Source organism: Haemophilus sp. SZY H56, from assembly GCF_054332415.1.
Map to the genome: position 1 here is coordinate 1 of NZ_JBTGNX010000008.1, position 57671 is coordinate 57671.

At 39.8% G+C, this 57671-nt stretch carries 47 protein-coding genes and 4 tRNA genes (1 of these 51 running past the window's edge); 28 read left to right on the forward strand and 23 right to left on the reverse strand.

All coding sequences use genetic code 11. The annotated features are described in order from the left end of the window. The 5 genes from ACXVWP_RS07100 to ACXVWP_RS07120 all read right to left on the reverse strand — a co-directional run. Positions 1 to 263: GTP-binding protein (locus ACXVWP_RS07100; RefSeq protein WP_227932570.1), on the reverse strand; the 263-nt coding region annotated here is incomplete at its 3' end. A 103-nt stretch (positions 264 to 366) separates the two neighbouring features. Then, a tRNA-Thr gene (locus ACXVWP_RS07105) sits at positions 367 to 442 on the reverse strand. 3 nt (positions 443 to 445) lie between these two features. Then, positions 446 to 520 (reverse strand) — tRNA-Gly (locus ACXVWP_RS07110). Between the two features lie 41 nt (positions 521 to 561). Continuing rightward, positions 562 to 646 (reverse strand) — tRNA-Tyr (locus tag ACXVWP_RS07115). A 30-nt stretch (positions 647 to 676) separates the two neighbouring features. Next, positions 677 to 752 (reverse strand) — tRNA-Thr (locus ACXVWP_RS07120). A 212-nt stretch (positions 753 to 964) separates the two neighbouring features. Between ACXVWP_RS07120 and coaA the strand changes: the two genes are divergently transcribed. Next, positions 965 to 1900, forward strand: a complete 936-nt coding sequence (coaA, locus tag ACXVWP_RS07125) for a type I pantothenate kinase (protein ID WP_128787946.1) — start codon at positions 965 to 967, stop codon at positions 1898 to 1900. 44 nt (positions 1901 to 1944) lie between these two features. Here coaA and cydC read toward each other — a convergent pair whose 3' ends face one another. The 3 genes from cydC to gyrB all read right to left on the reverse strand — a co-directional run bounded on the left by cydC (position 1945) and on the right by gyrB (position 8020). Then, positions 1945 to 3603: a thiol reductant ABC exporter subunit CydC gene (cydC, locus tag ACXVWP_RS07130; RefSeq protein ID WP_289902390.1), complete on the reverse strand. Its 1659-nt coding sequence runs from the start codon at positions 3601 to 3603 to the stop codon at positions 1945 to 1947. Continuing rightward, entirely contained in the window at positions 3596 to 5341 is a 1746-nt protein-coding gene (locus tag ACXVWP_RS07135) for an ABC transporter ATP-binding protein/permease (RefSeq protein ID WP_128787944.1), read from the reverse strand. Before ACXVWP_RS07135 ends, cydC begins: the two co-directional genes overlap by 8 nt. Before the next feature lie 252 nt (positions 5342 to 5593). Then, positions 5594 to 8020 carry a DNA topoisomerase (ATP-hydrolyzing) subunit B gene (gene gyrB / locus ACXVWP_RS07140; protein WP_049375211.1) on the reverse strand — a complete coding sequence of 809 codons (2427 nt, stop codon included), beginning with the start codon at positions 8018 to 8020 and terminating at the stop codon, positions 5594 to 5596. A gap of 194 nt (positions 8021 to 8214) precedes the next feature. Between gyrB and ACXVWP_RS07145 the strand changes: the two genes are divergently transcribed. The 7 genes from ACXVWP_RS07145 (at position 8215) to hybE (ending at position 16135) form a co-directional block, all read left to right on the forward strand. Beyond that, entirely contained in the window at positions 8215 to 9567 is a 1353-nt protein-coding gene (locus tag ACXVWP_RS07145) for an MFS transporter (RefSeq protein ID WP_289902389.1), read from the forward strand. A 391-nt stretch (positions 9568 to 9958) separates the two neighbouring features. Continuing rightward, positions 9959 to 11107 carry a hydrogenase 2 small subunit gene (gene hybO, locus ACXVWP_RS07150; protein WP_005697985.1) on the forward strand — a complete coding sequence of 383 codons (1149 nt, stop codon included), beginning with the start codon at positions 9959 to 9961 and terminating at the stop codon, positions 11105 to 11107. A gap of 1 nt (position 11108) precedes the next feature. Beyond that, positions 11109 to 12149 (forward strand): hydrogenase 2 operon protein HybA, encoded by a 1041-nt coding sequence (gene hybA / locus ACXVWP_RS07155; RefSeq protein WP_128787941.1) that lies wholly within the window; start codon positions 11109 to 11111, stop codon positions 12147 to 12149. After that, on the forward strand, positions 12142 to 13368 hold the full coding sequence (gene hybB, locus ACXVWP_RS07160) for a Ni/Fe-hydrogenase cytochrome b subunit (RefSeq protein WP_128787940.1): 1227 nt from the start codon (positions 12142 to 12144) through the stop codon (positions 13366 to 13368). The genes hybA and hybB overlap by 8 nt, the downstream gene beginning before the upstream one ends. Further along, positions 13368 to 15077 carry a hydrogenase 2 large subunit gene (gene hybC, locus ACXVWP_RS07165; RefSeq protein ID WP_289902388.1) on the forward strand — a complete coding sequence of 570 codons (1710 nt, stop codon included), beginning with the start codon at positions 13368 to 13370 and terminating at the stop codon, positions 15075 to 15077. The genes hybB and hybC overlap by 1 nt, the downstream gene beginning before the upstream one ends. Continuing rightward, complete coding sequence (locus ACXVWP_RS07170) at positions 15077 to 15556, forward strand: HyaD/HybD family hydrogenase maturation endopeptidase (RefSeq protein ID WP_070775115.1); 480 nt, start codon at positions 15077 to 15079, stop codon at positions 15554 to 15556. The genes hybC and ACXVWP_RS07170 overlap by 1 nt, the downstream gene beginning before the upstream one ends. 69 nt (positions 15557 to 15625) lie before the next feature. After that, positions 15626 to 16135 carry a hydrogenase-2 assembly chaperone gene (gene hybE / locus ACXVWP_RS07175; RefSeq protein ID WP_289902387.1) on the forward strand — a complete coding sequence of 170 codons (510 nt, stop codon included), beginning with the start codon at positions 15626 to 15628 and terminating at the stop codon, positions 16133 to 16135. A 110-nt stretch (positions 16136 to 16245) separates the two neighbouring features. Here hybE and serA read toward each other — a convergent pair whose 3' ends face one another. The 4 genes from serA to lon form a co-directional block, all read right to left on the reverse strand. Then, positions 16246 to 17478, reverse strand: coding sequence for a phosphoglycerate dehydrogenase (serA, locus tag ACXVWP_RS07180; protein ID WP_297568669.1), 1233 nt, complete (start codon positions 17476 to 17478; stop codon positions 16246 to 16248). A gap of 19 nt (positions 17479 to 17497) precedes the next feature. Next, complete coding sequence (gene rpiA, locus ACXVWP_RS07185) at positions 17498 to 18157, reverse strand: ribose-5-phosphate isomerase RpiA (RefSeq protein ID WP_126470083.1); 660 nt, start codon at positions 18155 to 18157, stop codon at positions 17498 to 17500. A gap of 109 nt (positions 18158 to 18266) precedes the next feature. Further along, the gene (hemW, locus tag ACXVWP_RS07190; protein WP_126470081.1) at positions 18267 to 19415 is read right to left on the reverse strand and encodes a radical SAM family heme chaperone HemW; all 1149 of its coding nucleotides are present in this window, start codon (positions 19413 to 19415) and stop codon (positions 18267 to 18269) included. Positions 19416 to 19463: 48 nt separating this feature from the next. Beyond that, on the reverse strand, positions 19464 to 21881 hold the full coding sequence (lon, locus tag ACXVWP_RS07195) for an endopeptidase La (protein WP_289902385.1): 2418 nt from the start codon (positions 21879 to 21881) through the stop codon (positions 19464 to 19466). 234 nt (positions 21882 to 22115) lie between these two features. Between lon and ACXVWP_RS07200 the strand changes: the two genes are divergently transcribed. Together ACXVWP_RS07200 and ACXVWP_RS07205 are read left to right on the forward strand one after the other, a co-directional pair. Next, a complete protein-coding gene (locus tag ACXVWP_RS07200) occupies positions 22116 to 22994 on the forward strand; it encodes a VirK/YbjX family protein (protein WP_126470077.1) in 879 nt (292 codons plus the stop codon). Positions 22995 to 23164: 170 nt separating this feature from the next. After that, positions 23165 to 24688, forward strand: a complete 1524-nt coding sequence (locus ACXVWP_RS07205; RefSeq protein ID WP_126470075.1) for a YfcC family protein — start codon at positions 23165 to 23167, stop codon at positions 24686 to 24688. Between the two features lie 54 nt (positions 24689 to 24742). Here the strand turns inward: ACXVWP_RS07205 and ACXVWP_RS07210 are convergent, their stop codons facing one another. The 3 genes from ACXVWP_RS07210 to ansB all read right to left on the reverse strand — a co-directional run bounded on the left by ACXVWP_RS07210 (position 24743) and on the right by ansB (position 28022). Next, on the reverse strand, positions 24743 to 25378 hold the full coding sequence (locus ACXVWP_RS07210; RefSeq protein WP_126470073.1) for a hypothetical protein: 636 nt from the start codon (positions 25376 to 25378) through the stop codon (positions 24743 to 24745). A gap of 116 nt (positions 25379 to 25494) precedes the next feature. Continuing rightward, positions 25495 to 26817: an anaerobic C4-dicarboxylate transporter gene (locus ACXVWP_RS07215; protein ID WP_049355634.1), complete on the reverse strand. Its 1323-nt coding sequence runs from the start codon at positions 26815 to 26817 to the stop codon at positions 25495 to 25497. A gap of 155 nt (positions 26818 to 26972) precedes the next feature. Further along, positions 26973 to 28022, reverse strand: coding sequence for an L-asparaginase 2 (gene ansB / locus ACXVWP_RS07220; protein ID WP_126470071.1), 1050 nt, complete (start codon positions 28020 to 28022; stop codon positions 26973 to 26975). A gap of 248 nt (positions 28023 to 28270) precedes the next feature. Here ansB and ACXVWP_RS07225 point away from each other — a divergent pair, with 248 nt between their 5' ends. The 5 genes from ACXVWP_RS07225 to ACXVWP_RS07245 are packed head-to-tail and all read left to right on the forward strand — an operon-like array spanning position 28271 to position 31932. Beyond that, entirely contained in the window at positions 28271 to 28717 is a 447-nt protein-coding gene (locus tag ACXVWP_RS07225; RefSeq protein WP_049355632.1) for a rhodanese-like domain-containing protein, read from the forward strand. A gap of 9 nt (positions 28718 to 28726) precedes the next feature. Then, complete coding sequence (gene secB, locus ACXVWP_RS07230) at positions 28727 to 29236, forward strand: protein-export chaperone SecB (protein ID WP_049355631.1); 510 nt, start codon at positions 28727 to 28729, stop codon at positions 29234 to 29236. A 55-nt stretch (positions 29237 to 29291) separates the two neighbouring features. Further along, positions 29292 to 30299: an NAD(P)H-dependent glycerol-3-phosphate dehydrogenase gene (gpsA, locus tag ACXVWP_RS07235; RefSeq protein WP_289902384.1), complete on the forward strand. Its 1008-nt coding sequence runs from the start codon at positions 29292 to 29294 to the stop codon at positions 30297 to 30299. Positions 30300 to 30308: 9 nt separating this feature from the next. Next, positions 30309 to 31106 carry a serine O-acetyltransferase gene (gene cysE, locus ACXVWP_RS07240; RefSeq protein WP_289902383.1) on the forward strand — a complete coding sequence of 266 codons (798 nt, stop codon included), beginning with the start codon at positions 30309 to 30311 and terminating at the stop codon, positions 31104 to 31106. Between the two features lie 10 nt (positions 31107 to 31116). Then, positions 31117 to 31932, forward strand: a complete 816-nt coding sequence (locus ACXVWP_RS07245) for a shikimate 5-dehydrogenase (protein ID WP_289902382.1) — start codon at positions 31117 to 31119, stop codon at positions 31930 to 31932. Positions 31933 to 31976: 44 nt separating this feature from the next. Here ACXVWP_RS07245 and ACXVWP_RS07250 read toward each other — a convergent pair whose 3' ends face one another. From ACXVWP_RS07250 to ACXVWP_RS07260, 3 genes are all read right to left on the reverse strand, one after another. Next, the gene (locus ACXVWP_RS07250) at positions 31977 to 33332 is read right to left on the reverse strand and encodes an MFS transporter (RefSeq protein ID WP_289902381.1); all 1356 of its coding nucleotides are present in this window, start codon (positions 33330 to 33332) and stop codon (positions 31977 to 31979) included. A 200-nt stretch (positions 33333 to 33532) separates the two neighbouring features. Continuing rightward, positions 33533 to 34291 (reverse strand): uridine phosphorylase, encoded by a 759-nt coding sequence (udp, locus tag ACXVWP_RS07255; RefSeq protein WP_005759059.1) that lies wholly within the window; start codon positions 34289 to 34291, stop codon positions 33533 to 33535. 47 nt (positions 34292 to 34338) lie between these two features. Further along, positions 34339 to 35838, reverse strand: a complete 1500-nt coding sequence (locus tag ACXVWP_RS07260; protein ID WP_128787925.1) for a helicase HerA-like C-terminal domain-containing protein — start codon at positions 35836 to 35838, stop codon at positions 34339 to 34341. 123 nt (positions 35839 to 35961) lie between these two features. Here ACXVWP_RS07260 and ACXVWP_RS07265 point away from each other — a divergent pair, with 123 nt between their 5' ends. The 8 genes from ACXVWP_RS07265 to ppx all read left to right on the forward strand — a co-directional run bounded on the left by ACXVWP_RS07265 (position 35962) and on the right by ppx (position 46733). Further along, positions 35962 to 36639, forward strand: coding sequence for an MOSC domain-containing protein (locus ACXVWP_RS07265; RefSeq protein ID WP_289902380.1), 678 nt, complete (start codon positions 35962 to 35964; stop codon positions 36637 to 36639). After that, a complete protein-coding gene (locus ACXVWP_RS07270) occupies positions 36629 to 37102 on the forward strand; it encodes a YchJ family protein (protein WP_289902379.1) in 474 nt (157 codons plus the stop codon). Before ACXVWP_RS07265 ends, ACXVWP_RS07270 begins: the two co-directional genes overlap by 11 nt. Further along, on the forward strand, positions 37102 to 37926 hold the full coding sequence (locus tag ACXVWP_RS07275; RefSeq protein WP_289902378.1) for a virulence factor BrkB family protein: 825 nt from the start codon (positions 37102 to 37104) through the stop codon (positions 37924 to 37926). Before ACXVWP_RS07270 ends, ACXVWP_RS07275 begins: the two co-directional genes overlap by 1 nt. Then, positions 37923 to 38357: a D-aminoacyl-tRNA deacylase gene (dtd, locus tag ACXVWP_RS07280; RefSeq protein WP_289902377.1), complete on the forward strand. Its 435-nt coding sequence runs from the start codon at positions 37923 to 37925 to the stop codon at positions 38355 to 38357. Before ACXVWP_RS07275 ends, dtd begins: the two co-directional genes overlap by 4 nt. Beyond that, positions 38354 to 39409, forward strand: coding sequence for a [citrate (pro-3S)-lyase] ligase (gene citC, locus ACXVWP_RS07285; RefSeq protein ID WP_369866761.1), 1056 nt, complete (start codon positions 38354 to 38356; stop codon positions 39407 to 39409). Before dtd ends, citC begins: the two co-directional genes overlap by 4 nt. A gap of 131 nt (positions 39410 to 39540) precedes the next feature. Continuing rightward, positions 39541 to 41277, forward strand: coding sequence for an autotransporter assembly complex protein TamA (tamA, locus tag ACXVWP_RS07290; protein WP_369866760.1), 1737 nt, complete (start codon positions 39541 to 39543; stop codon positions 41275 to 41277). Between the two features lie 3 nt (positions 41278 to 41280). Next, positions 41281 to 45180: an autotransporter assembly complex protein TamB gene (gene tamB, locus ACXVWP_RS07295; RefSeq protein WP_369866759.1), complete on the forward strand. Its 3900-nt coding sequence runs from the start codon at positions 41281 to 41283 to the stop codon at positions 45178 to 45180. Between the two features lie 8 nt (positions 45181 to 45188). Beyond that, positions 45189 to 46733: an exopolyphosphatase gene (gene ppx, locus ACXVWP_RS07300; protein WP_128787917.1), complete on the forward strand. Its 1545-nt coding sequence runs from the start codon at positions 45189 to 45191 to the stop codon at positions 46731 to 46733. Between the two features lie 22 nt (positions 46734 to 46755). Here ppx and ACXVWP_RS07305 read toward each other — a convergent pair whose 3' ends face one another. Continuing rightward, the gene (locus tag ACXVWP_RS07305) at positions 46756 to 47121 is read right to left on the reverse strand and encodes a hypothetical protein (protein ID WP_049355616.1); all 366 of its coding nucleotides are present in this window, start codon (positions 47119 to 47121) and stop codon (positions 46756 to 46758) included. Between the two features lie 110 nt (positions 47122 to 47231). Between ACXVWP_RS07305 and ACXVWP_RS07310 the strand changes: the two genes are divergently transcribed. The 4 genes from ACXVWP_RS07310 to purT all read left to right on the forward strand — a co-directional run bounded on the left by ACXVWP_RS07310 (position 47232) and on the right by purT (position 50239). After that, entirely contained in the window at positions 47232 to 47831 is a 600-nt protein-coding gene (locus ACXVWP_RS07310) for a beta-phosphoglucomutase family hydrolase (RefSeq protein ID WP_049355615.1), read from the forward strand. Then, positions 47831 to 48310, forward strand: coding sequence for a YqaA family protein (locus tag ACXVWP_RS07315; protein WP_128787916.1), 480 nt, complete (start codon positions 47831 to 47833; stop codon positions 48308 to 48310). Before ACXVWP_RS07310 ends, ACXVWP_RS07315 begins: the two co-directional genes overlap by 1 nt. Positions 48311 to 48544: 234 nt before the next feature. Then, positions 48545 to 49048: an S-ribosylhomocysteine lyase gene (gene luxS, locus ACXVWP_RS07320; protein WP_049355613.1), complete on the forward strand. Its 504-nt coding sequence runs from the start codon at positions 48545 to 48547 to the stop codon at positions 49046 to 49048. A 9-nt stretch (positions 49049 to 49057) separates the two neighbouring features. Further along, positions 49058 to 50239 carry a formate-dependent phosphoribosylglycinamide formyltransferase gene (purT, locus tag ACXVWP_RS07325; protein ID WP_297568694.1) on the forward strand — a complete coding sequence of 394 codons (1182 nt, stop codon included), beginning with the start codon at positions 49058 to 49060 and terminating at the stop codon, positions 50237 to 50239. A 138-nt stretch (positions 50240 to 50377) separates the two neighbouring features. Here the strand turns inward: purT and ACXVWP_RS07330 are convergent, their stop codons facing one another. From ACXVWP_RS07330 to ACXVWP_RS07340, 3 genes are all read right to left on the reverse strand, one after another. After that, a complete protein-coding gene (locus tag ACXVWP_RS07330; protein WP_054420066.1) occupies positions 50378 to 51862 on the reverse strand; it encodes an aldehyde dehydrogenase family protein in 1485 nt (494 codons plus the stop codon). Positions 51863 to 52153: 291 nt separating this feature from the next. Further along, on the reverse strand, positions 52154 to 53575 hold the full coding sequence (locus tag ACXVWP_RS07335) for a porin family protein (protein ID WP_297568698.1): 1422 nt from the start codon (positions 53573 to 53575) through the stop codon (positions 52154 to 52156). Between the two features lie 66 nt (positions 53576 to 53641). Beyond that, positions 53642 to 55276 carry a factor H binding protein domain-containing protein gene (locus ACXVWP_RS07340; protein WP_289902370.1) on the reverse strand — a complete coding sequence of 545 codons (1635 nt, stop codon included), beginning with the start codon at positions 55274 to 55276 and terminating at the stop codon, positions 53642 to 53644. 132 nt (positions 55277 to 55408) lie between these two features. On the opposite strand from ACXVWP_RS07340, the gene ACXVWP_RS07345 reads away from it, so the two are divergent. Then, a complete protein-coding gene (locus ACXVWP_RS07345; protein WP_126470039.1) occupies positions 55409 to 55825 on the forward strand; it encodes a helix-turn-helix domain-containing protein in 417 nt (138 codons plus the stop codon). A gap of 89 nt (positions 55826 to 55914) precedes the next feature. Here the strand turns inward: ACXVWP_RS07345 and torA are convergent, their stop codons facing one another. After that, on the reverse strand, positions 55915 to 57671 hold the 3' portion of the coding sequence (torA, locus tag ACXVWP_RS07350) for a trimethylamine-N-oxide reductase TorA (protein ID WP_297568703.1). 721 nt of this gene lie beyond the right edge of the window; only the last 1757 of its 2478 coding nucleotides appear in the window; its start codon lies off the right edge, out of view; its stop codon occupies positions 55915 to 55917.

The window sequence follows — 57671 nt, forward strand, 5'->3', positions numbered from 1 at the left end:
TAGTCCGCGTGTCCTGGGCAGTCAACGTGTGCGTAGTGGCGAGTTGGAGTATCGTATTCAACGTGTGAGGTGTTGATAGTGATACCACGCGCTTTTTCTTCTGGCGCGTTATCGATTTGGTCGAATGCACGAGCTGCACCACCGTAGTGTTTTGCTAATACGGTTGTGATTGCTGCTGTTAAAGTTGTTTTACCGTGGTCAACGTGGCCGATTGTACCCACGTTTACGTGCGGTTTTGTACGTTCAAATTTTTCTTTAGACATTTAAAGAGTCCCTCTAAATAGACACGGTTATCGATGGGTAAATTAAACCACATTAACCAATAAAATCATTACTATTTAATAAAGGAAAGAGGAATTTGGAAGGTGGTGCTGATAGGCGGATTTGAACCGCCGACCTCACCCTTACCAAGGGTGCGCTCTACCAACTGAGCTATATCAGCGTTTGGAGCGGGCAGCGGGAATCGAACCCGCATCATTAGCTTGGAAGGCTAAGGTAATAGCCATTATACGATGCCCGCAGTCCTAAATTCATCTGTCCCATCAGAATTCATTTAGAAAATGGTGGAGGGAGAAGGATTCGAACCTTCGAAGGCTGAGCCAACAGATTTACAGTCTGCCCCCTTTGGCCGCTCGGGAACCCCTCCACGCTAAATGAATACTTGTTTACTAAAGGATGGTGCCGACTACCGGAATCGAACTGGTGACCTACTGATTACAAGTCAGTTGCTCTACCTACTGAGCTAAGTCGGCATGTCGTAAGCAAGTGAGGCGTATTATATGGAAATTTTTACTTCTGACAAGCTTTTTTTTTAAAAAAAAAGTTTTTTTTGATTATTCGTCTAATTTACAAGCAAAAATATATTACCAGAATACAAAACTTATCAATTTTAATAAAAATCAATGATCATTCTTCATTTATAGGGTATATTTTGTCCAGTTTTTCTGTCTATACATAAAACACCGTGAATATTACTGAACAATTTATACCTTTTTTAAACTTTAGCCGTCAACAATGGGCTGAATTAAGAAAATCTGTTCCGCTAAAATTAACGGAGCAAGATCTAAAGCCACTTTTAGGCTTTAATGAAGAGCTTTCTCTTGATGAAGTAAGTACTATCTATCTACCGCTTGCACGTCTCATCAACTACTATATTGATGAAAACCTTCGCCGCCAAACGGTTTTAAATCGATTTCTTGACGGACAACGCCCTAAAGTGCCCTATATCATTAGTATTGCAGGAAGCGTTGCGGTCGGGAAAAGCACTTCAGCACGCATTTTACAATCACTGCTCACCTATTGGCCCTTTGAGCGGAAAGTAGATCTCATTACTACCGATGGTTTTCTCTTGCCACTGGAAAAACTGAAAAAAAAGAATCTCTTACAAAAGAAAGGATTCCCGATTTCTTATGATACGGCCAAGTTAATTCAATTTCTAGCTGATATCAAATCAGGCAAGCCATCTGTAAAATCGCCCATTTATTCTCATCTGACTTACGATATTGTTCCTAATAAGTTCAATATTGTCGATCAACCCGATATTTTAATTTTAGAAGGATTAAACGTTCTCCAAACAGGTTCAAACAAAGCCAATCAAACCTTCGTATCTGATTTTGTAGATTTTTCTATCTATGTGGATGCAGACGAAAAACTTCTTAAAGAATGGTATATCAAACGATTCTTAAAATTCCGCCAAAGTGCTTTTACAAATCCTGACTCCTATTTTAAACATTACGCTAATCTCTCTGAGCAAGAGGCCATTGAAACGGCTAGCAAAATTTGGGATAACATTAATGGATTGAATTTAAAACAAAACATTCTGCCGACTCGTGAGCGAGCCAATCTCATTCTTAGAAAAGGTGAAAATCACGAAGTTGAGTTAGTGAAATTAAGAAAATAAAAAAAAGCGGTCAGATCAAATTGACCGCTCTTTTTCTCACTACCTTACGACATCCTTCCATTCTCAATACCAATCACCTGATCACAAATAGCCATAGTCGATTGGCGATGACTCACGAGAATAATCAATTTTTCTGCTTTCACATTCAGCAACGATTTTAAAATCATCGCTTCATTTAAGCTATCTAAGTTGCTAGTCGGTTCATCAAGCAAAATAATTGGCGCATTGTGTAAGAAGGCACGGGCAATACCGATACGTTGTTTTTCACCATCAGAGAGATTGCCGCCCAATTCCGTCATTTTCGTTTGATACCCTTCAGGCAAGCTTAAAATGAAATCATGAATTGACGCTTTCTTCGCCGCTTCCATAATTTCTTCTAACGTTGCATCACGGTGCGCAAGGCGAATATTTTCCTCGATGGTTTCGTTAAAAATATAGGTTTGCTGAGTAATGTATGCCATATTGTCACGCAAACTACGGGTGTTGATATTCGGTAAGCTTTCGCCATTAATTTTAATGCTACCTGATTTAGGATCGTAAAAACGCATCAGCAGTTTTAACAGGGTACTTTTACCACTGCCGCTTCTGCCGTGAATACCTAAAATTTCACCCTTTTTCACAGACAAGCTAACATCCGATAAAATTTGTTCTTCACCATAGGCAAAACTTACATTCTCAACATCAATGCGAGAAACCTCTTTCAAATCGACCGCACTTTCTACATCTTTTAATTCGGGTTCTTCTGCTAGCAAGCTCAATACACGCTCACCTGAAGCCAAGGTTTGTAACAAGTTGCTTGAAAGGTTACTTAACGCAATAACGGGGCCATAGCTCGACATCAATAAAATCACGCCAATTAAAAAGGCAGAAAAATCAATCTTATCTAAACTAAATAAAATTAAGCCAGTAAACAGCATAATAATGTTGAAAACGGATACCGCCACTTCAGTATAAATACGGACTTTCGCTTCTTGGTCTTTGATGCGCTCAAAAGCTGTATCAATTTTTTGGCTGCGTTGTTGGATTTCATCTAACCGTTGTTTCGCATAACCGAAAAGTTGAATTTCTTTCATACCACGCACGCTGTCGAGGAAGAAGTCATTCATTTCGCCCACTAATTCACGATAACGTCTGCCATCTTCACGTGCCAATTTGGTGGTGATAATCGGTAGAATCACGCCTACTGTTAAATACGCAGCCAATGCTACAAGCACAAACCAACCTGAAAGATGCGCAAAGACCAACAATAAAATCGCAGAGGTAAAGAACGCAATCATAATTGGTGCAATGGTGTGTGCATAGAACACTTCAAGTAATTCAATATCATTGGTGACTAATGACACTAATTGCCCTGCCTGTTTATCTTGCAACTTCACAAAAGCCAAACGGCGTAAAGAAGAAAACACTTTATCGCGCAATAATGCCAATAATTTAAAAGCAATATAGTGCCCGGACATTTGCTCTAAATAACGCAATGCGCCACGAGCCACCGCCAATACGATAAGTGCGGTCAAAATTCCAGAGAAAGTTAAATGGGTGTCAAAGTTAAGAAGATTCACTAACCCCATCGCACCCAGCACCATAATAAAGATGGCAGCTAGGAAACCGAGCGTACCCATAGTAATGGTAAACGCCATAATATGTGCAAGTGGAGTTACTAATTTCAACAAATGCCCCATTACAACAAAACCATTTTTACGCATTTGCCACCTCTCTAATTTGTTCTAAATCTTTTTGTTGTTGGAACATTTCAGCATACGCACCTTGTTTTGCCATTAAGGTTTCGTGTGCGCCTTGCTCAATCAATTTGCCTTGGTCAAGTACGTTAATACAGTCCGCATTTACCGCATTCGCCAAGCGGTGAGAAATCATCACAATCGTTTTTTGTTGTTTAAATTGCTGAATGAACTGCAAAATAATTTCTTCGCTTTCCACATCAATATTACTGGTCGCTTCATCAAAAATATAAAGCTCGGCATTGTGTAGTAAAGCACGCGCTAAGGCTAAACGTTGAATCTGACCGCCAGATAAATTTGCGCCACGGCTTAATAATTGCATATCTAATCCGCCATTATCTCGAACGAATTGCGCCAGATTGACTTGCTCTAAACACGCATAAATTTGCTCATCTGTAGCATCAATTTTCGCCATCTTCATGTTTTCACGTAGCGTACCTTTAAACACATAACTGCTATGGCTCACCAAAGAAACCTTTTCATAAAACGAATGGCGATCAATAGATTGAATTTCTTGGCCGTTGAATAGAATTTTGCCTTGTTGCGCTTTATTAAAGCCCATTAGCAATGAAACCAAGGTAGATTTACCACAACCACTTTTACCCACAAATACTGTAAGCTGATTTGGTAAGATACTTAAATCTAAACCTGTAATCGCTGGTTTTTCTTCGCTATAAGCAAAATGCAGATTTTGAATATCCACCTGAATAGCATTTTTCGCTGCAAAATCGACCGCTTGTGTTTGAGTTTCTACGGGCGTATCTAACAATGTGAAAATCTTGTCTGATGCGGCTTTACCATTCATCGCCACATGGAAGAATGAACCCAATAAACGAAGTGGAATAAAGAATTCAGAAGAAAGTAAAATAAATAAAATGACACCTAATACGGTTAATTGGTCCGCTTGGAATTGCAACAAAGCCGTTAAAATCCCGATTGCCGCACCACCGTAAGCAAGTAAATCCATCAGTGATACGGAATTAAGCTGCATGGTCAGTACTTTCATAGTGATTTTGCGGAAATGTTCCGCTTCTTCATCCATTGCTTTTGCTTTATAAGCATCATCTTGATAGATTTTTAGCGTGATTAAACCTTGTAGGTTATCTAAAAAGCTGCTGCCTAATCCCACATAAATGGACCAATATTTTGCCAAGAGTTTTTTCGCAATTTTATTCACTGCAATAATAGACACTGGAATCAGCGGCACGCAAATCAGCAAAATCACGGCTGTTTTAAAGCTGAAAAAGATCAGAAAAGCGAAGAGTGTGAGCGGTGCAAGCAAGCTATAAAAAAGCTGAGGCAAATAACGTCCGAAATAGATTTCAAGTTGTTCTACGCCTTCTGAAGCCACTTGAATGATATTTGACGTAGATTGTTGATTCACTTGGTTTAGTGGCATCAAAGCCAATTTTCGATAAATGAGGCTACGCAACTCATGTTTCACTTTTGTACTGGCAAAATAAGAAGCCTGCACTGATTTTTTACCCGCAAAAGCACGTAATGCCAATGCCGCAATTAAAATCACACCTAAACCCACCGCACTTGGCATCGTCAACTCTTTAAAATAAGCGGCCTGTAAAATATAAGAAAACACGACGGCACTAATAATCCCACCAATTAACGCCACCCAGTTCCATAACACCGTGATGCCAATCCATTTTTTACTGTCGGCCACCGTGTTAATTAGACGTTTATCTATCATCATAATGATTGCTCCTAAAAACAAAAAAGAAGTACGCACATTACTATGCGTACTTTGCTATCAATCTAACAACTAAAAACAAGTCTATTTCGTATCATTGCCTTTAAGCGATAAAAATCATGAAAATTATAGTCAAGAATATAAACAAATAACAGATCTAATTGAAAATTATTTTTATTTATATCTTAAGTAAAAAAATACCGCACTTGATTTCCCTAAGTGCGGTTATCTTTAGTGATATTTTTGAATATTAGACTAAACGTCTAAGTTTGCTCGCAACGCATTCATTTCAATGAATTCACGACGAGGCTCAACTTCATCCCCCATTAATGTGGTGAAGAGTTGGTCTGCGGCAACAGCATCTTTAATTGATACTTTTAACATACGACGAGCATTTGGATCCATAGTGGTTTCCCAAAGTTGCTCAGCATTCATTTCACCTAACCCTTTATAGCGTTGGATTTCTAAGCCACGACGAGATTCTTTCATCAACCATTCAACAGCTTGTTCAAATGATTGAACGGGCTGAGTTTTTTCACCACGAGTGACGTAGGCTCCCTCTTCTAGTAAGCCATTCACTTGCTGACCGAATACGGTAATCTTCGCAAATTCATTGCCCGTCACAAAATCAAAGTTGATGAAGTAATCAGTATCAATACCATGTTTACGAACAGTAATAACGGCTTCATATACTTGGCGTTCGCTGTTAAATTGGGTTCTTGCTGAATATAAATGCGCTTCTGTTTCTTTTTCAGTTAAGTATGCAACAAAAGCATTCGCCCAATTTTCGACCGCACTTTCATTACGCATTAAATCAATGGTTAATTGTGGTTGGTAAACCAATCCTTGTAACAATGGCTCAGGATAGTAACGACTTAAACGAGTAATTAATTTCTGAACATTGTTATATTCGCCTACTAATTTCTCAAACACTAAATCATTCATTGCCGGCGCATTAGCACTAATATGTAACGCAGCACCATCTAACGCAAGCATTAACTCATATTGCACCATTTCGTCGTTATCTTTAATATAACGCTCTTGTTTACCTTTTTTCACTTTATAAAGTGGCGGCTGAGCAATATACACGTAACCACGCTCAATTAATTCCGGCATTTGACGATAGAAGAAGGTCAACAATAAAGTACGAATGTGTGAACCGTCCACGTCCGCATCGGTCATGATAATGATGTGGTGGTAACGTAATTTATCCGGGTTATATTCATCGCGGCCAATACCACAGCCAAGCGCTGTAATTAATGTACCCACTTCTTGAGAAGAAAGCATTTTGTCAAAACGTGCTTTTTCAACGTTAAGAATCTTTCCTTTTAACGGTAAAATTGCTTGGGTTTTACGATCACGACCCGATTTTGCAGAACCGCCTGCAGAATCCCCCTCCACGAGGTAAAGTTCTGACAGTGCGGGATCTTTTTCTTGGCAGTCCGCTAATTTACCCGGAAGGCCTGCAATATCTAATGCACCTTTACGACGAGTCATTTCACGCGCTTTACGTGCTGCTTCACGTGCACGTGCAGCCGTAATGATTTGATTTACAATGATTTTCGCATCGGCTGGATTTTCTAATAAATATTCCTGCATACGCTCATTCATAGCAGATTCAACCGCACTTTTCACTTCAGAAGACACTAATTTGTCTTTTGTTTGTGAAGAGAATTTAGGATCGGGCACTTTCACCGAAATAATCGCCACCAAACCTTCACGCGCATCGTCACCTGAAGTGCTCACTTTCTCTTTTTTCAGTAACCCTTCGCTTTCCATATAGTTATTTAAGCTACGGGTTAATGCACCACGGAAACCGGCTAAGTGAGTACCACCATCACGTTGTGGAATGTTATTGGTAAAGCAATAAACGTTTTCGTTTACGCCATCATTCCATTGCAATGCAACTTCCACCCCAATGCCGTCTTTTTCAGCTGAAAAATAGAATGGTTTTGGGTGAATTGGATTTTTATTTTTATTTAAATATTCAACGAACGCTTGAATACCACCTTCATAATGGAAGTGATCTTCCGTGCCATCCCGTTTATCAATTAAACGAATGGATACACCAGAATTTAAAAATGAAAGCTCACGTAAGCGTTTTGCTAAAATTTTGTAATCGAAAGTTGTAATTGCAAAGATTTCTGGACTTGGCCAGAAACGCACCGTTGTACCTGTTACTTGCGTTTCACCAATAACAGTTAAAGGCGCTTGAGGCTCGCCTAAGTGATAGAATTGCTCATACACGTGACCTTGACGACGAATGGTTAATTGCAATTTATCAGAAAGTGCATTTACCACCGAAACACCCACGCCGTGTAAACCACCTGATACTTTATAGGAGTTATCATCAAATTTACCGCCCGCGTGAAGTACTGTCATGATGACTTCTGCTGCAGAAACACCTTCTTCTGGATGGATATCTACTGGAATACCACGGCCGTCATCTTGTACGGAAACAGAATTATCATCATGAATGGTCACGATAATATCGGAACAATGACCCGCAAGGGCTTCATCGATCGCATTATCCACCACCTCAAACACCATATGGTGTAAACCTGTTCCATCATCAGTATCCCCAATATACATGCCCGGACGTTTCCGAACCGCATCAAGCCCTTTTAAGACTTTAATACTTGATGCACCATAAGCATTTTCCGTAACAGGTGTTTCTGACATAGTTTTTCTCTATTTTGTAATGAAAATTGTGCGGAATTATAGCAAAAAACTGACTATTTTGCGAAATAAAAGTGCGGTCAAAGTTTGTGTTATTTTTTTATTTGACATCTCGATTTTTCTCCTTATATTACGACGCTACCTCATTTTTTGTATAGAAATGAGTTTTGTTGTACTAAAAATTAAAGGATTATCACATGATTTCATTCCTAAAGTCTAATCCAGGTACACCTGTTCCTGATACTGAAATTAGAGAGCGTTATAATCGCTTAAGATGGCATGCATTATTTGGCATCTTTATCGGTTATGCAGCATTCTATATTTTACGTAATAACTTCCTTCTTTCTTCTCCTGAATTAATTAGCGATTTTGGTTTCACCAAAAAAGATATCGGTTTTATTTCCGGTACCATGTTAATTGTTTATGGTTTAAGTAAAGGTTTCATGTCTGCAATCGCAGATAAATCAAATCCGAAACACTTTATGATTTTCGGCTTAATGATGTCGGCAGCAGTAAACTTAATGATGGGCTTCAGTGCATCATTTTGGGCATTCTTATTCCTTTGTGTACTTAATGGTATCTTCCAAGGGATGGGTGCTGGTCCAGCGTACATCGTACTAGCAAGCTGGTTCCCACGTAAATCTCGTGGTGTAACAACCGCTATATTCAATATCTCTCACAACGTAGGTGGTGGTTTAGTCGCCCCAATTGCGGGTGCAAGTATCGCTTGGTTGGGTCAAGAGCATTGGCAAGCCGCACACTTTGTTGTACCTGTAGCAATTGCTACTATTGTTGCGATTATTTTCTACATCTTTGGTGCGGGTCGTACTTACAATGAAGGCTTACCACCAGTTGGAAAAATTCTTGAAAGTGAAAATGAAGAATTAGTTGTCACAAAAGAAGAAAACGTCAACTTAACCACATGGGAAATCTTCCGTGATTACATTATGAAAGACATTAATGTGTGGTTTGTTTCTTTTATCGACGTATTCACTTATATGATCCGTTTTGGTGTATTAACCTGGCTACCACTTTATTTGTTAGAAACTAAAGGTTTCACTAAAGCTCAAATGGGGACAGCATTTGCTATCTTTGAATGGGCAGCAATTCCTTCTACGCTATTAGCAGGTTGGTTAACTGATACTTATTTCAAAGGTCGCCGTATGCCACTTGCTATCATCACCTTATTCGGTGTGGGCGCAGCAATGTTTGTTTACTGGGGCGGTAGTGACTTATTAACCGTCACCATCGGGGCAGGTATTATTGGATGCTTAATTTATGTGCCAATGTTCTTATCTTCACTTCAAACTATCGAGCTAGTTCCTTCTTTTGCAGCAGGTTCTGCAACAGGCTTACGTGGTTTATTAAGTTATATCTTAGGTAGTTTCTCTGGTACTGCATTATTTGGTATTTTAGCTGATAAATTCGGTTGGGACGCTGGTTTCTATCTACTACTATTCGCTGTAGCTGGCTGTATTTTCTGCTGCTATATGACACATTTAGGTGTATTACGTTTAGAGCGTAAAAAAGCACAAATAGCTAATAACTAATCTATAAAAATGGGCAAAATCGAATAATCTTTGTTGCCCATTTTTCTCACTTCAACAAGATTAATTGTGGTCAATGTTTAAAAAGATTTTTTAATCCAAAGTTTGAATATAAACGATAAAGCATATCTTCACACCGGGTTATTTCTCTTTTAGGGTAACAAAAGCATTTCTTTTGATTGAAAAATATAACGTGCAATAACATATGCTTCAAGTGAAGAAAGCCACAACAAATAACAATCATTCTCAATAATTAAATAAAAACAATCACTTACCCTCTTATTTTGTAAGGAAAATAAGGGTGTTTTTGATTCTGATCAAATAAAGTTCCTCCATCAAGGCATATCATAGCTAGATTAACCATACAAGTAACGTGCCAATTTGGAGTGATCATATGCAACGAAGTGATGGATTATTTTCTGCTTTAGCAGAAGTTTCCCGTCGGGATTTTATGAAATTATGTACCGCACTTGCGGCGACCATGGGGTTAAGTTCAAAAGCGGGTGCAGAAATGACCGCTGCTTTAACCGAACCTAAACGTCCACCAGTATTATGGATCGGTGCGCAAGAATGTACGGGTTGTACTGAATCCTTGCTACGCGCGACCCACCCAACAGTCGAAAACTTGGTATTGGAAATGATTTCCTTAGAATACCACGAAACGCTTTCTGCAGCCTTTGGGGAACAAGCTGAAGATAACAAACACAATGCAATTAAACAGTATTATGGAAAATATGTTTTAGTCGTAGATGGATCTATTCCGGTGAAAGACGGCGGCGTCTATTGTATGGTAGCAGGTAAACCGATTGTAGAACACATCCAAGAAGCCGCTAAAGGGGCTGCCGCAATTATTGCGATCGGTTCTTGTGCAGCATGGGGTGGCGTACCTTCTAGCGGTGGTAACCCAACTGGCGCAAGCAGCTTATCTGAAGTATTACCAAAAGGCACTCCGGTGATTAATATTCCAGGTTGTCCACCAAATCCACACAACTTCCTTGCAACTGTCGCTTATATTCTTACTTATAAGAAACTACCCGCAATGGACAAATTAAATCGTCCATTATTCGCTTACGATCGCTTAATTCATGAAAACTGCTATCGTCGCCCGCACTTTGATGCCGGTCGCTTTGCTAAAGAATACGGCGATTATGGTCACCGCAACGGTTGGTGTCTGTATCATCTCGGTTGTAAAGGACCAGAAACTTACGGTAACTGTTCTACTTTAGAATTCTGTGATGTCGGCGGTAATAACTGGCCGGTTGGTATCGGGCACCCTTGCTATGGTTGTAACGAAAAAGGTGTGGGCTTTACCAAAGGTATTTTCCAATTAGCGGGCGTAGAAAACCCAACACCGCGTGTTGAAAAACCAGATGTGAATAATACCGAAGGTTCAGGTGCAACCATGACCGCCATTGGCTTATTAGGTGGTGCAGCTGCAATCCTAGCAGGCGTGAGTGTTGTGACCTTACGCGAATTAAGCGCTCAACATAAAGCCCGTTCCGAAGCTAAAGCCGCAGAGAAAGAACAACATACAGGTAAATAAGATGGATAGACGAAAATTTCTAAAAGCTGGTATGCTTGGCGGAATCGCTTCCTCCTTGCCTGTGTCGAGTGTGCAGGCAACGGAAACGGTTGAGCCCATTCCTGGCGCACTAGGAATGCTTTACGACTCTACCCTTTGCGTAGGTTGTCAAGCATGTGTAGCTGAATGTCAAAACGTAAACCACACACCTGTGAATCCAAAAGGTGATCAAACTTGGTCAAATAACGACAAACTCACTCCATTTACTCGTAACGTGATTCAAGTATGGAGTGATGGTGACGGCACAAATAAAGATAAAACAGAAAACGGCTATGCTTACGTGAAAAAACAATGTATGCATTGCGTTGATCCTAACTGTGTTGCGGTTTGCCCGGTTCAAGCCCTTACCAAAGATCCAAAAACCGGTATCGTAAAATATGATCCCGATATCTGTACTGGTTGCCGTTATTGCATGGTCGGCTGTCCTTTTGATGTGCCAAAATACGACTATGACAATCCATTCGGTGAAATCAGCAAATGTGAACTCTGTAACCAAAAAGGTGTTGAACGCTTAGATAAAGGCGAATTACCTGGTTGTTGTCATGTTTGCCCAACTGGTGCCATTATTTTTGGTACACGTGAAGAATTATTGGCTGAAGCTAAACGTCGTTTAAGCTTATTACGTGGTACTGAATATGATTACCCACGTCAACACGTCAATAGTACAGATAAATACCGTGCTACCGTACCGGCATATCAATATCACATCTACGGTGAAAAAGAAGGTGGTGGTACACAGGTGCTCGCCTTAAGTGGTGTACCTTTTGCTAATCTTGGTTTACCAGACTTAGATGAAGTTGCAACGGGTTCTCGTGCCGCGCATTTACAACACTTCTTGTATCGCGGTTTAGCCTTACCGTTAGTGGCACTTGCGGGTCTAACCTTTATGACTTACAAAAATATGCACGGCGATAAAATTGCTGAGCGTATTGCAGCACAAAAAGAAGCTATGCGTCAGGCACGCAAGGAAATGGAAGAAGCGGAGGATGAGCATCATGAGTAATCCACGTCCAGTGGGCGGTCGCCTTGTTTCTACCGCAATTCTCTTTTTTGCACCACTTGCCGTGCTTTGCGTTTTATTGATTTTAAAACGTTTAGTGTTTGGTATCGGTTCTGTAACCGCACTTAACGGCGGTTATCCTTGGGGTTTATGGATTGCCTTTGACTTACTTGTTGGTACAGGATTTGCCTGTGGCGGTTGGGCACTCGCTTGGACAGTGTATATTTTCAATAAAGGGAAATATCACGCTCTTGTTCGCCCAGCATTGCTTGCAAGTTTATTCGGCTATTCCCTTGGTGGTTTATCTATCACCATTGATATGGGACGTTATTGGCATTTGCCATATTTCTACATTCCAGGTCAGTTCAACACGAATTCCGTTCTATTTGAAACGGCATTTTGTATGACGGTGTATATTATCGTGGTGACCCTAGAATTTGCCCCTGTATGGCTTGGTTTCTTCGGCTTGAAAAAATGGTTTAATAAACTGAATAAAATCATGTTTTTCATTATTGCCTTGGGTGCCTTGTTACCAATGATGCACCAATCTTCAATGGGTTCCTTGATGATTGTGGCTGGTCATAAAGTACATCCAGTATGGCAAAGCTATGAAGTTTTACCGATACTCTCCTTACTGACTGCATTCATTATGGGCTTCTCTATCGTGATCTTTGAAGGCTCCTTAGTTAAAGCGGGTCTTGCAGGAAAAACGCCAGATGAACGTCATTTATTCACTCAACTTGCACGCGTTACCGCAGGATTAATTTTCTGTTTCTTAGCGGTGCGTTTTGGTGAGTTGATTTATCACGACAAACTGCAAATGGTTGTAGGTTTCGATAAATTAACTCAATTTGAAGCATGGATGTTCTGGATGGAAGTCTGGTTGATGGTATTACCATTACTAACCCTCTTCCTTGGGGAGAAAAAATCAGATTCCCGTTGGTTATTTATTTCGGCATTAAGCATGTTACTCGGTGCAGCATTATGGCGTATGAACTACTCGCTTATCATGTATAACCCGGGCAATGGTTATCAATATTTCCCATCAGCGGAAGAATTGCTTATTTCAATTGGCTTCGTTTCTATTGAAGTATGTGCCTATATTTTAATCATTCGTTTATTCCCTGTATTGCCGGTATTTAAAGAAAAACATACCGAAGACTCAGAAAAAATTATTGTCGAAAAAGCGGCATTCAGCAAAAAAGTTAGCGGAGCAGAATAATGTCAGAAAAAAAACGTATCTCAATTGACCCAATTACCCGTATTGAGGGTCATTTACGTATTGATTGCGAAATTGAAAATGGTGTCGTCACCAATGCTTGGTCCTCAGGAACCATGTGGCGTGGTATGGAAAATATCGTAAAAGGTGCCGACCCACGTGATGCATGGATGATTATGCAACGTATCTGTGGCGTATGTACCACAGTACACGCGATTATCAGCGTACGTGCCGTAGAAGATGCTATTGGTGCAAAAGTTCCCGTCAATGCACAGTACATTCGTAACATGATTCTTGCTGCACATAGTATCCATGACCATATCGTGCACTTCTATCAACTCTCTGCGATGGACTGGGTGGATATCACCGCTGCGCTACAAGCTGATCCTGAAAAAGCAGCAGATATGCTAAAAGGTGTCTCTACATGGTCATTAAACAGTGCTAACGAATTCCGCAATGTACAGAAAAAAATTCAAGCATTAGTGGATAGTGGACAACTTGGTATTTTCGCTAACGGTTACTTCGGTCACGCTGCAATGAAACTTCCACCAGAAGTCAACCTCATTGCCGTCGCGCACTATTTGCAAGCCCTTGAATGTCAACGTGATGCTAACCGTGTAGTCGCATTACTCGGTAGTAAAACACCACACATTCAAAACTTGGCGATTGGTGGTGTAGCAAACCCAATTAACTTAGATTCCCAAGCGGTACTAAACCAAGAACGTCTCATGTTCGTGAAAGCTTGTATCGATCGCTTAACTGACTTCATTAACCAAGTGTATAAAGTAGATGCAGCAGTATTTGCGGCTTACTATCCTGAATGGTTAAGCTTAGGCAAAACATCTGGCAACTACTTATCTGTACCAGAATACCCAATTGATGCAGATAACTCTAAATTCATGTTAAAAGGTGGTTATATCGAAAACGGCGATTTATCCACTTTCCGTCCTATCGACCAACAAAAAGATGAGTTCGTTGTAAAAGGAATCAAAGAGAGCGGTAAACACGCTTGGTACGAAGATGATGAACCATTAGAACCGTGGGCTGGTTTAACTCGTCCTAAATACACTGGATGGCAGGATGACGGTAAATATTCTTGGGTAAAAGCCCCAACCTTCTACGGAAAAATCGTTGAGGTAGGTCCTCTCGCCTATTTAATTTGCGGCTTGGCAGCGAATGACAAACCAACCGTTACCCATTTCAACGAATTAAAAGGCATTTATGAAAAATTAACCGGTAATACTCTAACCACCGATCAATTACATTCTACCCTTGGACGTATTATCGGCCGTACCGTGCATTGCTGTGCGATCAACGATATTTTAAGTGCTCAATGGCAAATGCTCATTGATAATATCGCTAAAGGTGATATGACGGCTTATATTAAAACGGATATTCCAGCAAACGGTGAATTCCGTGGTGTTGGTTTCGGTGAGGTACCGCGCGGTATGCTTTCTCACTGGGTGGTGATCAAAGACGGTCGCATTGAAAACTATCAAGCCGTTGTACCATCTACATGGAATGCAGGTCCACGTAACGAACAAGACCAAATGGGTCCTTATGAACTTTCCATTATTGGTACACCGGTGGCAGATCCAACTAAACCATTGGAAGTGGTCAGAACCATTCACTCTTTCGACCCTTGTATGTCTTGTGCCGTGCACGTAGTTAATACCGAAAATGGTGAAGTGACTGAAGTGAAGGTGTTGTAATGAAGCCGTTAATTCTAGGCGTCGGCAATATTTTGTTAAGTGATGAAGGTGTCGGTGTACGCGTTGTGCAGGAGCTTGAAAAACGTCCTGAAATTCAACCGCACTTTGACATCATCGATGGTGGTACTTGTGGCATGGAATTACTGGATGCGATGGCAAATCGCGAGCATTTGATTATTGTCGATGCCGTGCTTGCTAACAAACAACCAGGTGAAATTATCGTGTTACATGATGAGCAGGTGCCTACCTTTTTCTCTCGCAAAATTTCACCACATCAACTCGGCATTTGTGATGTACTTTCTGCAATGAAATTAACGGATGAATTCCCAAAACACCTTTGCCTCATCGGCATCCAACCAGAATCGCTAGAATCTGGAATTGGTTTGACGGAAACAATACAAAACGTGTTGCCAAAGGTTTTTGAAACGTTAAATCAAGTCATTAAGGAATACGGTTTGAATCTAGATTCCCCTCTTTAGAAAAGAGGGGGACTTTCTTTAAGATTTCACCTGCTATGCTTTAATCTTATTAATATTGAAAAATAAACCATGTATCGACACGAAAAAACACCTGAAAATTCTACCGCACTTTTAACCTCTGTCACCGGCTTTGAAGAAAACCCAACAGATATTTTCCTTACCGAAATGAAAAACATTGTGCCTGAAATGCAAGATCTCCCTTTCTATCACAAAGGCATTGAATGTTTTTGCCCTAAATTTGTTTTATTTGAAGACCAATGGATTGGTACAGTATTAACCCCGTGGCTGATGAGTGTGGTGATTCTGCCAGGTCCTCAACAACAATGGGAACCGCGTGAATTAGGTGATAAACTCACTGTTCAACTGCCGTACAAAGCGCTAACCTTCACCGTTAGTAGTCTTGAAAATGTACCGCAATATTTAAGCTGTTCCTTACATTCACCACTCGACCCGAATCTGACTAACGAACAAGCGGCTCAACTCACACAGGATTGTTTGCGTACGGTTTTATCCATACCAACCGCACAACCGACATTTAATTCTGATCGCCGCAATCTATTTAAAGCCATGATCAAATAAATGTAAGCCGCAAACAGTTAATAAAAATAGGCAAAGTAAGATAACCTTCTTTGCCCATTTTGCGTTCTATCCCACACAAAGTGCGGTCAGTTTTCGCTTAATTTTTGACATTAAAACAATACACGTGCTTTAATTGTACCTTCAATTTCACGAAGTTTAGCTAATAACGGGGATGCGTCATCTGTTTCGATATCCACGACGACATAACCAATTTTCGGATCGGTTTGTAAAAATTGCGCCGCAATATTGAGATTGGCTTCAACAAAAATTTGATTTAATTTGTTTAATACACCCGGACGGTTTTCGTGAATATGAAGTAAACGTTTTGTACCAATGTGTTCTGGTAAAGATACTTCTGGGAAATTCACGGAAGAAAGAGTTGAACCATTATCAGAATATTTCACAAATTTACCCGCAACTTCAAAACCAATGTTTTCTTGGGCTTCTGCGGTTGAACCACCGATATGCGGGGTCAAAATCACATTATCAAATTTACGTAATGGTGAAACAAACTCTTCATTGATTGAAGCGGGTTCAACAGGGAATACGTCAACCGCTGCACCACGAACTTTACCTTGCTCAAGCGCAGCTGCTAAAGCATCAATATCCACTACCATACCACGTGCCGCATTAATCAAAATTGAATCTTGTTTTAACTGTGCAATACGTTCAGCACTCATTAAATTTCGGGTTGAAGGTAAATCAGGTACATGAAGCGAAATCACATCACAAGAACCCAATAACTCTTCAAGTGTGTGCAATTGTTTAGCATTACCCAATGGTAATTTATTTTCGATATCGTAGAAATGCACCTCCATCCCTAAAGATTCCGCAATAATACTTAATTGCGAACCGATATGGCCATAGCCCACAATACCGAGTTTTTTACCACGTACTTCATGAGAACCCACGGCAGATTTATTCCATAAACCACGATGTACATCTGCATTCGCTTGAGGAATATTGCGCATTAAGAGTAAAATCTCACCCAACACTAATTCAGCCACAGAACGTGTATTGGAGAACGGGGCATTAAATACTGGAATCCCGCGCATTTTTGCCGCATCAAGATCCACTTGGTTGATACCGATACAGAAACAGCCAATGGCAATAAGTTTCGGCGCAGCTTCAATCATTTCCTTAGTCAAATTAGTACGAGAACGTAAGCCGATAAAATGCGCATCTTTAATGGCTTCTTTTAGCTCATCACCATCTAAGGCTTTTTTGTAAAAGTCGATATTGGTGTAGCCTGCGGCATGCAAGGTATCTAATGCACTTTGGTGCACGCCCTCTAATAGCACAAATTTAATTTTTGATTTGTCGAGTGACACTTTGTTTGTCATGTTTGCTTCCTTATTTTTATTAATCGATGACTTTTGCGCCTTCTGGTGTACCAACAATCACAATATCCGCACTGCGTAAGGCAAAAATACCATTTGTTACCACACCAGCTACGTTATTCAATTCTTTTTCCATTTCCACTGGATTTAAAATGGCGAAGTTATGTACATCTAAAATCACGTTACCGTTATCCGTTACTACACCTTCACGATATTCAGGCGCGCCGCCAAGAGAAACTAATTTACGACCGACTTGTGAACGTGCCATTGGAATGACTTCTACTGGTAATGGGAAGGTCGTACCCAAAACATCCACTTGTTTACTGGAATCCACGATACAAATAAATTTTTTCGCTAAAGCGGCCACAATTTTTTCGCGAGTCAATGCCGCACCGCCGCCTTTGATCATCATTTTTTGTGGATTGATTTCATCTGCGCCATCTACATAAATATCTAAACTGGATACATCGTTAGCACTAAACACTTCAATGCCCTGTTTACGCAATAATTCTTCTGAGGCTTTAGATGCGGCTACCGCACCTTGAATTTGATCTTTTAATTCACCTAAAGCTTCAATAAAACAATTCACTGTTGAGCCACTTCCTACACCAACAATCGTATCGGGTTTAACATATTTTAACGCTGCGCGTGCTGCTAATTTTTTCATTTCTAGTTGATCCATTTCTCTGTCCCTTTTAAATTTTGAATAATAACGTAAACGTTTGCTTTACTTTAATATGACCCTATTAAATAAACAAGTGTAAAAATTTATTCGTGATGATGAAAAAATTTTATTCATCTAAGAAAAGCGCTAATAGTTCGTTTAAAAATAATTTCCCATGTTCGGTGATCTGCCAATAATCAGGTGTTTCCACAATATAATTCTGCTGGATCGCAAAATCAATTTGATTTTTGACCGCACTTTGCGAAAGCCCTGTGTAATATTCAAACTCTTGTTTTGGCACGGCTTCCAATAAACGAAAACGATTCATAAAGAACTCAAAAGCGCGGTCATTTTTTTCCACGTATTTTTCTTCATAAAGATATTCACCACGCAAATAGCCTTTTGGATGCTTCGTTTTAGAAAAACGTAAAATATCGCCATCAGGAAAAGTCAGTTTTCCATGTGCACCACAACCTATCGCCAAATAATCCCCGAATCGCCAATAATTCAGATTGTGCTGACATTGAAAGCCCGGCTTTGCATAAGCGGATGTTTCATATTGTTGATAACCCGCTTCGGTTAAAAGCTGATGGCCTTGCTCAAAAATATCCCAAAGCTCATCATCATCCGGCAATGTAGGCGGGCGATAAGCAAACATGGTATTCGGTTCAATGGTGAGCTGATACCAAGAAAGGTGTGGTGGAGCAAGCTCAATGGCTTGTCGCAAATCATCTAGCGCTTCCTCAAGTGCTTGATTTGGCAAGCCGTGCATTAAATCTAGATTGAAACTTTTTAACCCAGAAACTTTCGCTAAACTGACCGCACTTTTAGCTTCCTCCGCATTATGAATACGTCCTAAACGTTGTAATTTATCGTCATTAAAACTTTGGATGCCCATGGAAATACGTGTTACACCAGCATCCACATAGCCTTTAAAACGCTCCGCCTCCACTGTGCCTGGATTAGCTTCCATAGTTATTTCAATATTCTCTGAAAAAGGAATACGACGTTGAATTTCTGCCAATAACAACTTGATACTTTCCGCTGAAAATAAACTCGGCGTGCCACCACCAATAAAAATTGAATGGAGTGGACGATTTTGAATACTAGCCTGATATTTCTCTAAGTCTGCCTCAAGATCGGCGATCAGATGTTGCACATATTCTTGTTCAGGAATTGCGCCTTTCTGTGCATGCGAATTGAAATCACAATAAGGGCATTTCTGCACACACCAGGGAATATGCACATAAAGGGAAAGAGGGGGAAATTTTTGCATAATTAAAAGTCAAAAGGGCTTGTTTTCACAAGCCCTAAAAATGAGTCATTAATTGACCGCTCTTGCTGTTTTAGTCGCAGCTTTACGGCGTGGTGCTTTCGCTTTCGTTTCCACTTTCACGAACTCAATGCCTTCTGGTGGATTTTCTAACGCTAAGCCTAACACTTCATCAATGGTTTCTACCGCATGAATCGCAAGATTTTCTTTTACGTTACCAGGAATTTCTTCCAAATCTTTCACGTTATCTTTTGGAATCAATACGGTTTTAATGCCACCACGATGTGCCGCAAGTAATTTTTCTTTCAATCCGCCAATTGGTAATACTTTACCGCGTAGGCTGATTTCACCAGTCATCGCGACATCGGCACGCACTGGGTTACCCGTTAAGCAAGAAACCAATGCCGTACACATTGCAATACCTGCACTTGGGCCATCTTTCGGTGTTGCGCCATCTGGTACGTGAATGTGAATATCACGTTTTTCATGGAATTCAGAATTGATACCCAATTTTTCAGCACGTGCACGGACTACGGTCATGGCTGCTTGGATAGATTCTTTCATCACATCGCCTAATGAACCGGTGAAGGTTAATTTGCCTTTACCTACTACTGAAGCAGTTTCAATGGTTAGTAAGTCACCACCCACTTCTGTCCACGCAAGGCCTGTTACTTCGCCCACACGGTTTTGGGTATCCGCTTTACCAAATTCAAAACGTTTCACACCAAGATAGTCATGCAAGTTGTCTGAATTAACGGTAATCGATTTCACTTTTGGATTGACCAATAAATTCTTCACTGCTTTACGACAGATTTTAGAAATCTCACGCTCTAATCCACGCACACCAGCTTCACGGGTGTAATAACGGATAATATCTAAAATCGCGTTTTCTTCGATGGTTAATTCGCCTTTTTTCAATCCATTACGTTCAATTTGTTTTTGTAACAAATGTTGCATCGCAATATTCAGTTTTTCATCTTCGGTATAACCAGAAAGACGAATCACTTCCATACGATCTAACAATGGACCTGGAATATTCATGGAATTTGAGGTTGCCACAAACATCACATCAGACAAATCGTAGTCCACTTCAAGATAGTGATCGTTGAAGGTGGTATTTTGTTCTGGATCAAGCACTTCTAACAAGGCTGATGCGGGATCACCACGCATATCCGAAGACATTTTATCAATTTCATCAAGCAAGAAGAGTGGGTTTTTCACACCAACTTTTGCCATTTTTTGAATCAATTTACCCGGCAATGCACCAATATAGGTTTTACGGTGACCGCGGATTTCTGCTTCATCGCGTACCCCACCTAATGCCATGCGTACATATTTACGACCTGTTGCATTCGCAATAGATTGACCCAGTGAGGTTTTACCTACCCCTGGCGGCCCCACTAAGCAAAGGATTGGTCCTTTGATTTTGTTTAAACGCGCTTGCACCGCAAGGTATTCTAAAATACGTTCTTTCACTCGTTCTAAACCATAGTGATCCGCATCTAAAACCTGTTGAGCTTTTGCGATATCTTTCTTCACTTTGGTACGTTTATGCCATGGCACTTGAAGCATCCATTCAATATAGCTACGCACCACTGTCGCTTCAGCCGACATTGCTGACATCATTTTGAGTTTTTGTAACTCGCTTTCTACTTTATCACGCACATCTGCTGGCATACCTGCCGCTTCGACCTTTTGACGAAGTTGCTCAACTTCATCAATAGTATCTTCGCTTTCGCCTTCGTCCATTTCTTTGCGAATCGCTTTAATTTGTTCGCTAAGATAATAGTTACGCTGACTTTTCTCCATTTGTTTTTTCACACGGCCGCGGATGCGTTTTTCAACTTGAAGAATATCTGCTTCAGATTCCATCATGCCGAGCAAGTATTCTAAACGCTCTTGCACATCTGCCAGTTCTAACACGCTTTGTTTATGGCGAACGGTCACTGGAATATGCGCAGCCATGGTATCTGCTAAACGATCAGCATCATCAATGCGTTGAAGCGCACCTAAAACATCTGCAGGGATTTTTTTATTAAGTTGCAGATAACTTTCAAATTCATTTAAAACGGCTGCCTTCACCACATCTAATTCTTTTTCATCGCCAAACGTGGTTTCAATCGGTGTGACTTCCGCAGAAAAATGGTCTTCACCATCATTTAATTGATTGATTTTCGCGCGCTGTTGCCCTTCCACCAACACTTTCACTGTGCCGTCTGGCAATTTTAATAATTGAATAATATTGGCAATCGTCCCGACATCGAATACATCATCAACGGTAGGTTCTTCTAAATCAGCCTGCTTTTGTGACACCAATAATAATTGTTTGCACTCATTCATGGCTTCATCAAGGGCGCTAATCGATTTTGCGCGCCCAACAAAAAGTGGCATCACCATATAAGGGAAAACGACAACATCCCGTAATGGCAATACAGGAAGTGTACGTTGTTGAGTTCTTTTGGCGTTCATAGTTATCTCTCTTACATCAATTCTATAATTTCATTGAATATGGGGATGAGTTGCATAAATTCAAGGTAGGATTTGGCATATTAAGGAGAAATCGAAAAATAGGCAAGTAAAGAACCACCTTTATTGATGGTTAATTGGAAAAACCATGGAATACAGGTACAATAAGTGCGGTTAAAAATCAGCATGATTTTACCTAATAAAAACGTTTGAAAAAATAACCGCACTTTACCCATTATGACAGCAAAACAAACTATTACTTTCGCGACCTTTCAAGAATTACTGCCCGATTCTTGTAATCATCCATTAAAAAAACAATTAAGGGATAAAGCCCGTTATTATGGACGCAAATTTTTATTTAAAAAACAATGTGATGCATTGGTTAATTTCTTAAATACAAACCAAACTTGGATTCCGCTTTTTCAACAAAATCCATATCGTTTTAATGCATTGCTCGCAACCTATTGTGACAAACGTTTTTCTGCAACAGAGCGACTCAATGCCATTACCAATAGTCTGTTAATGCTTGAAGAAAAAATGGGCGTAGAATTTTGTAAAAAATTGCTACAAGAAAAATCCCTTTTATTGGCACAATTAACAGATCAGCTTGGTATCTATTTCAATATCAACCAGATTGATCCTTTTGAAGGTTATTTTTCCATTAACTTAAAAGATAATGATGGGCGTAGCATTTATGATGCTTCTTTCACCTTCTTAAAGCCAAATAAATTACTTATCGCCTCAATTCAAGGCCCTTCTTATGAAGAGGCGCAAGAAGCGGTAAAACAAACCACAAAAGAATTACACGGTGTTCGTCCAATGTTTATGTTGATGAATGTTTTCCGCTTACTAGCTGAAAAATGGCAATATGAATTAATCGGTATTCCTCACACTTCACAAGGTAAATACCGTTTATCTGCACGCAGTAAAATTCTATTCAATTACGATGAATTCTGGCAAGAAAACCAAGGGCAATTAAAAGGTCAATATTGGCAATTACCGCTTGAAAGCACCCGCAAACCACTGGAAGAAATCGCCAGCAAAAAACGTTCTATGTATCGAAAACGTTATGAAATGTTGGATGATTTGAGTGAAAAAATTACTCAATTTTCCTAAATAAAATAGACTTAAGCCAGGTTTAATGACAACCGAGCCTGGCCTAGGTAAACGATTGCTCACCCTGATATTATTGTTTTTATAAAAAACCACTCTTTGCTTTGAGGTTCTTTTTATGTAGAATACGCGCTCGGCTTATCCACTAATCCGAACACTAGGAGTTCTCCATAATGGAAACATCAAAGAAAAAGATGAAGTTCCCTTCTGCATTTAGCATTCTCTTTATTATTCTTCTTATTGCTATTGGTCTTACTTGGCTTATTCCCTCAGGGTCCTACTCTAAACTTTCCTACGACAACACCGAACATCATTTTATTGTCAAAACCCACGGAATTCCCGATCAAAGCTATCCAGCAACAGAACAAACGCTTAATCAACTCAATATCAAAATTCAACTTTCTCATTTCACCAACGGCATTATCAAAAAGCCGATTGCTATCCCCGATACCTATCAACGCATTGAACAACACGAAAAAGGCATTACAGATATGATTCACGCCATGGTGGATGGCACCATTGAAGTCGCGGATATTATGATTTTTATCTTCATACTCGGTGGAATGATTGGTGTGATAAACAAAACAGGAGCATTCAATGCCGGATTAATGTCTCTCACCAAAAAAACGAAAGGAAATGAATTCTCCGTTGTCTTTGCTGTCTGTGTGTTAATGCTGTTAGGCGGTACGGCTTGTGGCATTGAGGAAGAAGCAGTAGCCTTCTACCCAATTCTTGTTCCTGTCTTTTTAGCCTTAGGCTATGATTCCATTGTCTGTGTTGGTGCCATATTCCTCGCCGCCTCAATGGGAACGGCATTCTCTACAATCAATCCCTTCTCCGTTGTCATTGCCTCAAATGCTGCGGGTATTCCATTCACGGAAGGAATGGGATTTCGTACATTGGGACTTATTCTTGGTGGTGCGTGTGTGATTGCTTACATGTATTGGTATTGTAAAAAACTGCGTGCCAATCCTGAATTTTCTTATACGTATGACGATCGCCAAGCCTTCTATGATCTCTATATGAAAGATATCGATCCCAATGCAACCGTTGAATTTACCTTTAGAAGAAAACTGATTCTGATTCTATTTAGTGGCGCCTTTCCTCTCATGGTATGGGGTGTTATGTTTGGGGGCTGGTGGTTTCCTCAAATGGCGGCTTCCTTCCTAGCCATAACCATTATTATTATGTTCATCAGCGGATTGCCTGAAAAAGATGTCGTAAATGGGTTTACTCATGGCGCCTCTGAATTAGTCGGCGTCGCATTGATTATCGGACTCGCTCGAGCAGTCAATATCATTCTGGAACAAGGAATGATTTCAGACACGATTCTCGATTATATGACACATCTTGTCGGTGGAATGAATGGTGGCGTCTTTATTATTGGTCAGCTCTTGGTCTTCATTTTCTTAGGGTTAGTTGTACCTTCATCTTCAGGTCTTGCCGTACTCGCCATGCCAATTATGGCTCCGCTGGCTGATACCGTTGGCATCCCGAGAGACATTGTTGTATCGGCTTACAACTGGGGACAATATATTATGTTGTTCCTCGCACCGACAGGATTAGTCCTTGTCACGCTACAAATGCTTGGTATTCCATTCAACAAATGGTTGAAATTTGTCATGCCGATCGTAGGCTGTCAGTTTGTTATCTCATCGATACTTCTTCTCGTTCAAGTATTTATGTATGCACAATAAGCTATAAAATAAAAAGCCACGCAATCTTTCGTGGCTTCTTTTTCTCATCTGATGTTATTTAACAAACTCATCAAACTCTAACTCATAATCATCACCATCTCTGGTGTATTTGATATAACGTGGAAATTGTTCACCTGAGAATTTCTTCACCATAATATCCTTATTACCTGTTTTAAATGAATAAGTGATTTCCGTGACAGTTTGCTTATTATATTGGATCTGTTTTTCTACTTTCTTCACATTCACATTTTCCATTGGGTAAAGTTTTTTACCATTTGTAATTTGGAAGCTGGTTGGCAATTTATCGTAATAACTCAACTGAAATGCCATGGTGAATAAATCAAAAGTTGGTAATTTTAACGGCTCGGTTTCTAATCCATTTTTCACTTTACCGTATTCAATTATTGTTGGCGAAATTTTAGAAATAGCATAAGACTTACCATTACGTACATCTTGATAATTCACCATTTTAAATTGGCTCGAAGTTTGTGAACCACGAGAAGTAAACACAATGTTGTACAACGGAATATTAATTTTCGCATTGACTGAATATTGTGAACCATCAGCCTTAAAATGCACATAAGCGGGCATTAAATAATTTGAGCTGTATTTAATATTGTAATCCGCCGCAGACCATGCTGTTGGCACATAAGCAATTAATGCAGCAAAAAGGATTTTAAATAATTTCATTGGTTTTCCTTATAAAAATAGAATACTTATTAGAACAAAATCTGATTAATAAGTTTCATAAAAAAATAAAAAACGGTGCATAAAACAATATGCACCGTTTTAGCTAGCTATAAATTTTATAATAAAACATTTGCAAGTAATAAACCAATAACTAGACTAAAGACCATACTTAATAGCCCTGGTAACATAAAACTATGATTGAAAATATATTTACCAATTTTAGTTGTACCCGTTGTATCAAAATCAATTGACGCAATAATAGGACCATAATTAGGCACAAAGAAGTAACCATTTACTGCAACAAATACCCCAATTAAGACAGGCGCAGGAATACCTAATGCAATACCAAGTGGGAATAATGTTGCTACTGTTGCGCCTTGGCTATTAACTAAAACAGATAACACGAATAGCGCTAAAGCAAATGTCCATGGTGCAGTTTCCACTAAGCCTTTCACCATTTCTTTTACTTCTACCATATGTGCCTGCATCAACGTATCACCTAACCAAGCAATACCAAAAATGGCTATAACGGCACGCATGCCCGCATGGAATACGGAACCTTTAGTTATTTCTGTGCCATCCGGTTTACAAGTAAAGATAATTAATGCCCCAATAGATAGCATAATGATTTCAATCGTATGAGCCATCCCCATCGGTTTACCATCAAATACTGGACGTAAAGAAGGCACTGCACCCATTAACACAACGAGTAAAGCACCACATAAGAATAAGGAAAGAGAGATTTTAGCTGTTTTACTCACTTCAAATTCGTTTGTATCGGTTGTTGAATTGAATGCATCAGCATATTTCGGATCTTTTAAGCGACGTTGATATTCTGGATCATCTTTAAGTTCTTTCCCTATTTTGTTAACAAAGATACAAGCTAAGAAAAGACCTAAAATAGTCGCTGGAATAGTAATCATCAACACATCACCAAGATGAATACCTTGAGGTTCAAGATAAGCAACGACTGCCACCACTGCTGCAGCAATAGGACTTGCAACAATTGCAAACTGAGAAGCAATCACAGCCATTGAAAGTGGACGTTCAGGACGGATGCCATTTTGACGGCTGACTTCCGCAATAACCGGTAAAACAGAATAAGCAACATGACCAGTACCCGCCAAAAATGTAAATAACCACGTCACGGCTGGCGCAATAAAAGTAATATGTTTAGGATTACGACGTAAAATTTTAGTCGCAATTTTAATCATATAATTTAAACCACCCGCAGCTTGCATTGCAGCTGCCGCTGAAACTACAGCCATAATCATAAACATCACATCAATTGGTAAGCCTGCGGGTTTTAAACCAAAACCGAACGAGAGAATGGCCAGTCCTAAACCACCAAATACTCCTAAACCAATACCTCCGACGCGAGCGCCCACTAAAATACACAATAGCACAATGGCAAATTGCAATAAAAACATTGCAGACATACTGACCCCCTAAGTCAATAAAAAATCGTTGTCATATAATAAAACGTACGTAAATATAACAATAAATAGGTACGCATTCCATAATTTAGATCAAAAAATTTCAATATCTTGCATAGAAATGTGCAATTATTTTCCACACATTTTATGTTGCTAAATTAGAAATCTTCAAAATATTGCTGAATCACTTTTGGATCTTTAGTCTTCGTTAAAGCAAGTTGCAACAACACCCTCGCTTTTTGCGGATTTAACGTACCAGCAGCAACAAAACCATATTTAGAATCATCTACTTCAGCATCACGTGTTGTATAACCGGTGGGCACACGGGAAGAACGTACCACTGCAACACCATCTTTCGCCGCTTTTTCTAAACGTTTTAAGTGTGCGGCATTCACGTTACCATTACCTACACCCGCTGAAACAATACCTTGATAGCCTGCATCCAATAATGAATTTAACGGTTCAATTGGTGCATTAGAATAAGCATAAACAATGCCAACTTGCGGTAAACTGTCTAATTTATCTATGTTAAACGGTGTGTTTACGGTATGTTTACTTTCAGGCGAACGCTCGTAATCCACTTTGCTATTGTGAATATAGCCTAGCGTGCCATAGTTTGGTGAATGAAACGTCTGTACAGCAGTGGTGCTCATTTTAGTTACATCTCGCGCCCCTAATACTTCATCATTCATCGCTACTAATACGCCGCGGCCAGCTGATTTTTTATCAGATGCCACCACGACAGCATTATAAAGATTTAATGGACCATCCGCACTTTTTTCTGTTGCTGGACGCATCGCACCGACCAACACGATCGGTTTTTCACATTTCGCAGTCAGATCAAGAAAATAAGCGGTTTCTTCCATCGTATCTGTACCATGAGTAATCACAAAACCATCGGTGTCTTTACATTGTGTATTAATCGCTTTAGCTAATTTCAACCACACCTCATCACTCATATCCTGTGAACCAATTTTTACAATTTGCTCACCTTTTACATTGGCTAGCTGCTTAATTTCAGGCACTGCATCAATTAATGCCTCAATATTGAGTTGTCCTGCTTTATAAGTAGAAGAAACTGCAGTTTCACCACTTCCAGCAATGGTGCCGCCTGTCGCTAAAATTGTAATATTGGGTAATTCTGCTGCTTGTGCTACAGAAAAACCTAATCCAACCATCATAAGTGCGGTTAATTTTTTGAATTTCATTTTATTCCCCTTGAACTAACTCATTAAAGTATCGGCATTCTCTACCTAATTAGGTAGAGAATAAATACCAAGATAACCTATTTATGATCCCGATCACATTTTTAGCCATATGATTGTATAAGCTTTCGCCACCCCTGCGTTTACTTGAGAATTTTTTTGAAAGATAACCAAAGTACGGTTATACTTAAATCTTTATTTCATCTGAAGATAAACTCTTATTCATTATCAAAAATTAAGTTGAGAACAACATGCAAGAATTTATGCCTCAAGCAATTGAATTTGCTCAAAAACACACTTTTTTAACAATCGCATGGTTTGCTGTCCTTTTTATGACACTTTTCACCTTTTTTAAAAGTGCAACACAAAAATATCGCGTCATCACTAATCCAGAAGCCGTTCGCTTAATAAACGACGAAGAGGCGGTTGTGATTGACTTACGTCCTATCGATGAATTCCGAGGTGGTCATATTATTAACAGTGTAAACTTGCTTCCGACAGAAATTAAAAATCAAAATGTAGGAAAAATTGAACATTACAAAGGAAAGCCCGTTATCATTGTGGATATCAACGGTGTTTCTTCTTCCACATCTGCAGAGCTTTTAACCAAACAAGGCTTTGAAAAAGTCTATGTATTAAAAGACGGTTTAACGGCTTGGTCTGGTGCAAATTTACCATTAGTAAAAAAACATAAGTAAGGATCCTCTATGTCTGAACAAAATCAACAACCTGAAGTAGCCTCTGAAGAACAACAAGAAGCCGTACTTCAAATTCAACGTATTTATGTAAAAGATGTTTCTTTTGAAGCACCAAATCTTCCTCATATTTTCCACCAAGAATGGAAACCAAAACTTGGCTTTGATTTAAGCACTGAAGCCGTTCAAGTGGGCGAAGATTTATACGAAGTAACGTTAAACATCAACGTAGAAACGACCATGGAAGATTCTGGTGATGTAGCGTTTATTTGTGAAGTGAAACAATCTGGTGTATTTACAATCAGCGGTTTAGAAGATGTTCAAATGGCGCACTGCTTAACATCTCAATGCCCAAATATGCTTTTCCCTTATGCGCGCGAACTAATTTCTAACTTAGTCAACCGCGGAACATTCCCAGCATTAAACCTTTCTCCGGTAAACTTCGATGCGTTATTCATTGAATACATGAATAAGCAGCAAGCTGCAGCCGAAGTAGAAGAAAATCCAGAAACCCAACATTAATTTTGATAAGGGCAGGCGATATGGTCTGCCCTTTTATTTTTTTAAGGTGATTGAAATGAATACATCCCAATCTCCAATTACTATTCTTGGTTGCGGTTCTTATGGAACAGCACTCGCTATCTCATTTTCTCGTAATGGTTCGCCAACCTATCTTTGGGGGCACAATCCCGATCATATTCATCAAATGCAACAGGAACGTCAAAATCGTCGCTTTCTGCCTGATATTAAATTTCCTGAAAGTTTGTATTTAGAATTAGATTTGAAAACTGCCCTTGAGCAATCGAAAGACATTTTAATTGTGGTACCAAGTCACGCTTTCGGCGAAATTCTCTTAAAAATTCGACCGCACTTAAAACCTGATCATCGTTTAATTTGGGCTACCAAAGGATTAGAACGCAACACCGGCCGATTACTACAAGAAGTAGTGGAAGAAACCTTAGGTAAAGCAATTCCGACAGCGGTGCTTTCAGGTCCTACTTTTGCGAAAGAATTGGCTCAAGGTTTGCCAACGGCGATTACCCTTGCCTCTCGTCATGAAAAGTTTGCCTTAGAATTACAAGCGCGAATTCATTGCAGTCAGCATTTTCGGGTATATGTAAATCAAGATATAATCGGCGTTCAATTAGGTGGTGCCATTAAAAACGTGATTGCGATAGGGGCGGGTATTTCGGATGGTATGGGATTTGGTGCCAATGCGAGAACCGCATTGATTACCCGTGGTATTGCGGAAATTACTCGCTTGGGCGTAGCAATGGGCGCAAATGCACAAACCTTTATGGGTATGTCTGGTTTAGGAGATTTAGTGCTCACTTGTACCGATAACCAATCCCGTAACCGTCGATTTGGTTTAATGCTTGGTAAAGGTACCGATAGCCAACAAGCTATGGATGAAATTGGTCAAGTCGTGGAAGGGTTTTATAACACCAAAGAAACTTATTTATTAGCACAACGACAAGGCGTAGAAATGCCAATTACAGAGCAAATTTACCAAATGCTCTTTTGTGGTAAAAGTGCACAAGACGTCGCATTAAGCTTATTGGGTCGTGCACGAAAAGGCGAATAAGGAGAAAAAATGACACTAGAAGTATGGCAACACATTCGCCAAGAGGTAAAAGAACTAGCAGAATGCGAGCCTATGCTCGCAAGCTTTTTCCATTCCACCATTTTAAAGCATCAAAATCTCGGCAGCGCTTTGAGTTATTTGCTTGCGAATAAACTGGCTAACCCTATCATGCCAGCAATTTCGCTGCGTGAAATTATTGAAGAAGCCTATCAAGCCGAGCCTAATATCATTGATTGTGCTGCTTGTGATATTAAAGCTGTGCGCCACCGCGATCCCGCTGTGGAATTGTGGTCTACCCCATTGCTTTATCTAAAAGGTTTTCACGCCATTCAAAGCTATCGTATTACCCATTATTTGTGGAATCAAAATCGAAAAGCACTCGCACTTTATTTACAAAATCAGATTTCCGTAGCTTTCGATGTGGATATTCACCCTGCGGCTAAAATTGGGCACGGCATTATGTTTGACCACGCTACCGGTATTGTCGTCGGCGAAACTTCAGTGATTGAAAATGATGTGTCTATCTTGCAAGGTGTCACACTTGGCGGTACAGGTAAAGAATCAGGCGATCGCCATCCAAAAGTACGAGAAGGCGTAATGATTGGGGCGGGGGCGAAAATTCTCGGTAATATCGAAGTGGGCAAATATGCCAAAATAGGCGCCAACTCTGTCGTACTTCAACCCGTGCCTGAATGTGCTACTGCTGCGGGTGTACCCGCACGAATTATCGGTAAAGATAAAGATGCTAAACCTGCTTTTGAAATGAATCAATATTTTACTGCTGATGATATGAATTTAAATATCTAAGGATATCCGAATGATAAATAAAGACACCCTGCTTTGCATGTCTCTTTCTGGCAGACCAGGTAATTTTGGTACCACATTTCATAATTATCTCTATCAAAAACTAGGACTTAATTTTATCTACAAAGCTTTTACCACTACAGATATTGAAAATGCGATCAAAGGCATTCGTGCACTTGGTATTCGAGGTTGTGCGGTTTCAATGCCTTTTAAAGAAAGCTGCATGCCATTTTTAGATGAAATATCCCCTTCTGCACAAGCCATTCAGTCTGTGAATACTATTGTGAATGAGCAAGGCTTTCTTCGTGCTTACAATACCGATTATATTGCGATTGTTAAACTTATCCAAGAATATCAATTAGATAAAAATAGTCGCGTGATTGTACGAGGCAGTGGTGGCATGGCAAAAGCGGTCGTCGCCGCCTTTAAAAACAGTGGATTTGAGCATCTGAAGATTTTTGCTCGAAATGAAAAAACAGGTAAAAATTTAGCCGCACTTTATGGCTATGAATATATCTCATCTTTAGATAATCAATCGGCAGATATTTTAGTCAATGTCACGCCAATTGGGATGAAAGGTGGAAAAGAAGAATTTGATCTCGCCTTTCCTGAAAATCTTATTCAACAAGCTCAAACCGCTTTTGATGTGGTAGCGATTCCTGCTGAAACACCGTTTATCCAATTTGCTCAACAGCAAGGTAAACAAACCATTTCTGGTGCAGAAGTCATTGTGCTACAAGCTGTCGAACAATTTGAGCTCTACACTGGGATTCGACCTGATGAGCAATTAGTCGCCGGAGCGGCTGATTTTGCAAGGGCAAATAGTTAAGACTCGATAAAAAAGGCGTTTTCAATTAAAACGCCTTTTTTTATTTATTGCATATTAAGAATTTTTTGTAATCCACGGTGAGATAGATAACAGAAAATAAAACACATCACCGCACCACACATGATAGTATAGAATCCACTACTCCAACCAAATTTATCTACAACAAAACCAAACAATGTTGTACCAAATGTAGAACCAACAATATAACTCATAAATCCACGTAACCCTACTGCTGAGCCTAATGCAAAACTAGGAATAACTTCCATTGCTTGTACTGCAACCATAGATTGAGGAATATAGACCAAACACCCAACTATTGCAGAGAATAAAATAATGGCAAAAATGGATTCTGAGTTCATGTAACCGAATACACAGAAGAAAACAATTGTCATACAAATCATTGGTAAATACATAATTTTTCCACGGAAAAATTTATCAATTAACCACCCAGCAATGAGCGTTGATGGAATAGCTGCCCATTCAAAAATCATAAATGCAGCCCCCATATCTGTTTTAGTAAGACCTTTTTCTTTAAGAAGATAAAGTGGAATCCAAGTTAACATACCAAAGCGAACCATATAGGTGAAAATATCAACACCAACGAGATACCAAGAATTAGGATTTTTAACGACAAATTGATAAAAAATTTGGAATGCAGTCATATTTTCTGGTTTTTCAGATAAATGACCTTTTAATTTTGTATTAACCGTTTCTTCGTTATACATTTCCTCAACAGTCGGTAGTCCTTCCTCAGCTGGACGGCGTTTCACAAAAAATAACACAAGAAAAACACCAATTAAGGCAATGATACTCGGTACAACATAAGTCGAGATTTCCCATTGTTCAGAACCGAAATAAGCAAGACTAGCACCTACAATAGGCGCAACAATACCACCACCTAAATTATGTGATACATTCCAAGTTGTACTTGCTCGCCCACGCTGACTACGTGGATACCAATACCCAACGGTAATAATTGAAGGACCAACCCCCATTCCTTGGAATACCCCTAATAAAATGACTAATCCTACGAATAAATAGAAGCTTGTTGAGAACCCCATCATAATATTAATAAGAATACAAAGAAGAAGTCCTAAAGCCATAAAGTAGCGAGGGTTCGCTTTATCTGCCAAGATACTCATTGCACCTTTGCTACACCCGTACGTAATAAGTAAAGATGAGGTGAGCAAACCAATTTGCGTCTTAGAAAGTTCTAGTTTTTCTGCTAAATAGGGGGTGGATAATACGAAGTTATTACGGACTATGTAGTAACACATATAACCAATAAAAACACCGATCAGAGAATGAAGCTGATATTTTAAATATTTACTTTTAATTTCGGTTGAATAATGACTATTCATACCATTCATTCTTGATGAAAGATTTGTTGTACTGCCCATAATGAATCCTTTCTAGTAAACATACGGTTTTGAATTTTAATGAAAAAGGAGAGTAGATTTTGTGATGTACATCACACTTTTGTAGCATTTTGAGAAAAAATTGAATATTGAGATAAAATTTTTTTCAGAATCAAGCAGAATTCACTTGTTTTTATATGATGAAAAAATAAAGGCGTTTTTATTAAAACGCCTTTTACATATTACGCTAACAATTTTCTTGCTGCTTCCACCACGACAGATACTGCTTTGTCTTCCGTATCTTTCATGGTCGCTTCATTTGGAATTTCTTGTTGTGTACGATTCACAATCACACCTGCCACCATACCTGCTCGTAAGCCAAGGGCATTACACATCGTAAATAATGTGGCTGACTCCATCTCATAGTTCATCACATTGAGATCTTGCCATTGTTTTAACAAGCCTTGGTAATCACGATATACTTTACCACTGTAGGTATCATAACGTTCTTGACCTGGATAGAAAGTATCTGAAGAGGCTGTAATTCCTACAAATGGCTCAATACCTTTTTCTTTAGCCGCATTGAAAAGTGCCGTGGTACATTCAAAATTTGCCACTGCTGGATATTCAATTGGCGCAAAGTGACAGCTTGCACCATCAAGGCGGACTGCACCCGTTGTAACAAGAACATCACCTACATTAATATGTGGTTGAATTGCACCTGTTGTACCAATACGTAAGAATGTACGCACGCCAAGCTGAGCTAGCTCTTCCACACAGATAGATGTAGAAGGGCCACCAATACCGGTTGAACATACGACTACCGGTTGACCATTTAGATAGCCTAACCAAGACGTGTATTCACGTGTACTTGCAAGAAACTCAGGATTATCAAGTTTTTTAGCAATACGTTCACTACGTGCAGGATCGCCCGGTACAATAGCTAATGTAGCGCCTTTCAACTGTGCTTTAGTCAGGTTTAAGTGAAATACATCAGACATAATCATCTCCTTTATTATTCTTGCCGCAAAGTGCGGCCAACTTATCGTTATTTTTTCAATGCCCCTAAGATACCACGCATAATTTGTTTAGTCACTTCATTACGAATATTGCGACCAACTGATTTTGCCACGCTATTCACCATTTGTTCTGTCGGAGAAAGTTTATCCCCGCGTTTTTGTGTTCCAAAAATCATACGACTTAGTCTACCCAATAAACCGCTTTCTTCCTCTTGCTGCGCTTGCTCGGCTTGTTTTTGTTGTACTGCCGCTAAATCCGCTTGCGCATTTAATACTTCGAAAGCGGATTCGTTATCCACGTAATCTTTGTAGAAGGCATAAAGCTCATCGTCTTTCACCCACGCCGCTCGCTCTTCTTCAGTAATCGGTGCAAGTTGGCTTTTCGGTGGGTAAACATACGCCACTTCAACTGGCGTTGGCATGCCTTTTTCATCTAAGAATGAAATTAATGCTTGACCCACTCCTAAAGTGGAAATGGTTTCCACCACATTAACAGCTGGATTTGAACGGAACGTTTCTGCTGCAGATTTCACTGCTTTTTGATCACGTGGTGTAAAAGCACGTAATGCGTGTTGTACACGGTTACCTAATTGGCCTAACACGGTATCCGGTAAATCTAATGGATTTTGGGTTACAAAATAAATCCCTACTCCTTTAGAACGGATCAACCGAACCACTTGTTCCACTTTGTCCACCAACACACTCGGTGCGCCATCAAAGAGTAAATGCGCTTCATCGAAGAACATCACAAATTTTGGTTTCTCTGGATCGCCAACTTCCGGTAATTGTTCAAATAATTCAGACATCAACCAAAGTAAGAATGCACTATACATTCTTGGGGAATTAATTAATTTTTCAGAATTTAAAACATTGATCACGCCACGGCCATAACGGGTTTGTAACCAATCTTCGAGATTTAATGCCGGCTCACCAAAAAGATTGGTCGCCCCTTCATTTTCAAGGGTCAGTAAAGCACGTTGAATCGCGCCCACACTCGCAGCTGATACGTTGCCATATTCTACTTGGAACGATTTGGCGTTCTCTGCCACGAATTTAAGCATTGCACGCAAGTCTTTCAGATCGATGAGTAGCAAGCCTTTATCATCTGCCACACGGAATACGAGGTTTAATAAGCCTTCTTGGGTTGCGTTTAAATTCAATAAACGGGAAAGCAGTAATGGTCCCATTTCAGAAATCGTGGTACGAAGTGGGATGCCTGTTTCACCGAATACATCCCAAAATGACACAGGATAGCCATTTAAATAACTCTCACCACCTAAATTAAATTGTTCAATACGCTCTGCCACTTTGCCACTGAATGTGCCCGCTTTTACTAAACCAGACAAATCGCCTTTTACATCGACTAAAAAAACCGGTACGCCATCATCACTGAACGCTTCTGCCATTTTACGTAATGTCACGGTTTTCCCCGTCCCTGTCGCCCCAGCGATCAAGCCATGGCGGTTTGCCATTTTTGCAGTAATACCAAAGGTTTGACCTTGTTCGGTACGTGCGAGAGAATATTGCATAAAGATTCCTTTGTTTTGTTGGTTTTATTTAGGAGGAATGATAAGTAAAAAACGAAGTGTGGTCAAAATTTAAGTGATTTTACGGTATAATTCCTCAAAACTAACTCAAAGCAGGAAAAATAGATGGCAAACGCAAAAATTCTTATTATTAAAACAGGATTAATAGAAACCTTAACGTTCCCTGATGGTAGCTCATATGAAAGTGCCATCCGTAAAAAACCGGTATCGATGGTAAAAGTGCACACACTGGGTGCAGAAGGTAACGATGTGGGTTTAAAGGCGCATCACGGTGGTGTTGATAAAGCCTTGTTTTTTATGTCTGATGTCTCTTTCCCTACTTTAAACGAGCTACTTGGTGAAAAGTTTGATTTTCACGGTAGTGCGATTTACGGTGAAAACTTTGTGGTATCAGACTTACATGAAGATAATGTTTGTGTAGGCGATCGTTACAAAATTGGCTCCACGCTGTTAGAAGTGTCTCAACCACGTAAACCTTGCGAACGTTTATCTCATAATACCAAAAATGAGAATACAAGAGAGGTTATCCGTCAGTCAGGCTGGACAGGTTGGTATGTTCGCGTGATCGAAGAAGGGGAAATTCATCAAGGCGATGAACTTATTTTGCAACATCGTCCTTATCCCGAATGGACAATTCGTCGTTTAAACACGCTACTTTCTGCCCCTTCAAGTGTGGCAGAGTTTGAAGAGGCCTTAGCTATTGAGGAATTAGCACCAGCGTTTAAACGTTCTGTTAACTCACAATTACGTAATTTACAGCAGGCGGCCGAAAATGTCGGCTAAAACGACCGCACTTTGCCCGTGCCAATCTTCGCTTTCTTATGAAAATTGCTGCGGACGCTTTCATTCAGGCAATATGTTTCCAGAAACAGCGGAACAACTCATGCGTTCCCGCTATTCAGCGTTTGTGCTCAAAAACATTCCTTATATTGTGCAAACTACTGTGCCAAGCCAACAACCGTTATTAGATGAAAAAGCCCTGCAAGATTGGGCTGATGAAACACAATGGCTCGGTTTAGATATTGTCAAAACAGAAACCTTAACCAAAACCCAAAGTGCGGTTGAATTTAAGGCTCATTTTCAAGGTAGCGAACAGCCGCAAGTACATCACGAACATTCTCTTTTTGTAAAAATCGAGGGCCGTTGGTATTTTATTGATCCGACAGTTCCACTTCCGAGTAATAAACAGCCTTGTATCTGTGGCTCGGGAAAGAAATTTAAACATTGTTGCGGAGATTTACTCTAATGACACTCACATCTTTTCTCACCCTATTTTGGCAACGTTCTCAAGAAAACAAATTAACGCAAGCTGCCGGTTCACTCACCTACAGCACCATGCTCGCCATCGTGCCATTAATTATGGTGGTGTTTTCGATTTTCTCCGCCTTTCCCGTCTTTAATGAGGTAACGGGGGCATTGAAAGAATTTATCTTCACCAATTTTGCCCCTTCCGCAAGTGATGTTGTTGGGCAATATATTGATGAATTCGTCTATAACTCCAAGCGAATGAGCGCCGTGGGGATTGTGAGTTTGATTTTAGTGGCATTAATGCTGATTAACTCTATCGACCGCACACTTAATGGCATTTGGCAAGATACCAGTAATCGCCCAATTTTTACTTCATTTGCTATTTATTGGCTCATTTTAACGCTCGGTCCACTTTTAATCGGCACCAGCATTGCCGCAAGTTCCTACGTCAAAGCCATGTTTGAGCAATCCGAATCGCTTTCTTTTGGCTTAAAACTCCTCAGCTTTGTGCCATTTCTTTCTACTTGGTTTATTTTCACACTCATTTATATGGTCGTGCCAAATAAGAAAGTGAGCATCAAACACTCCGCAGCAGGCGCATTAATTGCCGCGGTTTTCTTTACCTTAGGGAAACAAGCTTTTACTTGGTACATCACCACTTTCCCCTCCTATCAATTAATTTATGGCGCCATGGCAACACTACCAATTATGTTATTGTGGATTCAAATCAGCTGGACAGTGGTGTTATTCGGCGCACAATTAGCTGCAGTACTTGCTGAAGAGCGGTCAATGAATCAAACAAATTTAGAGGAAGTAAAATGATTGCATTAATTCAGCGTGTTACCCAGGCTAAAGTGGAAGTTGAAGGTCAAATTGTGGGGCAAATCGGCAAAGGATTATTGGTTTTATTGGGCGTAGAAAAAGAAGATGACCAAGCCAAAGCGGATAAACTCGCTGAGAAAGTCTTAAATTACCGTATTTTCAGCGATGAAAATGACAAAATGAATTTAAACGTGCAGCAAATCGGTGGCGAAGTGCTTGTAGTATCACAATTTACTTTAGCTGCAGACACGCAAAAAGGCTTACGACCAAGTTTCTCAAAAGGCGCATCACCTGCGTTAGCTAACGAATTGTATGGCTATTTTTCGCAAAAATGTGCAGAAAAAATCACTGTTGCCAACGGACAATTTGCCGCTGATATGCAAGTGAGCCTCACCAATGATGGTCCCGTTACTTTTTGGTTAAACATATGAACTATAGTATTGGAAAAATCTTGCCAACGGATACCGCAAGCCTTTCGGCCATTGATCAGCTATTAATTGATGAAGGTATTCGTCGAGATAGACACTTAGATTATACTTGTGCCATGTTTGATGATGAAATGAACATTATCGCCACTGGCAGCTGCTATAACAATACTCTCCGCTGCCTTACTGTTTCTCATGAGCATCAAGGTGAAGGGTTGATGAACCAAATCGTAACCCACTTAATCAATATACAAATGGAACAAGGTAATAATCACCTTTTCCTTTATACCAAATATTGTTCGGCAAAGTTTTTTTCTAGTCTTGGATTTCAAGAGATTGTGCGCATCCCAAATCAAATTGTTTTTATGGAAAATAAGCGGAATGGTTTTCAACATTATCTCACCAAACTACAAAGTGCCGTAAAAAAAACACAAAGTTTATCGCCTAAAATAGCAGCACTTGTCATGAACTGTAATCCTTTTACTTTAGGACATCAATATCTTATTGAAAAAGCAGCGGCTGAAAATGATTTAGTCCACCTCTTTATGCTAAGCGAAGATTGCAGTTTTTTTCCTTACGAGGTACGCAAAAAATTAATTCAAGCGGGAATAGCTCATTTATCGAATGTCGTTTTACATGACAGTGATTCCTATATTATAAGTCAAGCTACTTTCCCAAGCTATTTTCAAAAGGATGAAGATGCGGTTATTCAAAGCCACGTTGCTATTGATTTACAAATCTTCACTCGCATTGCCGCAACACTTGGCATTCAACGTCGCTACGTGGGAGATGAACCTTTTAGCCATGTCACACAAATTTATAACCAAGCCATGCAGCAAAAACTGCCTGAGCATGGCATAGAATGTATTATTGTTAATCGCAAAACAATAGATGGGCGAGCAATTAGTGCCTCTAATGTACGTCAAGCTATTCAACAAAAAAATTGGCGTCTCATTAAATCCCTCGTGCCACAAAGCACATTTGATTTTTTAATGAGCGACAAAGCAACGCCCATCATTAAGAAAATTCAACAATCCAAAGAAGTTACACATTATTGAATCTTAATACTGTAAATAGTATCACGCCTAAAATTCTTTTATCGTTCACAATTGCATTGGTAATCCTGTTATTTTATCGGTAAACTAAGGCATCTATTTAAAATTTTATTAATAGTTTAGCTGCCAGTAGAATGAAAAAAATATCATTAAAAATCACCGTACTTTTGTTTGGATGGATAAGCTTTTCAGCATTCGCCGAACAAACCGTGGATATTGAGATCCGCGGAATCAAGGGTGAACGTGCCATTCGTAATACGGATATGAATGTCAAACTCATTGATAAAGATGAAATGGATGGCTCAGATCGTTATAAACAATTAGTTTCAGATGCTGTCGATAAAGGGCTTCGAGTCTTTGGTTATTATGGTTCTTCCGTGACCTTTGAATTGAAAAAACGCAAAGGTCAGCGAGATTTGCTCATTGCTAATATCACTCCAGGTGAGCCAAGCAAAATTGCTGGAACAGACGTTGAAATTACAGGTGAAGCCGCAGAAGACGAAAACTTCACAGCACTCCGTAAAAACTTACCCAAAAAAGGCGAGTTAGTTGAGCATCAAAAATACAATACTTATAAAAGTAGCATTTCAAACCTTGCCCTTGCTCGAGGTTATCTTGACGGAAAATTCCTAATTTCTCGCTTAGAAATCAGCCCAGAAACTCATGAAGCATGGTGGCGTATGCTATTTGATAGTGGCGTTCGTTATCATTACGGCAACATCACATTCAACCATTCCCAAATTCGCGAAGACTATCTGCACAATATGCTCAACATTAAATCGGGCGAGCCTTATTTAGTCAGCGATTTATCTGAATTAACTAACGATTTTTCTTCTACCAACTGGTTTAGCTCAGTGCTTTTACAGCCTCATGTCCGCGAAGAAGAAAAATTAGTGGATATCGAACTTTTACTTTATCCACGCAAGAAAAATGCGGTGGAATTGGGTGTAGGTTTTGCCACGGATACAGGTCCTCACGTCCAAGTCGGTTGGACAAAACCTTGGATGAATAGCCGAGGTCATAGTTTACGAACAAATCTGTACGTCTCTGCACCAAAGCAAAACTTTGAAGCCACTTATAAAATACCATTGTTGAAAAATCCATTACACCATTACTATGAGTTTTCAACAGGTTATGAAAGAGAAAATAAAAACGATACAGATACGAAAGCATTTACCTTAGCGGCACTACGTTACTGGAATAACCGTAAAAACTGGCAATATTTTGCGGGTCTTCGTGTCCGTTACGACAGCTTTACACAAGCAGACTTTACTGATAAAACCTTTTTGTTTTATCCAACGGGAGGCTTTAGTCGCACCCGTTTAAAAGGTGGGCAATTTCCAACTTGGGGTGATTCCCAAAAAATTACGGTGGATTTAGGTAATCGAGCATGGATGTCTGATATTAATTTCTTTAAAGTGCAAGCCTCTACAGCATGGATTAGAACCTACGCAGATAATCATCGCTTCATTACACGTGCCGAGATCGGCTATTTAAATACAGCAGATATTCGTCAAATTCCACCAGCATTACGCTTCTTTGCGGGGGGAGATCGTAGCGTGCGAGGCTATGGTTATAAGAAAATTTCACCTAGAAATCACGATGGAAAATTAGTGGGAGGATCACATCTGTTAGTGGGCAGCCTTGAATATCAATATCAGGTTTACCCTAATTGGTGGAGTGCGGTATTTGCTGATTCTGGCTTAGCAGCTAATTCTTATAAAGCAACCGAATTACGCCACGGTGCAGGGGTTGGTGTACGTTGGGCATCGCCAGTAGGAGCGATTAAGTTTGATATCGCCACACCAATTCGAGATAAAGATAACAGCAAAAATATTCAATTTTATATCGGCTTAGGGGCTGAAATTTAGGGTATGACTATGTCTGAACAAGAAAAACAACCAGATAACCAAAACACACAACCCATCAAAAAGAAAAAGACCTACCGTAAAATTTTATGTGTCGGAAGTGCGGTCATTTTTGTTCCTGTTTTAGGCTTAGTCACAGCACTTTCTTTTGACAGTGGACAACGTGCACTTATTCAACTCGCCGATAAAATGCTCGATAGCTTGTCTATTGAACAAGTCAGCGGTGGGTTACAAGATGGTTTGGTCTTAGAGAATTTACGTTTTCAAACAACCGGCGTAGATGTGTCTCTCCCTAAAGCGCGCTTACAACTGAATTTAGCTCGTTTACTGTCGGGAGATATTATTGTTGATGATCTCAGCTTAACGCAGCCGAAAATTGCCATTGATACCAGTGTTATGCCGCCTTCCGAAGAGAAAGAAACAGAAAGTGGTCCAATGGAAAAAATCCATTTACCGGTTTCTGTACAAGTGAAAAATGTGGCGATTACTGACTTTGATATGAAACTCAATCAAAGTAATATTAACTTTTCGTCATTTCAAAGTGCTGTCAGTTTAAACAATGAATCTGGCCTTACCCTTGAGCCTACCACGATTTCAGATGTGCTTTTTTCAACGGTCACCCAAACTCAAGCAAATCCCCCTCAGCCTGAGAAAAAAGAACTGGCTAAACCCGTTGATTGGGCTCAAATTGAGCAAAAACTCACTCCCGCTTTTTTAGGTAATTTAAATGCGGTGAACTTGCCTTTTGATATGCACATTCCAAGTGTTTTGGGTACAAACTGGCAATATCAATCACTCGATGAAAAAGGCGAAGAAACCCAAAAAATCACTGTGCCTAAAGTAGAATTGCAAGCGGATGCCACCGATCATTTAGTGAAATTACAAAAGCTTGAAATTGATAGCTCTCTCGGTACACTTTCTAGCCAAGGGCAACTCCAGCTCAATGAGGATTTTCCAGTTGATCTCACATTAAAATCTGATCTCCAAGCATTTAAATCAAAAGACAAAACCATTCTACCTGCTAGCAAAGTTGATCTCAATGTATCGGGTTCATTGAAAAAAACAACCGCACTTTCATTAACCACACAAGGCGTACTTGATGCGACCTTAACCGGTAATGTGAAACTGGCTGAAGATAAAATGCCATTAAATCTGCAGTTAAAAGCGAAAAAAGGTCAATACGCTTTTGCAGATAGCCTCGCACCGCTCAAAATTAACGATGTTGATATCAACCTTTCCGGTGACTTATTGAATTATCACCTTAAAACGCGTGGAGAAATAGAAGGATTGAATCATATTCCTCCTACAAAAATTGACTTAAATGCAGATGGTAAGCTGTATGAAATCAAAATTAACGAACTAAATTTAAATAATCCTGAAGGTTCGGCTCATTTTTCAGGTTCATCAAACTGGCAAGATCGGGTGCAATGGGATATTTCTGCCAATTTTCAGGAAATGAATCTTAAGCCTTATGTTCCAGATATCCCAGCAGTATTATCAGGGAAAATTCATTCACAAGGGCACATTGGGGTGGCCAATTGGAAAGTAGAAGTACCTACTGTAGATTTAGTTGGTCGTCTTTCTTCTCGACCATTGAGCTTGAAAGGTCGTCTCTTGTTGAGTGATGACGCTTTACTGAATATTCCAAATTTACAATTAAACTATGGTAATAATCACCTCACAGCTAAAGGTATATTGGGTGAAGAATCTGATTTAAACTTGGATATCAATGCACCTGATTTACGTGGTCTATGGCAAGATTTAGCGGGTTCCGTCGTTGGCAAAGCCCAGATTTTAGGTAAGCTTACGGCACCAACCATTAATACCGATTTAACGGCGCAAGGCTTACATTTCCAAGGGTTAGACTTATCCAAAGCCTTAATTAAAGGTAATGTTGTGAGTGAACCACAAGTGAAAGGTGAACTTAACGTCAAAGCGGAAAACTTCCGCTATGGCGATAGCATCAAATTATATAATATTGATTTGAATGCATCAGGTGATGAGAAACATCATACCCTTACCTTAAAATCAAAAGGTGAACCTGTTGCAGCTAATTTACAAATCACCGGCAATTTTGACCGCACTTCTCAGCAATGGAAAGGAAATTTAAGTCAGGTACATTTAAACTCACCCATCGGCGATTTTAAAGTGAATCAAACTATTCCGGTGACCTATGACAACAAAAAAATCCAAGCCACCATCGGATCACACTGCTGGGTTAACCAAGATTTAGATTTGTGTTTTCCACAACAATTTACGGCAGGGAAAAACGGCGAAGTCCCTTTTGAGCTGAAACGCATTAATTTAGATGTAGTGAATAAATTGATGGGACAAAACATGCTCAAAGGTCAATTACAAAGCCGAGGTAAAGTAGCGTGGTTCAGTGATAAACCGTTACAACTAAATGTAGCAGTAGAAGGTAATAACATTGGTGTGGCGCAAAAATTAGACTACCGCACCTTTAAGCTGGATATTCCTAAATTAAGCGTGAATGCCGATATTCAAAATAACAATTTAACTCTGAAATCAAACATTAATATTCAAAATCAAGGTCGAATCGGTACGGACTTAAAAATTAATGATTTAAGTAAAGGTCGACAATTAGGCGGCACCTTTACTATTGAAGGTTTACGTTTATCTTTAGCGAATCAACTTCTCTCTAGCGGTGAAAGCATGGATGGTGAAGTGGTTTCTCGCTTAAGTTTTGGTGGAAATTTAGAAAAACCATTGCTAAACGGTTATTTTGATCTTCGCCATGTCAAAACAAAACTAAAAAGCCTACCTTTTGATGTGACTGATGGACAAGTGGCAATCCGCTTTAATGGTACGTCTTCAACCTTAAATGGTCATGTTCAAACACCAGATAGCAAACTTAATATTAACGGGCGAGCTAACTGGGCTAACATGAATAACTGGACGGCAGAAGTTAGAGCGCAAGCGGATAATTTCAAAGTCGATATTCCGTCTATGGCGAAATTAAAAGTCAGTCCGAATGTGGTTGTCAAAGCGTCACCTAAACACTTGGATTTAAGTGGAAACGTGGATATCCCATGGGCAAGAATTGCTATTGAAAGCTTACCGGACAATGCTGAGCCAGTAAGTGAAGATGAAGTTATTTTAAATGGCCCAAGAAAAAGTAAAGAAGAACTCATCAATCGCCAATTTGTTTCAGAAACCAAATCCGGTATGCAAATTCAATCTGACTTAAAAATTAAAATCGGTGATGATGTGCATTTAAATGCCTATGGTTTAAAAACGAATTTGGATGGTTTACTTTCTGTGAAACAGGATAAAGGTAAGCTAGGATTATTCGGTCAAATTAACCTGAAAAATGGTCGTTATGCTTCTTTTGGACAGGATTTATTAATTCGTAAAGGACAAATTAGCTTCGCGGGTTTACCTTCACAACCGATGTTAAATATTGAAGCGATTCGTAACCCAGAAGCTATGGAAGACAGTAAAGTGACCGCAGGGGTAAAAGTGATTGGTATAGCATCTAGCCCACAAGTCACCGTCTTCTCTGATCCTGCAAAATCACAAGATCAGGCACTCTCTTACTTATTAACTGGTCGTTCATTAGAAAACAGTGGTGAAGCGGGATCTGGTGGTTCTGTGGGAGCGGCATTACTTGGCTTAGGTTTAGCGAAAAGTGGTAAAGTCGTCGGCGGTATTGGCGAAGTCTTTGGTATTCAAGACTTAAACTTAGGCACTGCCGGTGTTGGTGATAGCTCTAAAGTACAAGTTAGTGGTAATATTGGTAAACGCTTACAAGTGAAATACGGCGTAGGATTGTTTGATGGCTTGGCGGAAGTGACTTTACGTTATCGCTTAATGCCGCAGCTTTATTTCCAATCGGTTTCTAGCACAAACCAAGTTTTTGATTTATTGTATCAATTTGAATTTTAGGAAAGAACATGCATAATGACAAGCAACTGGCTCAACTCGCAGAACCTCATCACCGAGGTGAGGCCAGGGAGATTGCCGCCATTGATTTAGGCTCAAACAGCTTCCACATGATTGTGGCACGCATTATCAATGGTTCGATTCAGGTGCTTTCTCGTTTAAAACAAAAAGTGAGGCTCGCCGATGGCTTAGACGAGCACAATGTATTAAGCCAAGAAGCCATTGAGCGTGGTGTAAATTGCCTTGCACTTTTTGCTGAACGCTTACAAGGCTTTGCGCCAGAAGATGTGAATGTCGTCGGAACTTATACCTTACGAAGAGCGGTCAATAATGATGAATTTTTACGCCAGGCTGCCACTGTCTTTCCCTATCCCATTAATATCATCAGCGGTCAAACTGAAGCTAAAACTATTTATGCGGGTGTTTGCCACACTCAACCCGAAAACGGACGTAAACTGGTCATTGATATTGGTGGTGGCTCGACCGAAATGATCATCGGTGATGATTTCACCCCCTTAGTGGCGGAAAGTCGTCACATGGGCTGTGTGAGCTTTGCCAAAAAATTCTTTCTGAATGGAGAAATTTCAAAAGAAAACTTCGAGCAAGCTCGCCAAAGTGCGGTCAATAAAATTGAAGATTTAAGCTGGGAATACCGCAAACTTGGGTGGCAATCTGTACTCGGCTCATCTGGCACGATCAAAACCGTGTACCAAGTGATTACTGCAACCCTTGATCCAAACGGTATCATCACCGCTGAACGCTTACAAAATTTAATTGAACAAACCTTACAAGCTTCCCATTTTGAAGAGCTCAATATTGCGGGACTAAACTCTGATCGTGTGGATATCTTTGTGCCAGGCTTGGCCATTTTAAGTGCTGTTTTTGACGTTTTTAGCTTAGAAAATATGCGCTACTCTGACGGTGCTTTGCGAGAAGGAGTGATTTACAGCTTAGAAAAAAACTTCCAAGTTTCAGATATCCGTACGCGTACCGCATTAGGACTTGCCGAACAATTTAACTTAGATTTAGCGCAAGCCGATCGCGTAGCAAATAGTGCAAAAACCTTAATTAACCAATACACCCATTGGCAAAAACCGTATCTTGCTGATGAAATGAAAAATCTACTGATTTGGGCAGCACGCTTATTAGAAGTCGGTATTGTCATTAATCATCGCAATGTACAAAAACATTCCGCTTATATTCTGCAAAATATGGAATTACCCGGTTTTGATCGTGAGCAGCAACGCTTATTGGTGAATTTAGTTCGTTATCATACGGGTGCATTTAAAAAGAATGATTTACCAATTTTTGCTCGTTATGCAGATGAAGATGTCCTTGTTTTACTGCTTCTTTTACGTATTTCGGTGATTTTAAATAAATCCCGCCAAGCGACAGATAGCACGGATAAAATTAATCTTAGAATTGACCGCTCTTTACAAACTTGCGAACTGACCTTTGAGAAACATTATCTGGATAACAATCCGTTAGTATGGAATGAATTGCGCTTAGAAAGCAATTTACTCAAAGATTTAGAACTCAGTTTGATTTTTAACTGATAGAATAAGGGCTTTCATGCCCTTATTTTTTATCTTGCTCCAGCAGCAAGCTATAAATATTGGCGAGATAATAGCTCTGTTCGGCTTCAGGGATGTCTTGCGGAATAAAAGAAAGCAAATCGAGGTGAATTTCCAAAACATCAGGGAAAATAACCGCACTTTGCATTTCATCATAAAAGGATTGATGGAGCGGAGAAACGCAACCGCCTCGTTTTAAGCGAGCAAGGCTGTTGGCAATATGCAATAAGAGTGTGATGACTGTCGGAATGGACACATCAATGCGCCAATGATGCTCTAGGCGACTTTGCAAAGTCAGAATAATATCAATAACGTCCTGATCAATCTGACCGCGAATTTTCCAACGGGTTAATTGTTTGAGTAACGACATAACATTCCTTTTTAAGATAGGATAACTTTACCGCTATTTCATAAAATTACCAGTGCACAGATCACAAAATTGAAATAAAGTGAAAAATTTACGAACTAGGAAAGCAATAAATGATAGATAACAGACTTTTTGAAAAATATGATGGCTTGATTTTTGATATGGATGGCACCTTAATCGACACCATGCCAGTGCATGCACGCGCATGGAACCTAGTAGGGGAACAATTCGGTTATCGTTTTAACAGCCAAATTATGTATGATTTAGGTGGCGCAACCGTGAGCACTATCGCCTCAGCCATTATGCAAGATGCCGGTATGTCACAAGAACGTTTAAATGAAGTTATACAAGCAAAACGCAAACTTTCTTATGAATTGATTCCAACAGAATCAAAATTACTCCCAACTTTTGACGTGGTGCGTCATTACTATCAACAAAAACCAATTGCGCTCGGGTCAGGTTCAAACCGCAGACTGATTGATATGTTGATACAAAAATTAGATATCGAACGTTACTTTAACGCCATTGTCAGCGCTGACGATGTGAAAGAGCACAAACCCCACCCTGAAACCTTTTTACGCTGTGCAGAACTGGCAAAAGCTGAACCGTCACGCTGCATCGTCTTTGAAGATGCCGATCTTGGTGTAAAAGCAGGATTAAGTGCAGGCATGGATGTTTTTGACGTCAGAACATGCGAGATTATTAAAGCCTAATGTGGGACATTTTTTCTTTCAGCTTTTTGACTAATTTTTGGCAAACCTATGGACTATGTCTGATGTTTTTCAGTGCATTCTTAAGTGCCACCATACTGCCAGGCAATTCTGAAATTGTTTTTGTTACCCTTGCTGTACCAAAAGTATTGGTTAATTCATTATTAAGTGCAGATATTTTTTGGCTTGTTTTTCTAGCAACCACAGGCAACGCATTAGGTAGCTTTACCACTTACTGGATTGGTCGATGGTTTCCAAAAATTAATAGCAAAAATGACCGCACTTTGTGGATAATAAACAAAATACAACGTTATGGCGCCATCACTTTATTATTAAGTTGGCTGCCTATTATCGGGGATGTGTTTTGTGCGGTAGCCGGTTGGCTTCGTTTAAATTGGCTAAGTTGTTTGATTTTTATGACGATTGGAAAAGCACTGCGTTATATTGCCCTACTCTTTTTCAGTTTACCTTTCGTGTCATAGCCGTGAATAGCCTTTGTACATAACCTGGTTGTGGGCTAGAATAACGACGAATTGATATTCAACAGATAAAAAAACGCCCCTTATCAAGTAAGGGGCAAATAACCTAAGGAACCAATTTTATTAAAACAACTGCAAGTTGCTTGTTTTATAAGACCGACGCTAAAAAGAAAAGTTCAAAGAATTTGTAAAAACATATAAAAAATTTACAAACTAATGATTTAAAAGGAAATAAATATGCCATTACTCGACAGTTTTAAAGTGGATCACACCCGTATGAACGCACCTGCCGTGCGAGTTGCCAAAACGATGCGTACCCCAAAGGGCGATGACATCACTGTTTTCGATCTTCGTTTTTGCATTCCAAACAAAGAAATTCTCCTACCAAAAGGGATTCACACCCTTGAACATTTATTTGCGGGCTTCATGCGAGACCATTTAAACAATGACAATGTAGAAATCATCGATATTTCCCCAATGGGCTGTCGCACAGGTTTTTACATGTCATTAATTGGTACACCAAACGAGCGACAAGTGGCTGATGCATGGTTAGCTTCCATGAAAGATATTTTAACCGTGCAAGATCAAAACCAAATTCCTGAATTAAATGAATACCAATGCGGAACTTACACTGAGCATTCTTTAGAAGAAGCACATGAAATTGCTAAAAATGTGATTTCTCGCGGTGTGGGGATTAATAAAAATGACGATTTAGCACTCGATGAATCTTTCTTAAAATAAGGACACAACATGACAACCCTAGGTACAGCATTAACCCCAAATGCTATTAAAGTGATGATGCTTGGCTCTGGTGAACTAGGCAAAGAGGTGGTAATTGAATTACAACGTTTAGGCGTAGAAGTAATTGCCGTCGATCGTTATGAAAACGCCCCAGCACAACAAGTGGCACATCGTGCTTATACGATTTCCATGCTAGATGGTGCAGCCCTCAAAGTCTTAGTGGAAAAAGAGCGCCCAGATTACATTGTGCCGGAAGTGGAAGCCATCGCGACTGATACGCTAGTGGAATTAGAACAAGCGGGTTTTAATGTTGTTCCTACCGCCAAAGCCACCAAGCTTACGATGAATCGTGAAGGCATTCGTCGCTTAGCAGCAGAAGAGCTTAAATTGCCAACCTCACCTTATCAATTTGTCGATAACTTTACTGACTTCCAAAGTGCGGTTGAAAAAATTGGTATTCCTTGCGTAGTGAAACCGATTATGTCCTCTTCTGGCCACGGTCAAAGTATTTTGAAATCCAAAGACGACTTACAAAAAGCCTGGGATTACGCGCAACAAGGTGGTCGCGCAGGCGCGGGACGCGTGATTGTAGAAGGGTTTGTTAAATTTGATTATGAAATCACTTTACTCACCGTTCGCCACATCAACGGCACCAGCTTCTTAGCACCAATCGGCCATCACCAAGAAGATGGCGACTATCGAGAATCTTGGCAACCACAAGTCATGTCTGATGCAGCCTTGAAAAAAGCACAAGACGTAGCAGAGAAAATTACCACCGCATTAGGTGGTCGTGGCATTTTCGGCGTGGAAATGTTTGTGTGTGGTGATGAGGTTATCTTCAATGAAGTCTCCCCTCGCCCACATGATACCGGTATGGTCACGCTAATTTCTCAAGAATTATCCGAGTTCGCCTTACATGCCCGTGCGATTTTAGGCTTACCTATTCCAGAAATCACTCTTATTAGCCCATCGGCTTCAAAAGCCATTGTGGTGGAAGGTCAATCGAAAAACGTACAATTTGGCAATATCACCGAAGTATTAGCTGAACCAAACACCAATATTCGTATTTTTGGCAAAGGCGAAGTCAATGGCCATCGCCGTTTAGGTGTATTACTCGCTCGTGATATTTTCGTAGAAAAAGCATTAGAAAAAGTAGAACGAGCTTACGCGAAGTTGGATGTGAAATTATAAGGTTTACTTAGCATAAGTATCTTTGAAAATACAAAAGTGCGGTTAATTTTTGAGAGGCTTTAAAACTCTTTAATAATTGACCGCACTTTTGAGATACAAATCAAAGTGCGGTCGTTTTTTAGGTTAGAAAGTGAATGATTAATACATACCTTCACGCTCTTCACGTGTGCTGATGAAGATATTTTTCACCTGTGTATAAGCGTCAAGCATCATTTTATGGGTTTCACGACCTATACCAGAGGTTTTATAACCACCGAAAGGAGCTCCAGCTGGTAAACGGTTATAACAGTTCACCCAAACACGACCGGTTTCAAGTGCTCGTGCAACTCGTAGCGCACGGTTAATGTTATATGTCCACACCGCACCACCTAGGCCATAATCACTGTCATTTGCCATTTTAATTACATCTGCTTCATCCTTGAATTTGATTACTACCGCAACCGGACCAAAAATTTCTTCTTGTGCCACGCGTTTTTTGTTATCAGGCGCTAAAATTAAGGTTGGTTGGAAAAATTCGCCTCGAGCCAATGCCGGGTCGGTTGATTTACCTCCACCAACGACGATTTGACACCCTTCTTCTTTAGCAATATCAACATACTTGCTAATAACCTTAACTTGATTTCCGTTTACTTGCGCCCCCATTTGCGTGTCATCTTCCCAAGGTAAGCCGACTTTAACTTTCTTAAATTCTTCTTTTAGTGCCGCGATAAATTTATCGTAAACGCTTTCTTGTACGAAAATACGTGAACCGGCACAACACACTTGCCCTTGGTTGAAGAGAATTCCTTTTTGTGCGCCCTCCAATGCTTTATCAAATGGCATATCGTCAAAGAAAATATTGGCTGATTTACCACCCAATTCCAAGGTGGATGGAATCAACATTTCAGCAGCAGCCACACCAATTTTTCTACCGATTTCGGTGGAACCGGTGAATGCCAGTTTGTTAAATCCAGTATGGTGCAACATGTATTCGCCAGATTTAGAACCCTTACCAGTGATAACATTGAAGACACCTTTCGGTAATAAATGATTAATTTTTTGAGCTAAGGAAAGTAAGCTCAATGAAGTAGTGGAAGATGGGTGAATCACGACAGTACAACCTGCTGCCAATGCCGGTGCTATTTTCCATGCAGCCATTAAGAACGGAAAGTTCCATGGAATAATTTGACCAACAACGCCAATAGGCTCGCGTAAAATCAACGACAAATCTTCGCTATCCAGTTGGTTTGCGACACCTTCTTCGGCGCGAATAACACTGGCAAAATAACGGAAATGATCTGATGCCAACGGAATATCTGCTGCGCGTGTTTCGCGAATCGGTTTACCGTTATCCAACGTTTCTTGTAAAGCGAATAATTCGGTATTTTCGTCAATAATATCTGCAATTTTATTCAAAATTGTAGCTCGTTCCGTTGCGCTGGTATTTTTCCAGGTTTTAAAGGCCTCTTTCGCAGCATTCACTGCAGCATCGACATCTGCATCCGTAGCGTCAATAAAGGTGGCTAAGGCTTCACCATTTGCAGGGTTATATGCTGTTAAGGTATTACCCTCAGAGCCATTTGTCCATTCGCCATTGATCAATAAACCATAGTGTTTATCAAAGACATTAAGATCTTTTGTCATCTGTTTTCTCCTTTTTCTACATGATGAATCAAAGTGATACCTTCTCTTTTTACATCGTCAGGTCTCTACTATTTCGTCCCAAAAAAAGGACAGTGGTTCAATTTGAGCACAAGACAAGACTTAAAACTGTGAGATAGATCACATTTTAGCGGTGATGAGGAAAGGTAGAAAAAATTGATTTGATAGATAGACAAAGCGAAGTGAAGAGAAAATACCTTGAAAAGAGACCGCACTTTGAAGGCGAAAATCAAAGTGCGGCTATGTTTTATATTTTATTTTGGGTAACTTCCTTTAGAAATTACGTTCGACAGACACAAACCACTCGCCACTTGTGCGCGAATAAAATTCCGGGATATTACTGTCAATTTTACGGTAACGATAATTTAATTTAGGTATAAAACCTTTCCATTGCAGTTTGTTATGCCATAGCGAAATGTTAAAACCGTATTCTTTATCTTGTCGTTTTTTCATTGGGAAATAGAAATTTTCTGCACGAAAATAACGTTTCACATAGCGCAGGCTTAAACGGGTAGCAAAATCCTTAATTTGCCAGACGGTGCCGATATTGACACCTCGACGAAGTGAGGACTCTGCTTTGTCTTTGCTGCGATCCATACTGCCTTCAATCCCGCCGAAAAGTAACCAATTCGGTTTCGCTTGATAACTTAATGCGAATGTTGCGCCGTTAATATAGCCGTTATGACGGCGTGCAATATTGGCATCCGCATAACGTTTTTGCGTGTGGGAAAGCGTACCGGAGAGCGACCAAAGTGCGGTTAATTCACGGTGTAAATCTGCGGTAATGCCATAATTTTGGCTATAACGTGGCGCACCCAACCAGTTTTGCTCAAAAAAGGGCGTCAATCCTAAAGATTGTAAGACGGAACGATGACGATAGCCCAATGCGGCGTAAAGTGATTTTTCGCTATAATCTTGATTATCCCAGTAATACACGCCGCCAAAACGGCTGTTTAAGGTCACAAAATGATTACCGGCGACATTGATTTCACGGCTTAACCCAAGTCCGTAACGAAAGCCGTGCGCTTTTTGTGGTAAAGAGTCTTTGTCTTTTTTAAAGCGCAATTTACCTAACAAAATATCTTGTTGGGATGACGCGTTATTCACGTTGTCGGTTTGGGTATATTGCCATTCTACGTCTGCTTTCCAGCCTTGGCGTTCATTCATGGTGGCCAAATAACGTTGGGCGAATTGTTGCATAGGCGGAGATAAATCCGGCATAGCGCGCTCAAGTTCTGCTTTAGCTTGGTGATACTGTTTATTTTCAAATAACATCACGCCTAAATCGAAACGCGGATAGGCAAGTTCCGGTTTTTCATCAACAATTTGCCGATAAAGACGAATCGCTTGCTTATGGTTGCGCTCCGCACGCAACATCGCCCCTAGGGCATAACGATATAGCGTGACATCGTGCTGAGGTTGCGATTGATAAAGCGGCAACGTTTGTTTCAATATCCCCCATTGTTGTTTTACCACACTATAATTGATCAGTTTTTCCAGTTTAGTTTGGGTATTGTCATTGGATTCAAATGTCATCGGTCTTGAAAGTGCGGTAGATTTTTCCGGCGTTTTTATCTGCGGATCTTCCGTTTTTGGCACGATATTCTTTTCAAAGAAAATAGGCTGTGGTGCTTGGAAGGTTTCAGCTTGAGTAGCTAAGGGAAATAGAATGATAAAATAGGGAAGTTTTTTCATAGTCGATTAGAAAGTAATGCCGTTTAAACCGAGGTTCAAACGGCATTTTTATATTAAAGGAAAAGTTTATTTTTGGATCTCGCCACGTGTACCGCCGAAGCCGATAGCGATATTATCGCTACTAGAATAATGGAGATTACGTTCACCGTTTCTAGGCACAACTTTAAATAATTCTTTTACCTCTTGATCATCATAAGAGACATTTTCTTTACCAAATTCGGCTACACCTGCAATTTCTTCAGCATTTTTTCCGTAAAATAGCAGTAAATATTCCCCTTTCATGTTTGTCCATTTATCAGAAGTCATATCAGAAGATATGCCTTTACCCCAATCTTTGCCGTAGATTTCGGCTAAATTACCTTCATGTAAAGTTAGATTACCTAAACCGTCTAAACCGGTAATATTTCCCTCACCTTTTTTATTGGCAAAATCTACATTATATGTAAGCATTCCTTCTCTATCTTTAGTGAAAGCAGTCCCGATATAAGTCGCTTTACCTTCATTAGGTATATCTTTGGTATTCACTCCATTTAGATAATTGCGTTGTATAGAAACGCTATATGTTTCTCTATTGTACATCGGATCATTAAGGTTTTTATAGTCTTCATATTTACCAACAACAATAGAATATTTTTGATTATAAACATCTATATATGATGTTTGTTTGGATGATTCTTCTCCTCGAACGTTTGAAGATGTAGTTTCTTGTGGGTCATATTTTCGAGTAAATCCTTCAGGTGTTTTATACGCCTCTCTAATGATATTGCGTTTTGCATCTAAAATTGCTGATTGCTCTTTTTCTATTAATAAATTATCTAAATTTTCCAATGCTTTAGTTCGCTCATTTTCAATATTACTATTAGCAAAATTCTGCGCTTCCCAATCATCTAACCCTTTTTCTTTCGCAAGATTAATTAATTCATCGATTTTGGTTTTACGTTTATCTTTCTCAGCAATGTAATTATTGAGATCTTGGACCGCACTTTCTTTATCTGTATAGTTTTTACCGTAGGCAAAATTACGTGCTTCCCACTCCTCTAAACCTTTTTGCTTTGCAAGGGCGGTTAATTCATTGATTAAATTTTCTCTTTCTGTACGTTTATCATTAAGTAATGTTCTTGCTTCATTTAATGTTTTGTCTTTATTTGCGTTTACAAAATTGCGAACTTCATCTTCGGATAAGCTATAGCTTCTTGCTAAACGTTTAAGCGCTATAATTTTGTGAACTTCAACGAGCTGTTCAGTTACAAATGATTTGCTGTTATTTTTGAAATTATCTGCAAATTCGCTAGAATCAACAGTATTTAAACCGTTATGTAATGCAAATTGAAATACTTCATCACGAGTAAGCATTTTTTCTAAGGAGAGTTTTTCATCTAATGCTTTTTGTGCTGCTGCAAGTTCTTCTTGTGCTTTTTGTAAACCTGCTTTTGCTTTATTTAAATCTTGCGCAGAAAGCTGCTCGGCTTGTTTAAGTTTATCTTCTGCCGTTTGCTTTTCATTTTGCGCTTGAGAAAGTTGCGTTTTTAAACGATCGAGTTCAGCCTGTTGCGTGTTAGCTTGATTTTGTGTTGTTTGGTTGTTTTGAATTTCGTTATTGGGCGTAGTTGGGGGGTTATCGCTGTTTCCGCCACCGCTGCTGCCACAGCCGGTTAACGCCAGTAAAAGTGCGGTTGCAATTGAAAGATTTTTGAGTTTCATACGGGATTCCTTAAATTATTTAGGGATTAAAAAGCAAAAGAATTATAATTTTTCGCTAATTTGTGTACAATTAACCAACAATTACAGAAGGTTACCGAGTTGCGGTAGCTATTTGCACTGCGAGAGTAGAATATGAAAATTAATGAAAAAATTCGTCAATTACGTGAACAACACCAATTATCTCAAGAAAATATGGCGGATAAATTAGGCATGTCGGTGACCGGTTATGCCAAAATTGAACGAGGTGAAGTGCGTTCAAATCTGCCACGTTTGGAGCAAATTTCTGAAGTGTTTGATATGGATATTTGCGAACTGCTTTCTTATGGGGAAACTGAAAAAGTTTATTTTAATAATTCAGTCACAGAATCAACAAATTCAAATAATTCAAATAATTTCTTATTCGCTGTTGGTAATGATAATTTAGAAAAAGCCATTCAACAATTGCAATTAATTATTTCTCATAAAGACGAGCTATTGGCACAAAAAGATAAAATTATTCTAGGCTTAGAGCGGGAAATTGCTTTGCTGAGAAATATGCACAAAGCATAGTAACGAGCTGACAATAACAAGAAAAAACAACTAAAAAGAAGACCGCACTTTGATCCTATCAATCAAAGTACGGTCGTTTTTTATTGGTTTTACACAGCCTGTTTAGGTTGTTTGAATACCGTCACTTCAGGTGCTTTACCGGTAAATTTTTCAACCTGAACAATACAGGTATTGGGTGAGTTACCTTGTGCAAGTTTTGATGTGCCTTCATCGCGTGTTAATACATTCGGGCAACCATTTTTACACAAAGGTTTTTCACTTTCACCTAAATCCATTGGGTCATACCATGCACCTTCATGAAGAGCGACAGTACCTTTGATGATATTTTCTGTCACAACCGCACCTGCAAGCACTTGGCCGCGTTTGCTGTGAATGCGTACGATGTCACCGTCTTTAATACCGCGAGCAGCCGCATCTTCAGGATGAATCATTACCGGTTCCCGATCATTGACCGCATATTTTTGGCGTAATGAGGTATGCGCCAATTGGCTGTGTAAACGGTAGTATGGGTGTGGCGTCACTAAGGCGAGCGGATAATCTTGCGTCACGTTGCCGGCAAATTCTTCCGGTTCCATCCAGCTTGCATGCCCTTTACAGTCGTCATAGTTCATTTTGGCGATGACATCAGAATAAATTTCGATTTTACCTGATGGTGTACCAAGCGGATTGAGCAACGGATCTTCACGGAATTCACCATAACGTACCCATTTCTTCGCGGCTTCTCCCGCTTCAAAGCTTAACGGTTTATTTTCTGCCCAGAATTTATCAAAACGAGGCATTGCAACACGGTTTGCACGTGCGGCAGTAAAGGCTGCATTGTAGAATTCTTCCAGCCATTCCATTTCAGTTTTACCTTCGGTGTATTGTTCTTCCACACCTGCTCGTTTTGCGAGTTCAACGAAAATATCATAGTCATTTTTCGCTTCAAATTGTGGCGGAACCACTTGTTTCATCGGGTAAATGCTCATCATGGAGTAGTCGCCTGCCATGGTTAAGTCATTACGTTCATAACTGGTAGTTGCCGGCAAGACAATATCTGCCATGCGCGCAGTTGGCGTCCAGTTTACCTCATTCACAATCACCACATCTGGTTGTTGGAAGGCCTTCACTAAGGTATTGGTATCTTGATGGTGAACAAATGGGTTACCGCCTGCCCAATACACCGCTTTGATATCAGGGTAAGTAATTTCAGTACCGTTATAGTGAATTTTTTTGCCAGGATTGAGCAACACATCTGAAATACGCGCCAATGGGAAAGCAGATTTAGAGGTATCATCCAACCATGTTTTTGCACCCGCTTTGCCTGCTGGACTTGCGGTAATAGAGCCGATAATACCCCCTGTCGCCGTTGGCACCCCACCATTTGAATAGTGATAACTCAAACCAAATCCACCACCTGGCAAGCCAATTTGTCCTAACATAGACGCTAGAGTGACTAACATCCAGTGGGTTTGTTCACCATGGCGTTGGCGTTGCATACCCCAACCACCCATTAACATGGTACGTTTACTAGAAAAATCTGCTGCAAGCTGTTTAATCGTTTCTGCCGGTACACCACAAATTTTTGACGCCCATTCTGCTGTTTTTGGTTGGCCATCAGTTTTACCTAATAAATATTCCTCGAATTTAGCATAACCCGACGTGTATTTTTTCAAGAAATCTTTATCATGCTTACCTTGTTCAACTAAAGTATGCGCAATACCAAGCATTAACGGCACATCCGTTGCTGTATTCACCGGAATCCATTCTGCGTTCAGCATTTGGCAAGTTTCGCTTTTTTGTGGGTCGATACAAATAATGCGTTTTCCACTCGCTTGGAATTTTTTGAAATATTCAATCCCTTTTT

What these genes read in the sequence shown, in the direction of transcription:
- cydC (WP_289902390.1), bottom strand. Translation starts at nt 3,603, where the DNA reads ATGCGTAAAAATGGTTTTGTTGTAATGGGGCATTTGTTGAAATTAGTA.
- ACXVWP_RS07135 (WP_128787944.1), bottom strand. Translation starts at nt 5,341, where the DNA reads ATGATGATAGATAAACGTCTAATTAACACGGTGGCCGACAGTAAAAAA.
- gyrB (WP_049375211.1), bottom strand. Translation starts at nt 8,020, where the DNA reads ATGTCAGAAACACCTGTTACGGAAAATGCTTATGGTGCATCAAGTATT.
- ACXVWP_RS07145 (WP_289902389.1), top strand. Translation starts at nt 8,215, where the DNA reads ATGATTTCATTCCTAAAGTCTAATCCAGGTACACCTGTTCCTGATACT.
- hybO (WP_005697985.1), top strand. Translation starts at nt 9,959, where the DNA reads ATGCAACGAAGTGATGGATTATTTTCTGCTTTAGCAGAAGTTTCCCGT.
- hybA (WP_128787941.1), top strand. Translation starts at nt 11,109, where the DNA reads ATGGATAGACGAAAATTTCTAAAAGCTGGTATGCTTGGCGGAATCGCT.
- hybB (WP_128787940.1), top strand. Translation starts at nt 12,142, where the DNA reads ATGAGTAATCCACGTCCAGTGGGCGGTCGCCTTGTTTCTACCGCAATT.
- hybC (WP_289902388.1), top strand. Translation starts at nt 13,368, where the DNA reads ATGTCAGAAAAAAAACGTATCTCAATTGACCCAATTACCCGTATTGAG.
- ACXVWP_RS07170 (WP_070775115.1), top strand. Translation starts at nt 15,077, where the DNA reads ATGAAGCCGTTAATTCTAGGCGTCGGCAATATTTTGTTAAGTGATGAA.
- hybE (WP_289902387.1), top strand. Translation starts at nt 15,626, where the DNA reads ATGTATCGACACGAAAAAACACCTGAAAATTCTACCGCACTTTTAACC.
- serA (WP_297568669.1), bottom strand. Translation starts at nt 17,478, where the DNA reads ATGACAAACAAAGTGTCACTCGACAAATCAAAAATTAAATTTGTGCTA.
- rpiA (WP_126470083.1), bottom strand. Translation starts at nt 18,157, where the DNA reads ATGGATCAACTAGAAATGAAAAAATTAGCAGCACGCGCAGCGTTAAAA.
- hemW (WP_126470081.1), bottom strand. Translation starts at nt 19,415, where the DNA reads ATGCAAAAATTTCCCCCTCTTTCCCTTTATGTGCATATTCCCTGGTGT.
- lon (WP_289902385.1), bottom strand. Translation starts at nt 21,881, where the DNA reads ATGAACGCCAAAAGAACTCAACAACGTACACTTCCTGTATTGCCATTA.
- ACXVWP_RS07200 (WP_126470077.1), top strand. Translation starts at nt 22,116, where the DNA reads ATGACAGCAAAACAAACTATTACTTTCGCGACCTTTCAAGAATTACTG.
- ACXVWP_RS07205 (WP_126470075.1), top strand. Translation starts at nt 23,165, where the DNA reads ATGGAAACATCAAAGAAAAAGATGAAGTTCCCTTCTGCATTTAGCATT.
- ACXVWP_RS07210 (WP_126470073.1), bottom strand. Translation starts at nt 25,378, where the DNA reads ATGAAATTATTTAAAATCCTTTTTGCTGCATTAATTGCTTATGTGCCA.
- ACXVWP_RS07215 (WP_049355634.1), bottom strand. Translation starts at nt 26,817, where the DNA reads ATGTCTGCAATGTTTTTATTGCAATTTGCCATTGTGCTATTGTGTATT.
- ansB (WP_126470071.1), bottom strand. Translation starts at nt 28,022, where the DNA reads ATGAAATTCAAAAAATTAACCGCACTTATGATGGTTGGATTAGGTTTT.
- ACXVWP_RS07225 (WP_049355632.1), top strand. Translation starts at nt 28,271, where the DNA reads ATGCAAGAATTTATGCCTCAAGCAATTGAATTTGCTCAAAAACACACT.
- secB (WP_049355631.1), top strand. Translation starts at nt 28,727, where the DNA reads ATGTCTGAACAAAATCAACAACCTGAAGTAGCCTCTGAAGAACAACAA.
- gpsA (WP_289902384.1), top strand. Translation starts at nt 29,292, where the DNA reads ATGAATACATCCCAATCTCCAATTACTATTCTTGGTTGCGGTTCTTAT.
- cysE (WP_289902383.1), top strand. Translation starts at nt 30,309, where the DNA reads ATGACACTAGAAGTATGGCAACACATTCGCCAAGAGGTAAAAGAACTA.
- ACXVWP_RS07245 (WP_289902382.1), top strand. Translation starts at nt 31,117, where the DNA reads ATGATAAATAAAGACACCCTGCTTTGCATGTCTCTTTCTGGCAGACCA.
- ACXVWP_RS07250 (WP_289902381.1), bottom strand. Translation starts at nt 33,332, where the DNA reads ATGGGCAGTACAACAAATCTTTCATCAAGAATGAATGGTATGAATAGT.
- udp (WP_005759059.1), bottom strand. Translation starts at nt 34,291, where the DNA reads ATGTCTGATGTATTTCACTTAAACCTGACTAAAGCACAGTTGAAAGGC.
- ACXVWP_RS07260 (WP_128787925.1), bottom strand. Translation starts at nt 35,838, where the DNA reads ATGCAATATTCTCTCGCACGTACCGAACAAGGTCAAACCTTTGGTATT.
- ACXVWP_RS07265 (WP_289902380.1), top strand. Translation starts at nt 35,962, where the DNA reads ATGGCAAACGCAAAAATTCTTATTATTAAAACAGGATTAATAGAAACC.
- ACXVWP_RS07270 (WP_289902379.1), top strand. Translation starts at nt 36,629, where the DNA reads ATGTCGGCTAAAACGACCGCACTTTGCCCGTGCCAATCTTCGCTTTCT.
- ACXVWP_RS07275 (WP_289902378.1), top strand. Translation starts at nt 37,102, where the DNA reads ATGACACTCACATCTTTTCTCACCCTATTTTGGCAACGTTCTCAAGAA.
- dtd (WP_289902377.1), top strand. Translation starts at nt 37,923, where the DNA reads ATGATTGCATTAATTCAGCGTGTTACCCAGGCTAAAGTGGAAGTTGAA.
- citC (WP_369866761.1), top strand. Translation starts at nt 38,354, where the DNA reads ATGAACTATAGTATTGGAAAAATCTTGCCAACGGATACCGCAAGCCTT.
- tamA (WP_369866760.1), top strand. Translation starts at nt 39,541, where the DNA reads ATGAAAAAAATATCATTAAAAATCACCGTACTTTTGTTTGGATGGATA.
- tamB (WP_369866759.1), top strand. Translation starts at nt 41,281, where the DNA reads ATGACTATGTCTGAACAAGAAAAACAACCAGATAACCAAAACACACAA.
- ppx (WP_128787917.1), top strand. Translation starts at nt 45,189, where the DNA reads ATGCATAATGACAAGCAACTGGCTCAACTCGCAGAACCTCATCACCGA.
- ACXVWP_RS07305 (WP_049355616.1), bottom strand. Translation starts at nt 47,121, where the DNA reads ATGTCGTTACTCAAACAATTAACCCGTTGGAAAATTCGCGGTCAGATT.
- ACXVWP_RS07310 (WP_049355615.1), top strand. Translation starts at nt 47,232, where the DNA reads ATGATAGATAACAGACTTTTTGAAAAATATGATGGCTTGATTTTTGAT.
- ACXVWP_RS07315 (WP_128787916.1), top strand. Translation starts at nt 47,831, where the DNA reads ATGTGGGACATTTTTTCTTTCAGCTTTTTGACTAATTTTTGGCAAACC.
- luxS (WP_049355613.1), top strand. Translation starts at nt 48,545, where the DNA reads ATGCCATTACTCGACAGTTTTAAAGTGGATCACACCCGTATGAACGCA.
- purT (WP_297568694.1), top strand. Translation starts at nt 49,058, where the DNA reads ATGACAACCCTAGGTACAGCATTAACCCCAAATGCTATTAAAGTGATG.
- ACXVWP_RS07330 (WP_054420066.1), bottom strand. Translation starts at nt 51,862, where the DNA reads ATGACAAAAGATCTTAATGTCTTTGATAAACACTATGGTTTATTGATC.
- ACXVWP_RS07335 (WP_297568698.1), bottom strand. Translation starts at nt 53,575, where the DNA reads ATGAAAAAACTTCCCTATTTTATCATTCTATTTCCCTTAGCTACTCAA.
- ACXVWP_RS07340 (WP_289902370.1), bottom strand. Translation starts at nt 55,276, where the DNA reads ATGAAACTCAAAAATCTTTCAATTGCAACCGCACTTTTACTGGCGTTA.
- ACXVWP_RS07345 (WP_126470039.1), top strand. Translation starts at nt 55,409, where the DNA reads ATGAAAATTAATGAAAAAATTCGTCAATTACGTGAACAACACCAATTA.